General features: G+C 40.5%; 49 protein-coding genes, 1 tRNA gene and 1 pseudogene (2 of these 51 running past the window's edge). 19 read left to right on the top strand and 32 right to left on the bottom strand.

The window, feature by feature from the left end:
* The 3 genes from epsC to CRO21_RS11355 form a co-directional block, all read left to right on the top strand.
* A protein-coding gene (epsC, locus tag CRO21_RS11345; protein ID WP_097079421.1) for a serine O-acetyltransferase EpsC crosses the window boundary here: on the top strand, positions 1-750 show its 3' portion. Its footprint begins 168 nt before the window's first position; only the last 750 of its 918 coding nucleotides appear in the window; its start codon lies off the left edge, out of view; its stop codon occupies positions 748-750.
* Between the two features lie 373 nt (positions 751-1,123).
* Positions 1,124-2,056 (top strand): family 2A encapsulin nanocompartment shell protein, encoded by a 933-nt coding sequence (locus CRO21_RS11350; protein ID WP_097079422.1) that lies wholly within the window; start codon positions 1,124-1,126, stop codon positions 2,054-2,056.
* Positions 2,031-4,016 (top strand): family 2A encapsulin nanocompartment cargo protein cysteine desulfurase, encoded by a 1,986-nt coding sequence (locus tag CRO21_RS11355; protein WP_097079423.1) that lies wholly within the window; start codon positions 2,031-2,033, stop codon positions 4,014-4,016. The genes CRO21_RS11350 and CRO21_RS11355 overlap by 26 nt, the downstream gene beginning before the upstream one ends.
* 153 nt (positions 4,017-4,169) lie before the next feature.
* Here CRO21_RS11355 and CRO21_RS11360 read toward each other — a convergent pair whose 3' ends face one another.
* The 11 genes from CRO21_RS11360 to CRO21_RS11410 form a co-directional block, all read right to left on the bottom strand.
* A complete protein-coding gene (locus CRO21_RS11360) occupies positions 4,170-4,895 on the bottom strand; it encodes an SDR family oxidoreductase (protein ID WP_097079424.1) in 726 nt (241 codons plus the stop codon).
* A gap of 42 nt (positions 4,896-4,937) precedes the next feature.
* The gene (locus tag CRO21_RS11365; protein ID WP_097079425.1) at positions 4,938-5,276 is read right to left on the bottom strand and encodes a DoxX family protein; all 339 of its coding nucleotides are present in this window, start codon (positions 5,274-5,276) and stop codon (positions 4,938-4,940) included.
* Positions 5,257-5,928: a TetR/AcrR family transcriptional regulator gene (locus CRO21_RS11370; protein WP_097079426.1), complete on the bottom strand. Its 672-nt coding sequence runs from the start codon at positions 5,926-5,928 to the stop codon at positions 5,257-5,259. The genes CRO21_RS11365 and CRO21_RS11370 overlap by 20 nt, the downstream gene beginning before the upstream one ends.
* A gap of 270 nt (positions 5,929-6,198) precedes the next feature.
* Positions 6,199-7,791 (bottom strand): rhodanese-like domain-containing protein, encoded by a 1,593-nt coding sequence (locus tag CRO21_RS11375; RefSeq protein ID WP_097079427.1) that lies wholly within the window; start codon positions 7,789-7,791, stop codon positions 6,199-6,201.
* Positions 7,788-8,354 carry a cysteine dioxygenase family protein gene (locus CRO21_RS11380; RefSeq protein WP_097079428.1) on the bottom strand — a complete coding sequence of 189 codons (567 nt, stop codon included), beginning with the start codon at positions 8,352-8,354 and terminating at the stop codon, positions 7,788-7,790. Before CRO21_RS11380 ends, CRO21_RS11375 begins: the two co-directional genes overlap by 4 nt.
* A 5-nt stretch (positions 8,355-8,359) precedes the next feature.
* Positions 8,360-9,349: an ABC transporter substrate-binding protein gene (locus CRO21_RS11385; protein WP_097079429.1), complete on the bottom strand. Its 990-nt coding sequence runs from the start codon at positions 9,347-9,349 to the stop codon at positions 8,360-8,362.
* A gap of 16 nt (positions 9,350-9,365) precedes the next feature.
* Positions 9,366-10,451 carry an LLM class flavin-dependent oxidoreductase gene (locus CRO21_RS11390; RefSeq protein ID WP_097079430.1) on the bottom strand — a complete coding sequence of 362 codons (1,086 nt, stop codon included), beginning with the start codon at positions 10,449-10,451 and terminating at the stop codon, positions 9,366-9,368.
* Between the two features lie 100 nt (positions 10,452-10,551).
* On the bottom strand, positions 10,552-11,448 hold the full coding sequence (locus CRO21_RS11395; protein WP_097079431.1) for a LysR family transcriptional regulator: 897 nt from the start codon (positions 11,446-11,448) through the stop codon (positions 10,552-10,554).
* Positions 11,449-11,537: 89 nt separating this feature from the next.
* Positions 11,538-12,533: an aliphatic sulfonate ABC transporter substrate-binding protein gene (locus tag CRO21_RS11400; RefSeq protein ID WP_097079432.1), complete on the bottom strand. Its 996-nt coding sequence runs from the start codon at positions 12,531-12,533 to the stop codon at positions 11,538-11,540.
* Between the two features lie 256 nt (positions 12,534-12,789).
* Positions 12,790-13,335 carry a DUF3465 domain-containing protein gene (locus CRO21_RS11405; protein WP_097079433.1) on the bottom strand — a complete coding sequence of 182 codons (546 nt, stop codon included), beginning with the start codon at positions 13,333-13,335 and terminating at the stop codon, positions 12,790-12,792.
* Positions 13,336-13,408: 73 nt separating this feature from the next.
* On the bottom strand, positions 13,409-14,722 hold the full coding sequence (locus CRO21_RS11410; protein WP_097079434.1) for a serine hydrolase domain-containing protein: 1,314 nt from the start codon (positions 14,720-14,722) through the stop codon (positions 13,409-13,411).
* A gap of 226 nt (positions 14,723-14,948) precedes the next feature.
* Here CRO21_RS11410 and tal point away from each other — a divergent pair, with 226 nt between their 5' ends.
* Positions 14,949-15,938: a transaldolase gene (gene tal / locus CRO21_RS11415; protein WP_097079435.1), complete on the top strand. Its 990-nt coding sequence runs from the start codon at positions 14,949-14,951 to the stop codon at positions 15,936-15,938.
* 60 nt (positions 15,939-15,998) lie between these two features.
* Here the strand turns inward: tal and CRO21_RS11420 are convergent, their stop codons facing one another.
* The 3 genes from CRO21_RS11420 to hrpA all read right to left on the bottom strand — a co-directional run bounded on the left by CRO21_RS11420 (position 15,999) and on the right by hrpA (position 22,442).
* The gene (locus tag CRO21_RS11420) at positions 15,999-17,102 is read right to left on the bottom strand and encodes a beta-ketoacyl-ACP synthase III (protein WP_097079436.1); all 1,104 of its coding nucleotides are present in this window, start codon (positions 17,100-17,102) and stop codon (positions 15,999-16,001) included.
* 329 nt (positions 17,103-17,431) lie between these two features.
* Positions 17,432-18,538 carry a beta-ketoacyl-ACP synthase III gene (locus CRO21_RS11425; RefSeq protein ID WP_097079437.1) on the bottom strand — a complete coding sequence of 369 codons (1,107 nt, stop codon included), beginning with the start codon at positions 18,536-18,538 and terminating at the stop codon, positions 17,432-17,434.
* Positions 18,539-18,560: 22 nt separating this feature from the next.
* Positions 18,561-22,442, bottom strand: a complete 3,882-nt coding sequence (hrpA, locus tag CRO21_RS11430; RefSeq protein ID WP_097079438.1) for an ATP-dependent RNA helicase HrpA — start codon at positions 22,440-22,442, stop codon at positions 18,561-18,563.
* Between the two features lie 408 nt (positions 22,443-22,850).
* Between hrpA and ahpC the strand changes: the two genes are divergently transcribed.
* The 3 genes and pseudogenes from ahpC to CRO21_RS11445 all read left to right on the top strand — a co-directional run bounded on the left by ahpC (position 22,851) and on the right by CRO21_RS11445 (position 25,173).
* Complete coding sequence (gene ahpC, locus CRO21_RS11435; protein WP_097079439.1) at positions 22,851-23,414, top strand: alkyl hydroperoxide reductase subunit C; 564 nt, start codon at positions 22,851-22,853, stop codon at positions 23,412-23,414.
* Between the two features lie 140 nt (positions 23,415-23,554).
* A complete protein-coding gene (locus tag CRO21_RS11440; RefSeq protein ID WP_097079440.1) occupies positions 23,555-24,403 on the top strand; it encodes a DMT family transporter in 849 nt (282 codons plus the stop codon).
* A 115-nt stretch (positions 24,404-24,518) separates the two neighbouring features.
* A pseudogene (locus tag CRO21_RS11445) lies at positions 24,519-25,173 on the top strand (IS1595 family transposase).
* Between the two features lie 48 nt (positions 25,174-25,221).
* Here the strand turns inward: CRO21_RS11445 and lptB are convergent.
* Genes lptB through CRO21_RS11470 form a run of 5 tightly spaced genes read right to left on the bottom strand, consistent with a single transcriptional unit; the run spans position 25,222 to position 28,601 of the window.
* The gene (lptB, locus tag CRO21_RS11450; protein WP_097079441.1) at positions 25,222-25,959 is read right to left on the bottom strand and encodes an LPS export ABC transporter ATP-binding protein; all 738 of its coding nucleotides are present in this window, start codon (positions 25,957-25,959) and stop codon (positions 25,222-25,224) included.
* Positions 25,959-26,507, bottom strand: a complete 549-nt coding sequence (gene lptA, locus CRO21_RS11455; protein WP_097079442.1) for a lipopolysaccharide transport periplasmic protein LptA — start codon at positions 26,505-26,507, stop codon at positions 25,959-25,961. Before lptA ends, lptB begins: the two co-directional genes overlap by 1 nt.
* The gene (lptC, locus tag CRO21_RS11460) at positions 26,488-27,045 is read right to left on the bottom strand and encodes an LPS export ABC transporter periplasmic protein LptC (RefSeq protein ID WP_097079443.1); all 558 of its coding nucleotides are present in this window, start codon (positions 27,043-27,045) and stop codon (positions 26,488-26,490) included. Before lptC ends, lptA begins: the two co-directional genes overlap by 20 nt.
* Before the next feature lie 30 nt (positions 27,046-27,075).
* Complete coding sequence (locus CRO21_RS11465) at positions 27,076-27,615, bottom strand: KdsC family phosphatase (protein WP_097079444.1); 540 nt, start codon at positions 27,613-27,615, stop codon at positions 27,076-27,078.
* Positions 27,616-27,617: 2 nt separating this feature from the next.
* Positions 27,618-28,601, bottom strand: coding sequence for a KpsF/GutQ family sugar-phosphate isomerase (locus CRO21_RS11470; protein ID WP_097079445.1), 984 nt, complete (start codon positions 28,599-28,601; stop codon positions 27,618-27,620).
* Between the two features lie 249 nt (positions 28,602-28,850).
* Here CRO21_RS11470 and cysS point away from each other — a divergent pair, with 249 nt between their 5' ends.
* From cysS to CRO21_RS11495, 5 genes are all read left to right on the top strand, one after another.
* On the top strand, positions 28,851-30,293 hold the full coding sequence (gene cysS / locus CRO21_RS11475) for a cysteine--tRNA ligase (RefSeq protein ID WP_097079446.1): 1,443 nt from the start codon (positions 28,851-28,853) through the stop codon (positions 30,291-30,293).
* Positions 30,294-30,367: 74 nt separating this feature from the next.
* Positions 30,368-30,443, top strand: a tRNA-Gly gene (locus CRO21_RS11480).
* A gap of 651 nt (positions 30,444-31,094) precedes the next feature.
* Positions 31,095-32,072 carry a DUF1852 domain-containing protein gene (locus tag CRO21_RS11485; protein ID WP_097079447.1) on the top strand — a complete coding sequence of 326 codons (978 nt, stop codon included), beginning with the start codon at positions 31,095-31,097 and terminating at the stop codon, positions 32,070-32,072.
* Between the two features lie 43 nt (positions 32,073-32,115).
* A complete protein-coding gene (locus CRO21_RS11490; protein ID WP_097079448.1) occupies positions 32,116-33,147 on the top strand; it encodes a methionine synthase in 1,032 nt (343 codons plus the stop codon).
* Positions 33,148-33,352: 205 nt separating this feature from the next.
* Complete coding sequence (locus tag CRO21_RS11495; protein ID WP_097079449.1) at positions 33,353-33,856, top strand: flavin reductase; 504 nt, start codon at positions 33,353-33,355, stop codon at positions 33,854-33,856.
* Between the two features lie 339 nt (positions 33,857-34,195).
* Here the strand turns inward: CRO21_RS11495 and CRO21_RS11500 are convergent, their stop codons facing one another.
* The 6 genes from CRO21_RS11500 to CRO21_RS11525 form a co-directional block, all read right to left on the bottom strand.
* On the bottom strand, positions 34,196-34,447 hold the full coding sequence (locus tag CRO21_RS11500) for a hypothetical protein (RefSeq protein ID WP_228150425.1): 252 nt from the start codon (positions 34,445-34,447) through the stop codon (positions 34,196-34,198).
* Positions 34,448-34,939: 492 nt separating this feature from the next.
* Entirely contained in the window at positions 34,940-36,913 is a 1,974-nt protein-coding gene (locus CRO21_RS11505) for an oleate hydratase (RefSeq protein WP_097079451.1), read from the bottom strand.
* A gap of 429 nt (positions 36,914-37,342) precedes the next feature.
* Complete coding sequence (locus CRO21_RS11510; protein WP_097079452.1) at positions 37,343-37,747, bottom strand: ExbD/TolR family protein; 405 nt, start codon at positions 37,745-37,747, stop codon at positions 37,343-37,345.
* Entirely contained in the window at positions 37,747-38,439 is a 693-nt protein-coding gene (locus CRO21_RS11515) for a MotA/TolQ/ExbB proton channel family protein (protein WP_097079529.1), read from the bottom strand. The genes CRO21_RS11510 and CRO21_RS11515 overlap by 1 nt, the downstream gene beginning before the upstream one ends.
* A 77-nt stretch (positions 38,440-38,516) precedes the next feature.
* Positions 38,517-39,368, bottom strand: a complete 852-nt coding sequence (locus tag CRO21_RS11520; RefSeq protein WP_097079453.1) for an energy transducer TonB — start codon at positions 39,366-39,368, stop codon at positions 38,517-38,519.
* Positions 39,369-39,572: 204 nt separating this feature from the next.
* On the bottom strand, positions 39,573-40,700 hold the full coding sequence (locus CRO21_RS11525) for an LLM class flavin-dependent oxidoreductase (protein WP_097079454.1): 1,128 nt from the start codon (positions 40,698-40,700) through the stop codon (positions 39,573-39,575).
* A gap of 316 nt (positions 40,701-41,016) precedes the next feature.
* Between CRO21_RS11525 and CRO21_RS11530 the strand changes: the two genes are divergently transcribed.
* The 7 genes from CRO21_RS11530 to tatC all read left to right on the top strand — a co-directional run bounded on the left by CRO21_RS11530 (position 41,017) and on the right by tatC (position 46,072).
* On the top strand, positions 41,017-42,102 hold the full coding sequence (locus tag CRO21_RS11530) for an ABC transporter substrate-binding protein (RefSeq protein ID WP_097079455.1): 1,086 nt from the start codon (positions 41,017-41,019) through the stop codon (positions 42,100-42,102).
* 12 nt (positions 42,103-42,114) lie between these two features.
* The gene (locus CRO21_RS11535) at positions 42,115-42,945 is read left to right on the top strand and encodes an ABC transporter permease (RefSeq protein ID WP_097079456.1); all 831 of its coding nucleotides are present in this window, start codon (positions 42,115-42,117) and stop codon (positions 42,943-42,945) included.
* Positions 42,946-42,955: 10 nt separating this feature from the next.
* Positions 42,956-43,759, top strand: coding sequence for an ABC transporter permease (locus CRO21_RS11540; protein WP_097079457.1), 804 nt, complete (start codon positions 42,956-42,958; stop codon positions 43,757-43,759).
* Positions 43,760-43,811: 52 nt separating this feature from the next.
* Entirely contained in the window at positions 43,812-44,555 is a 744-nt protein-coding gene (locus CRO21_RS11545) for an ABC transporter ATP-binding protein (protein ID WP_097079458.1), read from the top strand.
* A 124-nt stretch (positions 44,556-44,679) separates the two neighbouring features.
* On the top strand, positions 44,680-44,895 hold the full coding sequence (tatA, locus tag CRO21_RS11550; protein WP_378234936.1) for a Sec-independent protein translocase subunit TatA: 216 nt from the start codon (positions 44,680-44,682) through the stop codon (positions 44,893-44,895).
* A gap of 17 nt (positions 44,896-44,912) precedes the next feature.
* Positions 44,913-45,326: a Sec-independent protein translocase protein TatB gene (gene tatB / locus CRO21_RS11555; protein WP_097079460.1), complete on the top strand. Its 414-nt coding sequence runs from the start codon at positions 44,913-44,915 to the stop codon at positions 45,324-45,326.
* A complete protein-coding gene (tatC, locus tag CRO21_RS11560; protein WP_097079461.1) occupies positions 45,323-46,072 on the top strand; it encodes a twin-arginine translocase subunit TatC in 750 nt (249 codons plus the stop codon). The genes tatB and tatC overlap by 4 nt, the downstream gene beginning before the upstream one ends.
* Positions 46,073-46,092: 20 nt before the next feature.
* Here tatC and CRO21_RS11565 read toward each other — a convergent pair whose 3' ends face one another.
* The 7 genes from CRO21_RS11565 to CRO21_RS11595 all read right to left on the bottom strand — a co-directional run.
* Positions 46,093-47,172, bottom strand: coding sequence for a sigma-54 interaction domain-containing protein (locus CRO21_RS11565; RefSeq protein ID WP_097079462.1), 1,080 nt, complete (start codon positions 47,170-47,172; stop codon positions 46,093-46,095).
* A 305-nt stretch (positions 47,173-47,477) separates the two neighbouring features.
* Positions 47,478-48,563, bottom strand: a complete 1,086-nt coding sequence (locus tag CRO21_RS11570; protein WP_097079463.1) for an LLM class flavin-dependent oxidoreductase — start codon at positions 48,561-48,563, stop codon at positions 47,478-47,480.
* 410 nt (positions 48,564-48,973) lie between these two features.
* Entirely contained in the window at positions 48,974-50,221 is a 1,248-nt protein-coding gene (locus CRO21_RS11575) for a lipase family protein (protein ID WP_097079464.1), read from the bottom strand.
* A 19-nt stretch (positions 50,222-50,240) separates the two neighbouring features.
* A complete protein-coding gene (locus CRO21_RS11580) occupies positions 50,241-51,491 on the bottom strand; it encodes an alpha/beta hydrolase (protein WP_228150426.1) in 1,251 nt (416 codons plus the stop codon).
* Positions 51,492-51,513: 22 nt separating this feature from the next.
* Positions 51,514-54,030: a TonB-dependent receptor plug domain-containing protein gene (locus tag CRO21_RS11585; RefSeq protein WP_097079465.1), complete on the bottom strand. Its 2,517-nt coding sequence runs from the start codon at positions 54,028-54,030 to the stop codon at positions 51,514-51,516.
* A gap of 338 nt (positions 54,031-54,368) precedes the next feature.
* Positions 54,369-56,204 carry an ABC transporter ATP-binding protein gene (locus tag CRO21_RS11590; RefSeq protein WP_097079466.1) on the bottom strand — a complete coding sequence of 612 codons (1,836 nt, stop codon included), beginning with the start codon at positions 56,202-56,204 and terminating at the stop codon, positions 54,369-54,371.
* Positions 56,194-57,671: the 3' portion of an ABC transporter ATP-binding protein gene (locus CRO21_RS11595; protein ID WP_228150431.1), read on the bottom strand. Its footprint extends 373 nt past the window's final position; the window shows 1,478 of its 1,851 coding nt (coding positions 374-1,851); the start codon falls outside the window, past its right edge; its stop codon occupies positions 56,194-56,196. Before CRO21_RS11595 ends, CRO21_RS11590 begins: the two co-directional genes overlap by 11 nt.

Raw genomic sequence — 57,671 nt, forward strand, 5'->3', positions numbered from 1 at the left:
CTCGGTCCAAGCGAACTGCGTCAGGAAGGCGAAGATTACTATATTGCCTACACCCTTGATCGTGTACTGAATGATTTATTTCAACAGGTGATACTCACCTTAAGTTATGAAACCAAGCGTTTGCATATTCAGCAGGAGTTGGTACAGCATAGAGAACATGCGCATCAAATTGTACAGAATTTTGCCAATGATTTGCCTACAATCCGACGATTGCTGGATGCAGATGTACTGGCAGCATTCGATGGTGATCCAGCCGCCCGAAATGTAGATGAAGTACTACTCTGCTATCCGGGTATTTTTGCGATTATTTATCATCGTATTGCCCATCAGCTGTTCCCGCAGGTGCCTTTGCTGTCGCGAATTATCTCCGAATTGGCACACTCTGCAACCGGTATCGATATTCATCCCGGCGCACAGATTGGCAAAGGCTTCTTCATCGATCATGGTACCGGTGTGGTCATCGGCGAAACCTGTATCATTGGCGAACGGGTCCGTATTTATCAGGCCGTGACACTGGGTGCAAAACGCTTTGAAATTGACGATTCCGGTTCATTGAAAAAAGATTATGCCCGCCATCCTATTGTTGAAGATGAAGTCGTGATTTATGCCGGTGCAACCATTCTTGGACGTATTACCATTGGTAAAGGTTCAACCATTGGCGGGAATGTCTGGCTAACCCACAGTATTGCTCCAAATAGTCAGATTTTACAATCCAGTTCAGAGCAATCAACCAAAAAAACCTCGTTATAATTTAAACTTGAAATTATTGCGATTTTTGATAATTTTTCCAAATATCCATGCAAAGTTTCAGCGAATTTGGCGATTTCATCCATTTTTAGTAGCAAATAAAGCAGCAGTTTGACGGCAAATATGCATCGTGAAACTGCTGTGATCTAAACAATTCTCTCTCAATCCGAGTGCCCATTTATCCACTCCTTATCTTACTATAATTGCAAATAGGTATCTCTTATCATTTATATATATTTTTTATTCATATATTTATCTATATAAGTTATATAGAATATTTTATGGTAACATTATCTTAATTTGTTATTTTCCAAAACGTTTTTTTCCTCTTATCTTATATACATCTTGTTAACAACGCCGTATGTAGGACAAATTGATGGCAAAAAATAGTGATAAAACTCAACTTGCGCTTGGTGATATCGCAGCTCGCCAGCTCGCCAATGCAACGAAAACCGTTCCTCAGCTTTCCACCATTACTCCCCGTTGGTTAACCCACTTATTGCAATGGGTACCTGTTGAAGCGGGTATTTACCGTGTCAACCGTGTAAATAACACCGATGATATCCAGGTGGCATGTACACAGCGTGATGAGGCGACTTTGCCGCAAACTTTTGTGGACTATGATCCTCAGCCACGTGAATACTTCCTAAATGGTGTATCAACAGTTCTTGATGTGCATACCCGTGTTGCCGATCTCTATAGCAGCCCGCATGACCAGATTAAAGAACAATTGCGTCTGACCATCGAAACCATCAAAGAACGTCAGGAAAGTGAACTGATCAACAACCCTGAATATGGTTTATTGGCCAGTGTAACAGATGATCAACGTTTATCGACTTTAAGTGGTCCACCTACCCCTGATGATCTGGATGATTTATTACGTAAGGTATGGAAAGAACCAGGATTCTTCCTTGCACATCCGGATGCGATTGCCGCTTTCGGTCGTGAATGTACCCGTCGTGGTGTTCCACCACCAACAGTAAGCCTGTTCGGTTCGCAGTTCATTACATGGCGCGGCGTACCACTGATTCCTTCCAACAAAATTCCTGTGGAAGATGGCAAAACCAAAATTCTATTGATCCGTATCGGTGAAAAACGTCAGGGCGTTGTTGGTTTATTCCAGCCGGGTCTTGCAGGTGAACAATCACCTGGTTTATCTGTACGTTTCATGGGGATTAATCGCAATGCTATTGCGTCTTATCTGATCTCATTATATTGCTCTCTTGCGGTACTCACCGAAGATGCGCTTGCTGTATTAGAAGATGTGGAGATAGATAAATATCATGACTACCCAGTTAACTACAAATAATCCAAGTAGTCATGCGGGTGTAAATGACGTCGGTGGTGTACAACCACCGGCAAATTTACCCGATGAAGCTACTATAGCCCGTTTGGCGAATGAGTTTTTTTCGACTCTACCCAATTCCGGACAGAATCCTTCCGGTTTGAATTTGGATTTACCGAATGTGGCACCTCCTCCGCACCCACCACAACCTGCCGAAAATGTTACGGCATTAAGTGGTCGTGCCCCCAATATTGCGTTCCAAAAAGGTCTGAATCCGGAATTACCCGATCATATTCCCAATTTACCAGACTATCCCGAGCGTCGGGCTGTTGCTTCTGCACCGGTGATTGGCGGGGCAAATTTACCTAAACCGCCCTATGAACCGCATTCGCCAAAAATTGCTCATCCACAACCTAGCATTCCAGTTGTGGCTGCTGAAGCACCACGTGCGCAAACTGACTCGCCATTTTATTTTTTAAATCAGGCATCTTCTGGTTCAGCACCTAGCTCTGCTTCTCCGGATTTAAATGATTTTAGTCGTGGCAACGATCACGGTAATATCGCACAATCCTTTCATTTGCCTTATGGAGATGACTTAACATCTTTATTAAGAAATGATTCGGCTCAGGTGCAAACACCGCAAAATAGCCAATCGGCATTTTATTTTCTGGACGCTTTTCCTCAAAATCAGCCGCATGTCGGTAATATTCCACAGAGTTATCATGCAGATAAAACTCATTTTACGCCGAGCAGTGCCCAGCCACTTGATGTATTTGCAATTCGTAGGGATTTTCCAATCTTGCAAGAACGGGTGAACGGTCGTCCGTTAGTCTGGTTTGACAATGCGGCAACCACACAAAAACCGCAAAGCGTGATTGATCGGATTGCTTATTTTTATCAGCATGAAAATTCCAACATTCATCGTGCTGCACATGAGTTGGCTGCGCGTGCTACCGATGCCTATGAACATGCCCGTAATGTTGTGGCACGTTTTATTGGTGCAAAATCGTCCAAAGAAATCATCTTTGTTCGTGGTACAACCGAAGGCATTAACCTGATTGCCAAAAGTTGGGGTGAGCAAAATATTGGCGAAGGTGATGAAATCATCGTCTCCAATCTTGAGCATCATGCCAATATCGTCCCTTGGTATCAATTAACCAAGAAAGTCGGTGCCAAATTACGGGTTATCCCTGTTGATGATACCGGTCAGATCATTCTGGAAGAATTACCAAAATTGATCAATAATCGTACTAAGCTAGTATCGATTACTCAGGTATCCAACGCACTGGGGACTGTAACGCCTGTTGCAGAAGTCATTCAGATTGCCCATGCCCATGGCGTCAGAGTATTGGTGGATGGTGCACAATCTGTATCGCATATGCCAACTGATGTACAAGGTATCGATGCCGATTTCTTTGTGTTCTCAGGCCATAAGGTTTTTGGTCCAACTGGTATTGGCGCAGTGTATGCCAAACCTGAAATTCTGGAAACCATGCCAGTTTGGGAAGGTGGCGGCAACATGATTCAGGATGTCACCTTCGAACAAGTGGTCTATCAACCTGCACCGAACAAGTTTGAAGCAGGTACCGGTAATATCGCTGATGCGGTAGGTCTGGGTGCGGCGCTTGAATATGTTGAACGGATTGGTATCCAAAACATTGCAGCCTATGAACATGCCCTACTAGATTATGGTCAAAATGCTTTAAGTAGTGTTTCAGGTTTAAGACCGATTGGTACAGCATTGAATAAAGCCAGTGTGATGTCATTTACGCTGGAAGGTTATTCGACCGAAGAAGTCGGTAAAGCGCTGAATCAATATGGTATTGCTGTACGTTCCGGACATCATTGTGCACAACCTATTTTACGTCGTTTTGGTGTAGAACAAACCGTGCGTCCATCGGTGGCATTCTATAATACAACCGATGAAATTGATTTAATGGTATCTGTCCTGCATCAATTGAGCAAAAAGAGAAAGCAGTACTAAGCTATTTTCTCGAATAAGCAAAGTAATCAAGCCGAATTGTACGCAATTTGGCTTGATTGATTTAAAAATCTAATTATTGATTTAAATAAAAAATAAACTCACTACAGCCGCAATTTTCTTCTTTCTATTCTTATAAATCACATCCAGAATGGATTACCATTGTATTGATCCGGCATCATTATGGAATGTACCCGTTGGTCCATCATCATCCAATAATGCAAATTTAATGGCAATTTTTGCCGCTTGCTCTGGTGTGCGTTCACCATAATGATCGGTTGCATCCGTTGCGGTTAAACCTGGGCAAATCGCATTAACCTTAATATTTTGATCGGCAAGTTGTTTTGCATAGCTTAAAGTGAGTGCATTTACTGCGGCTTTTGAAGCCTGATATGTTGGCATCACCACATCATAATAAATCCAGTCTTTTTGATTGCGATAATTAAAAGAAGAAAGGACTGAAGAAACATTCACGATACGACCATGCTGGGATCGCTTTAATAGCGGAATTACAGCTTCTGTTAAAGCTGCCGTACCGACGACATTTGTTTCAAGTGTTTTGGATAATTTTTCTCGAACGGATAGCTCTGGATAAAAATCCAGACTAATACCGGCATTATTGATCAAAATATCTAATCGACCATATTCACGACCAATCTGTTCTACCAAACGATCAATCGTCGCCTGATTAGTAGTATCCAGCTCGACAGCTTCAATGCTAATATTTTCAGTACTCAACGCTTCGGCAACTTTTTTTCCTTGCTCTAAATTTCGTGCACCCAGCAAAACTTTCACGCCTTGTTGTGCAAGTCCTGCCGCTATGGCGCGACCAATGCCTCGTGTTGCGCCACTGACTAAAGCAATAGATTGATATTCACTCATGAGATTTCTCTTTAGGATAAAATTAGAAATTAAATATTTCGGCTATTTACGATGTAGATAAATAGACAGAAGCAAAAGGATTAAAACAACCAAAGGAGCAATAGCATGTGTATATTCACCATGATAAATCACAGTCAAAGCAGCAGACAGCATAATGCAACTGGCCAAAATACTGCCGACAAATCGAGTTGCAACGATTGCAATCAAAATTGCCGAAATTAACTCAAGCGAACCTGTCACCAAATGAAACCAGCTCGGGTAACCCCAGCGTGCATATTCTTCCAGTATTTTCTGTGGGCCCATAAAATTACCAATGGAACCGACAATAAAAAAAGCCACTAAAGCATAAGCCAATAGGTGCTTAATATTTACCTTTGACATTTTTGATGTCCTGTGTGGTTGCAGTCAAAAAGAAATCAACTGCATGATGAATAATGTCTAAATTCTGTTCTACTGAGATCGTTGTACCACCGATCAGCATTTGCATCTGTATTGGCGGTACAACAAGCTGAATAAAGCTTTGCGCCAATAACGACGCCGAAAAGTTTGAACTGAGTGTGCCCAGTGCTTGCTGCTGTTCAATCCAATGCTCAAGTATCAATTTTGCATTGTCTTGCCCCGCTGCCCAAATAGCCTGTGACAAATGCGGAAAACGTTTTCCTTCAGCAATCATTAAGCGATGTAATTCAAGGGTTCTGGGCTGTTGAATAATATGGAGGATTTCTTCAGCAAAATTTTGCAGCGTCTGTTTCACACATTGATTGGATAACACGAGCGCTTCAAGTGGCGCAGCCAATGTTTTACATTCTTCGGAAATAACCGCAACAAACAATCCTTCTTTGCCGCCAAATCGCTCATAAATATTTCGTCTTGAACCACCTACACGATTGATCAGCATATCCATTGAGGTGGCATCATAGCCATGCTCAAGGAAAAGTTCTGTTGCCGAATGGGTCAGATTCTTTAAACGCTCAACCCCTTTGGAGCGTAGCGCTTTTTCCGTTGAAATATGAGCATTCATCGCATCAGTCATGATCGTATTCTAAAATTGATATGGTACTGTACCATACCATAATTTATTTTTAGATAAGATTCAACTTTTCAAAAGATATAATTTTCATCCATGCATAGTGCGACATAAAAATAAACAGGACCTAAAGCTTAGCCTTAGATCCTGTTTGTCTACACCATCTTTGATATAAGGCTAACAAGCCGTACAACACAATATCAAAACCGTGCTCAATGGCCTTTTATCAGGATATTTAACAACAGAAATATGTTAAACATCATAAAAAATCAGCCATTAAATCACAAAAAAACCATGGGTATTATCTGCCTTGAGTTGATCGACCAGTTGATATTCCCATTCAAGATAAGCATTCATCGCCTGTTCGGAATTATCTGTACCTTCATACGGACGTTTATAGCGATCAATCTGTTGCGATAACAACACATGATTTTCTGTATCTACGGCATTGCCCTGCGCTTTCCACGCGGCATTACCACCTTGCAACACAAACACCGGTTGTTGTGTCCATTTCTCAATCTGGCTCACAGCATATTGTGCCAATAAGCTAGTACCACAGGTCACAACAATGGGTTGATCGGTGGCAATTTTACCATTTTGAAAAAGCGCATCAATGTCTTTACGCAATGCCCATTTTGCCGTTGGAATATGCCCTTTTTTATAATTGCCACTGGTGGTGAAATCCAGAATTGTTACGGCCTGCTGTTGTGCGATCCATTCAGCTAGTTCGCTAACCAAAATAGCATGTTGAATATGATTGGACGGAACTTTGGCCTGCCACGCACCCTGCTCAGTCAGGATTGTTGCATAATCATCTTCCAGTACATAGACCTCCCAATTCATCTGTGCCAGCCATGACCCTGTCATATATGCCCGTACGAATGCATCATCGAGTAACACGATTCTGGCACCACGCACACTGGCATAATGATCAGTTTCCTGTACCAGTTGCCCGCCGGCAATCCAGCGACTGTCTGGTAAATGTGCTGCAATATATTCCTCTTCGGAACGCACATCAAAAACGTAAGTGGTACGCTCGGTTTCAGCACGCAATTGTGTCAACTGTGCCAGATCAATGCTTTTTACACCGGCACGTTGTGCCAAATCTTTTGCATTATCTAAAATACTTTGCCGGTCGTTTTGTCCACTAAAATCTTTATATTGTGCTACTTGCTGAGTTGCCAATGTCTGCCCTGCAAGCGTCCAGCCAATGGTACCATTTCGCAAAGCATAGATCTGATGTGGAATCTTGGCATTAATTAAAGACTGGGTACCAATCAGACTACGCGTCCGTCCGGCGCAATTGACAATAATTTTAGTTTGTGAATCTTTAACAATATCCTGTGCACGCAACACCAGTTCTGCACCAGGAACACTTACGCCCTGTGGAATACTCATGGTTTGGTATTCGTCATAACGGCGGGCATCCAGAATCACAATATTGTCATTCTGATCAATGAGCTGTTTGACGTCCTGAGCACTCAAGGATGGCGTATGTTTAAAATGTTCAACCCATTCTCCAAATGCTTTACTGGCAGAATTAACATCAATAAATAATTCTCCACCAGCTGCCCGCCAAGCGTTTAAATCACCTTCCAGTAAGGACAATTGCTGATAACCTAACTGTTGTAATTTTTCGATAGCCTGACGTGCCAAACCCTCGCCATTGTCATAAATCACAATATCCGTATCCAGCCGAGGAATACGATTTAAGACTTCAATTTCCAGCCGTGAAAAAGAAATATTGACCGCAAATAATGGATGTCCCTGAGCATAGAGATCTTCTTCACGTACATCAACAATGGCGATTTCCTGACCATCAATCAGCTTTTGACGAATATCCTGATAATTTTGAGTAGCAACTGTCATGATTTAAATTCCTGATTTGAATAGCCTGAAATAAACGGTTTAGCCCGACCTTCAGCATCAAAACTAAAGCGTTTGACTTGACCAATATCGGCACCATAAATATGAATACTGATCGAAACCCGATCCTGAAATGCATTACTGACCTGATGAATATCACCCTGTTCCGGGGTAAAAAAATCAATATCGGTTTCATGTAAAACATCCGCTGGGTCAACCGGGATTAAGCGATCGTGTTCACGTTGATAACGCTGTGAAATTTCCGCACCCTGTAACACCCCCACCGCACCCCAAACTTCATGATTATGAATCGGGGTGGTTTGATTGGGTCCCCAGACAAAACTCACAATAGAAAATCGTGACTGCGAATCGAGGTACAATAAATATTGCTGATAATGCTGCGGATGTTCCCGCCGGAATTGTTGCGGCAACCAGTCTTTTTGGCTTAATAAAGTCTTGAATTCGGGAATAAAGGACCTAATTAACTGTTCTCCCTGAATTCCCTGTGCCAAACCTTGTTCAATTTTTGCAGTTAACGGATGCAAATGTTGGATTAAATCTGTCATCGGATTTACTTGGTCACCTTAAAGCCTTGATCAAATGAATTGCTGACATCAAAATGTTTATTGATCAATTGGTACTTGGTATAAAAATCTGCGGTTTCCTGCGAGGTTTTAATCACATCGGCATCAATTGGATCCCAACTTGAATTTCTGCGTTTAAAAGCAAGAATTCCGACGTCTTCGGGTAAACCGACAATTTTGGCATATTCCTTACCAAATTCTTCTGCATGTTCATTGGTCCAGATTTGTGATGCTTTTAAACGATAAATAAAATCCTGAATCGCAACCCGTTTTTGCTGGTCATCTAGTGCTTTTTGTGTTCCGGCCAGAAAGATATAACCGGAATATAAACCACGACCATTGGCAACAATGCGGTAATGATCTTTTAACTCGGCATATGCTGTATAGGGATCCCAAACTACCCAAGCATCAACAGAACCATTCTCAACTGCAAGTTTTCCATCGGCGGGCGGCAAGAATTTAAAGGTCACATCTTCAGGCTTTAATCCTTGCTGTTCTAAAACTTTTAAAGTTAAAAGATGACTGATTGAACCTTTATTCATGGTCAGGCTTTTGCCTTTTAAATCCTTTGCAGATTTAATCGGACTATTTTCTGGAACCAAAATAGCTGTTGGGTAAGGGTCTGTTTTATAGACTGCAATTGCTTTGGCAGTTCCACCATTGGCATTGGCAAATAAAAATGGTGCATCGCCCAGATAACCAATATCAATACCTTCTACCTTTAAAGCCTCAGCGACAGGTGCTGCGGCCGGAAACTCATACCAGTTAATTTTATAATCGACGCCTTTTAGCGCCCCTGATGCCTCAAGTTGCGCACGCATGTTACCTTTTTGGTCACCAATTTTTAGTACGACTTCAGATTTTGCTGGAGATGCCTGTGAGGAATCTGCATTTTTTGCAGCCTCTTGCTTATTACAACCCAATAAAGTCAATGTACTGAGTAGCGCAGTAAATAATGCCAATTTCTTTTTTGTCATGTTCATCTATCCTCAATTAGGCAATTTTCTGTTGTGCCTGATCAACAGCAGCAGTTTTTTCACGAATTAAAGGAATCAGCTCCCTGCCATAATCTTTTGCATCTTCAAGTGGATCAAAACCACGAATCAGCACATTTTCAATACCCAACTTATAATAATCGGCAATGGATTCAGCCACTTGCTCAGGCGTTCCCACCAATGCAGTTGAGTTATAGTTTCCTTTTACCAGTGATACGATACCAGTCCATAAATTACGATCCAGTACCTCGCCATGTTGTGCAGCTTCAAGTAAGCGTTGGCCGCCAACACCGGGATGTTTAAAGTGAATCCCCTGTGTGCCTTTTTGCTCAAGCTGCTGTTTGGTTTTTTGGTAAATATCCTGTGCTTTTTCCCAAGCCTGTTTTTCGCTATCGGCAATAATCGGACGGAAGGAAATGTTATATTGCAATTGACGCTGTTGTTCGGCCAATAAAGGGGCCAGTTTTTCAATATGCTCTTTAGCGCCAGCAAGAGGTTCACCCCATATCGCATAAACATCGGCATGTTTTGCGGCAATTTTTAATGCTTCTTCAGAAGAACCACCAAAATAAATGGGTAAATGCTGTTGCAGTGGTTTAATTTCGGAATATGCATCAATGACTTGATAATATTCACCCTGATAATTAAAAGGCGCTTGGGTATACCAGGTATTTCGTACAATATCCAGAAATTCATCAGTTCGTGCATAACGCTGCTGTTTATTTAAAAAATCACCATCTTTTTGCTGATCTGTATCGCTAGCACCAGAAATAATGTGTACAGCCAAACGGCCATCAGTTAAATGATCTAATGTCGCCAATTTACGTGCTGCTACTGTTGGAGATACAAATCCGGGACGATGAGCTAACAGGAATTTAATTTTTTGGGTATGTGCAGCGGCATGTGCCGTAATTAAAAAGCCATCTGGTTGATCAGACCAATAGCCCACCAGAATACGATCGAAGCCCGCTGCTTCATGCGCCTGTGCAAATTTTGCAATATAATCTTTATCAAATGTTGCGGTTGCAGGAATAATTTCCGACACTTCACGGTGTCCAATCATCCCTAAAATTTGAATTGCCATGGTTTTAACCTATTGGAATTTAACTTGTGTATAGGATAAAACGACATGCTTTATATTAAAAATAAATATTAAATATAACTTAATATTAAAAATAGGAATACTAAACCAATCCTAATATTCCTCTGAGTTGTTGTGAAATATCTTCTAATATTTGATGACATGCAGCATCACCGTCTTGTTGCACCCTACCGTACAGCAAACTATCAAATGGGAAGCCTTCCATCTCTAATGCGATCAATTGATGTGCATACTCGCTATATTCAAGTAATTGCCTAGGTATCAAACCAATCCCATGTCCTTGTGCAATCAGTTCCATGTGACTCTTGGAGCCTGTAATTTCGACTTTGATATTTGGTATCAGTTGATGCTCAGCAAGAATTTTGCCAAGGTAAGCTCGATAACCACAGCCTTCGTGATTTAAAATCCAGCCTAAACGTTGACAATCATTTAAAGTCTGCAATACAGTCTTCTTTAATTTTTGTGTCACCACAGGCACAATATTTAATTTCGCAATACTTTTTAGATGCTGATCTTGCTTAATGCTGGCAACATCAGTCGTGGTTAAAATCGCTATATCCAGTTTATTTTGCTGAAAAAACTCAAATAAATCTGTACTCCATCCAGTCGAGATTTCAAATTTTAACTGTGGATAATGCTGATTTTTATACGCCATAATTTGATTTAAACTAATATCTGCAATACTGGTTGCAATCCCGATACGAATGACATTCTGCTCCGTTTTAAGTGCCATCAACAGATGATTAAACTGGCGAATCTGTTGATTAATCTGTTGACATTGTTCATATATTGCCACTCCATTTTGCGTCAGCTTTAAAGGACGTGAGGTTCGATCAAACAAAATTAAGCCGACATCTTGTTCCAAATTTTGAATACGTTTGGTGATTGCTGGTTGGGAAATATTTAATTTTTTAGCCGCCAGACTGGTATTTTGCAAATCAACAAAGGTAACAAAGGCTTCTATATCTTCTAGTTTCATAATATGTATTCAACTGCTCTATATCAAAATTTTAATCTGTTTTAATCACAATCACCAGCCATGCTGATGATTTAAAAAATGATATTGATTTAAGGCTGCGTATGGAAAATCTGAGAGCTTTTTGCATCAATATTTTTAGGTAATAAACCTTCCTTAAAGAATGCATCTGCAATTTTCTGCTGATCCAGCAAATCTTCTGCGGTCACAGCTTCAACCTGATAAGAACGGTGTGCATTGGCTTGCTGAACCACATCCAAAGGTAAATTTCCCCAAAGTGGTGCCAGAATTTTTGCTGCCTCCTCAGGAGAATTTTTTACCCAATCTGCTTTGGCTTTTAATGCGGCAATAATTTGTTCAATCACTTCAGGATGTTGCTCGGTAAAACTGCTCGAAGCCAGATAATAACGTTTATAGCTTGCCAGACCTTCACCTGTGGTTAAAATTTTGGCATGTTGCTGAATTTGACCACTAGATACATACGGCTCCCAGGTTACCCATGCGGCAACACTACCATGCTCAAATGCAGCACGACCATCTGCCGGTGTCAACCATGATGGCGTAATGTCCTTTAGACTTAATCCGGCTTTATTCAATGCTTCGATTAATAAATAATGACTACCCGCAGCTTTGGTCACCGCAATTTTTTTGCCTTTCAAATCCGCCAGCGTCTTAATCTCTGAATTGGCAGGAATGAGGATCGCCTGAGCAGTAGGCGATGCCGCTTCTTTGGCATAGTAGGTAATCTGTGCATCAGCTGCCTGTGCAAAAACCGGTACAGTATCAGCCACATCGGCAGACACATCAATATTTCCGACATTCAGTGCTTCTAGCAAAGGCAAACCGCTGGTAAATTCATGCCAACTGACTTTATATCCCTGTTTTGCCAATTGCTGATCCAGTTCACCACTTTGCTTAAGCAGGGTTAATAAGGTCGAAGATTTTTGATAACCGATACGCACAACCTGTTGCGAGGTTGCGGGTTTTTCACTTTGTTGTTGAGCACCGGGCTCAGGTGATTTAGTGCAGGCGGCCAAGACAATAATACCCATCAATACACTGAACCATAACAACAATTTTTTAGCCATGATCTATATCCTATGACAATATCAATGAGAGAAATTTAGCCATACCCAAGGCAAGATCGAACCAGATTCAATCTCTATTTAAATTTCATCTCAAAAGGAAGGTGTAGGACAATCACGGTATAACAAAAGATTAAATTAATATAATAAATCTTATATATAAACTAATATCACAAATAGATATATAAACTAGCAGATTCAGTCAAAATAATAGAATTTCAGCCTTCCTTTCTATGTTGCAATGCTTTGACAAATCTTTCTATTGATAAATATTCCCTTTATACTTTAACCAGCCATCAACGTGGCGACCTTGTGGATCATGATGCGTCCAGTGAATCACACCACCTTGATTATTATATTCATATTCACCAAAGAACTGGACAGTATCACCTTTGCTTAGTTTTTCTAGGCGTGGTGATAAATCAATATTGTGTGCCACCAAAACCGTCATGCCATTTTCAAGTTCCAGAATAAAACGTTGATGACGAGAACCCTGTTGATCATCAGCCAAAATTGCCTTGACTACACCCACGCCTTCTACCTGAACATCAATGCGCCGAGCCAGAAAAGCCTGCTGAATTTTGGCATCACCCGCAAGTAATGAGGAAGATTGATTTTGCTCAAACTTTTGCTTGTCATCCGCAACAATCTGATCTTGCAATTGATGATGTGAGCTTTGTTCTGCCGTTGTGGGTGCCGACCCGCTATGATTTTGATCACGACTAAAAATATTGGTACCCAGTACAATGGCCAAGATAATGGCAACAATCACACCCGCATTGATACTTTTTTTCTTTCCAGCCATATCACATCATCTCATCTATGTTAAAAACCTGATTACAGGCCATCAGGTTTTAATTGTAGCAAAATAAACGCCATTAAATGATTTCAGTTTGCTTGGGATCAGTACCAAAAATCGCACGTCGTTTACTTCGCTCAACTTTTGGACATTGGGTAGAGATCTGATATAACAGCTTCATCAATGCAGGTAAATGTGTTCCGACCACAGATTTTCCGGTACTTAGCAAAGCTACACTTATATCACGTTGTGGATCGGCCCAACAAATATTATTGGAAAATCCAAGATGTCCAAAAGCCTGACCAGTCATTGGGCCATATAAACCTACCGGATTATTCCCAAGCATCGGTCCGAGTGCATAACGCATCGGTATCAACAGGGAGTGATCAAGTTTGATGCCGGAGGTTGGCAAGGTTGCCCGAAATACAGTTTCTGGTGTCATGATTCTATGTCCCTGATATTCGCCGCCATTTAACAGCATCTCAAAAAAGCGGCAAATTTCCTCTGCACTGGTATATATATTTGCCGCAGGACTGATACTGTCCATAAATCTTGGATCATTGGTCACTTGCACGGCTGTTTTTAAATCTGCCCCTAGAACATGACTCAGATATTGGTCTGTACCGAATCTGGAATAAAAGCCTGTAACATAGTTCAGCGCGACTTCATCTCGAAACTCAGGTGCAACCCCATAATTAAAACAGCGCATCCCCATCGGACTGGCAATTTTTTCCTGTAAATAATCCTTCAAGTTTTTTTGCGTCACACGCTCGATAATCTCACCGAGAATATAGCCAGCAGTCAGTGCATGATAGGCCAGTTTCGATCCCGAAGCCGACATCGGTTTTGCAGCATAGAGCCGCTTTAAAATTTCTTCCTGATCAAATAAAATCTCGGGTTCTACTTTGCCTTCCAGCCGTGGAATACCACCTCGATGGGACAATAAATGAAAAATCGTAGTATAGCGTTTACCACGTTGTGCATATTCGGAAATGTAATAACTGATCGGATCCAGCAGATTTATCTCCCCTGCCTCATCCAGTATATGGACCAGCATGGCCGTAATCAGTTTAGATGCCGAAAATAAACAAATTGGTGTGGTGGTTTTTGCAGCAATTTGTTGCGTGGTGATACCTTGTTTTAAAGACGCATCAGCAAAGTTACCGCGAGCATAACCAATACTGCGATTAATCAGAATTTTGCCTTGCCGCCGTAAACAAAACGAAATTTGCGGATGGTTACCAGTACGGTATAAATCCTCTACTGCCGTTATGATACGTTGTAATTGTTGCTCACTCATTCCGCCAGCTTCAGCCGGATGTTCTTGTCGAGCATCGGTAATCGACTGTAAATCTTTGGGGATATGCAGCGTATTACTTGAAAAAATTTTCATCCTCTGTCCTTATTATTTTAATACCTGTTTTTTGTCTTTAAAATTGAATCCTTCAATCTTGACAATTTATATTGTCTAATAGTTATCAGCAAAAATAAAGAACTTTACAATAATTTTTAAAAAAGCAAACAATATAACCGTCGAATAAATCGGCAAGGTGCTACTTTAATATTATAAAAATATGTTATACATAGCGATGAAGATTAACTATTAATTTGAATAAGTCATGAGCAACGCCAATAACCTTGAACAATTGCAACACTATACCACCATCGTGGTCGATAGCAGTGATCTCGATGCGGTACAAAAGTTTCGTCCGATTGATGCCACCACCAACCCCTCGCTAATTACAGCAGCTGCCAATCAGGCACAAAATCGCAGCCTGATTGAAGATGCATTTGAACTAGCACGTGCAGAAAACTATGAAGGTGATGCACTGATTGAACGTAGCATTGATATTTTAACCGTCAAGTTTGGTGTGGAAATCTTGAAATATATCGATGGACGAGTGTCTACCGAAGTCGATGCCAGCCTGTCTTATGATACTGAAGCTACGGTACAAAAAGCATATGACCTAATAAATCTATATCAGCGTTTTGGTATTGATACCAATCGCGTGTTGATTAAAATCGCTTCAACCTGGGAAGGGATTCAGGCTGCAAGACAACTGGAAAGCGAAGGCATTCACTGTAACTTAACCTTATTGTTTGGCTTAGCACAAGCACAAGCCTGTGCTGATGCCCGCGTTACGCTGATCTCGCCTTTTGTCGGTCGTATTCTGGACTGGTACAAAAAAGCGGAGAATAAAGACAGCTATCCAATCGAACAGGATCCGGGTGTACTGTCGGTTAAGAAAATTTTCCAGTATTACAAGCAAAATGAGATTAAAACCCAGGTCATGGGTGCCAGTTTCCGTAGTACAGCGCAAGTACTGGCACTGACTGGTTGTGATTTACTGACCATTGCACCTGCCTTATTAGAGCAATTGTCTGCACAATTTGATCAGGTTGAGCCGCAACTTTCTGTCGCACAAGCATTGGACGCTGAGAAAATTACCCTTGCGCCGTTAAATGAAGCCTCATTTAAAGCGCAACTGGAAAATGATCTGATGGCGTTCCAATTATTGCAAAGTGGTATTGATGGCTTTATTAAAGCCCGGGAACAACTGGCGACCCTGTTGCGTAGCAGCTTTGGTATTGCCAATATTGATGACTGATTAAACAGTTAGAATCAAACAAGCGTTTATGTGATGTACATAAACGCTTGTTCTGATTGATTAATTTACTTTTTTCACCACAATCGAACCAATCGAATAGCCTGCCCCAAAGGAACACAGCACTGCATATTCACCTTGTTCAACATCATGCCAAGTTTGATCCATGGCAATAATCACGCCGGCAGATGAAGTATTGGCATAATTCTCCAATACATTCGGTGCAAGTTCAGGTGCAGCATCCTTACCTAGCAACAGTTTTAAAATCAGCGCATTCATATTGGCATTGGCTTGATGCAACCAAAAGCGTTTGGGCACATGCACATCAATATTCAATTTTTGTAATTGATTTTTAATGGTTTGTGCAGCCATCGGGCAGACTTCTTTAAATACTTTACGGCCATCCTGTCTAAAAATACGATCATTACGTACCGCATTTTCACTGGCATTTAAAAAACCAAAATTATTACGGATATTATTAGAAAATTGAGTTTCCAGATAACAATCTACAATTTCAAAACCTGCCTTTTCTGTTGTCTCTTCAATGATAGAAGCCGTTGCCACATCACCAAAAATAAAATGGCTGTCCCGTGAAGTATAATCGATCTGCCCTGACATGATTTCTACATTAACCAATAACACTCGTCTGACACCGGAATTAATCGCATCATAGGCTTGTTTCAAGCCGAAAGTGGCAGCAGAACAAGCCACATTCATATCAAAAGCATAGCCTTTAATGCCGAGTGCATGTTGAATTTCAATGGCAACCGCTGGATAGGCGCGCTGAATACATAAGCTGGATAAAATCACCACATCAATATCATCGGCCGTAACATTTGCTTTTTGCATGGCAATTTTTGCAGCTTCTACGCCCATTTCTGCCTGTAGTGAAATTTCATCATTCTCACGTTCACGCAAGTTTGGCATCATGCGATCAATATCCAGAATACCTGTTTTTTCTACCACGTAACGGGATTTAATACCTGATGCTTTTTCGATAAATTCTGCTGTCGATGGACGCAATTCTTCCAGCTCACCGGCGGCAATGGCAGCCTCATGCTGCTGATTATAGCGTTCCACATATGCATTAAGACTCGCCACCAGTTCTTCATTACTGATGCTATCAGTTGGGGCATATACGCCTGTACCTGTAATGCGAATAGTCATGCAAAATTCCTTGTGTTATAGACCGAAACATTTTGCCACATTTACGGCATAGGGTTGATGACCTAAAGTATCTGTTATCGTACAAGTTTGGCCTATTGTTTTTATCTTTAAAAACATGTGTTGAACTCACCATTTTTATGCCAAATTCGCTAAAATCAGGCAATTAGGCTGCAAAATTCTGAGAATTAGTACTTTTCTTAAACTAAATTACTTGCATGATACTTTTTTAAATGCTTTAAAATACGACGAAAATATTGGCGATAGTATTCATTGGATAAAAATAATAAAGCGAAAATTTCATAATTTTCGCTTTATCTCAATTTACAAAATTAAGCCGCAGCGACTTTTTTCAGGATAATTGAGCCGAGAGAATAACCTGCACCAAACGAACACAGGACACCATATTCACCCTCATCAAGCTCATGTCCTGTTTTATCCAGCACAATCATTACACCTGCCGAGGAAGTATTGGCGTATTCATCCAGTACAATCGGTGCTCGTTCGGCTTCAATATCCTTGCCCAGAATAAGTTTAAGAATCAGCGCATTCATATTGGCATTGGCCTGATGTAGCCAAAAACGTTTTGGCGCATGAATATCAATATTTAAACGACTTAATTGTTCCTTAATGGTTTTTGCTACCAAGGGTGAAACTTCCTTAAAAACTTTGCGACCATCCTGTTTAAACAACAGTCCATGCGTCGCATTTTCACTGGCATTTAAAAAGCCAAAATTATTGCGAATACTATTAGAGAACTGGGTAATTAGCTGGCAATCGACAATTTCAAAGCCTGCTTTTGCTGTTGTATCTTCAATGATCGAAGCCGTTGCCACATCACCAAAGATAAAGTGGCTATCACGTGTACCAAAATCATTATGCGCCGAAGTGATTTCAGAATTGACCAAAAGCACACGGCGCGCACCACATTTAATCGCATCGTGTGCCTGCTTTAAACCAAAGGTAGCTGCCGAACAAGCAACGTTCATGTCATAGGCATAGCCTTTAATGCCAAGTGCAGTTTGAATTTCAATGGCGACCGCCGGATAGGCACGCTGCATATTCGAGCAGGATAAAATCACCACATCAATATCTTCAGCCGTCACGCCTGCATTTTGCATGGCAATTTTTGCCGCAGCGACACCCATTTCCGCCTGTAAGGAAATTTCATCATTCTCACGTTCAGGCAAATTCGGACGCAGGCGATTAATATCTAAAATACCAGATTTTTCCACCACATGACGTGATTTAATCCCGGAAGCTTTTTCGATAAATTCTGCTGTCGACCCGCGTAAAGCTTCAATTTCACCGCGTTCAATTGCTTCGGCATGATCTTGATTGTAGCGTTCTACATAAGCATTCAAGCTGGCAACCAATTCCTCATTCGAGATTGTTTCTGGCGGGGTATAAACGCCTGTCCCTGTAATACGAATGCTCATGTACAACTCCTTCTCACTCAGTTTAACGGACATCCAACTGCGCCCAGGCTTTTTGCAATCGTGCAGGTGAAATTGCAAATCGGGTTTTCATTGGTTGTGCAAATAAAGAAATACGTAACTCTTCCACCATGGGATAAATTTGATGCGTTTTTGTTCTTGGAGAATTAAATAATTTATCCATCCATGGATCAACCACATCAATTGCGTCCTGATCACGTTTCAGATTATTCGGCAAACGTTCCAGTCGCACCTGTAACGCTTTTAAATAACGTGGATATTCTAACCAGATTTCGCTTGGCACCTGATAAGCAAATTCACTTAACCGCATTAAGTCTAACTGATCTTCAATATCATTGATACTTCGTTCAAATACATCAAGATCGATGCCTAACAATAATTGACGGATATTTTGCCATAATTTAAAAATATCTGTAATTACAGTCAACACCTGTTGCCCAACACTTAAAAAGCGTTGCTTGGCATCCAATAATATTTGTTCAAACTGATCTTTGCTGGTGGGTATGGTTTGCAGGGTGACTTGCAAGGTGGCATAAATCAGAATCTTTTCCAGTTGTTGCTTTTCCCCTAAAGGTGAAAATGCCAGTGCCAGCGGTTTTGAAATCTGCTTTTTCAATTGACGGATTAAATCTCCCAGTTGCAAATATACCAGTTGAATCATACCTTCACGTTGCTGAAGCATTGCCTGTTCCAGATCATGAAAACGCTGAATTACCACACCACTTTTTGTATTGGCGTCCAGATCAACAAAAGCAGTGACAGGACTGAGTGCCTGATAATTTTGCACCACCACGCCAGACACTTTTTGTGATGACTCAAATACAAAATCGGCAGGAAATTCTGTGAACTCACCTTTCAACTGCTTAACTGGTCGCTGAGTCTGTACCCGGCAACGGGCCTGTAATTCCTCTAAATTCCGCCCCTGATCAATCAGATGATGACGCTCATCGACAACTTTAATCAGCGGCAATAAATAGGCAGGAACATGCTCGAAACTAAAATCTCTGGCCTGAATGCCCTCACCGCGTAACATAAATGCAAGTACATCAACAATATGTTTTTGCTGATCCTGTTCATTAAGTTGCTGCTCAATCTTTCTGGCAGTATCAGGAATCGGTACCACTAGACGACGTTTTTCTTTGGACAGATTCTTTAGTAGCGCTTCGATTAAATCCAATCGCCAGCCTGCAATGCCCCACGACCATTGCTTTGCATCAATCTGTGATAATGCTTGTACTGGCACAGTGACCACCGCACCGTCGTCGTCATGACTCGGATCAAAATGATATTTGACCGCCAGTTTAAGCTGACCATTTTTTAAATAGTCCGGAAACTGCGCCGTGTTTGGGCGATCGCTCAGCCATAAATCCTGTTCATTAAAATATAAAAACCGTGGATTGCCAGGTTCAATGGTTGCCCGCCAGTCTTCTAAACTACGACGTGATGCAATCTCTTTGGGAATGCGCTCGGCATAGAATTGATACAGGGTTTCTTCATCGACAATCAAATCGCGACGACGTAGTTTATCTTCGACCCGTTCAATTTCTTTGAGTTTAAGCAGATTATGCTGTAAAAAAGGTGGCGTAATCCCTAGATTTCCCGTCACCAATGCATCACGCAAAAAAATCTCGTGGGCTGCATCCCGATCCACTTTTTCAAAATTGACCAGTTGTTTGGGCTGAATAATTAAACCAAACAGGGAAATTTGCGCATAGGCATTGACGATTCCGGCTTTTTTCGACCAATGTGGCTCAAAATAATGGTATTTCAATAAATCCCGTGCTGCCAGCAAAATCCATTCCGGTTCAATCTTCGCCAGTGTACGCAAATACACTTGCGAAGTTTCCACCATTTCAAAGGCCATTACCCAAGGCGTATTGGTCTTATGCAAAGTACTGGCAGGAAATACCTTGGCTTTTTGCTGACGCACGGCCTGAAAAACATTACGTTCATCGGTTTTTTGCGCCACAAAAGACAATAAACCGGTTAATAAGGCACGATGTAAATTCTCATAACTGGCAGATTTTTCATTTAAACTCATGCCCAGTTGTTGTGTCATTTCCAACAATTGCTGATAGGTTTGTCGCCATTCGCGCAAACGCAACCAGCTTAAAAAATGCTGTCGGGCAAATTGGCGACGCTGATTTTCACTCATTTGCTGTTCATGCTTGAGTGACATCATGGTTTGCCATAACTTCACATAAAACAGAAAATCGGAATCTGCTTCTTTAAACAATGCGTGTTTCTGATCTGCCTGCATTTGCTTGTCTGCCGGACGTTCCCGTGGATCTTGCACAGCCAAAGCACTGACGATAATCAAGGTTTCCTGTAATACGCCAAAATGCGCACCGCCCACCAGCATACGCGACAATCTCGGATCAATCGGCATTTTTGCCATCATTTGTCCGATTTTGGTTAAGGCATCTCCCCTATTTTCTTTTTTGGCAGGAGATGACGCTTCTTTTTCATTGGAAGAATCCGAATGATTTAAACCCAAAGCCCCGAGTTCAATCAATAGCTTGTGGCCATCATTAACCAGTCGGTGATCCGGTGGTTCAATAAAATCAAAATTTTCCAGACTACCCAAGCCCAGACTTTGCATCTGCAAAATGACTGATGCCAGATTGGTACGCTTGATTTCAGGTTCGGTAAATTCCGGGCGACTTAAAAAATCTTCTTCACTATACAAGCGAATACATACACCTGCCGCAATACGCCCACAACGACCTTTACGCTGATTGGCAGCAGCCTGTGAAATCGCCTCGATAGGTAATCGCTGAACCCGTGATCGATAGCTATAACGGGAAATACGGGCAAAACCACTGTCAATCACATAGCGAATATTGGGGACAGTTAAAGCCGTTTCCGCCACGTTGGTGGCAATAATAATACGCCGTCCCTTACCACCGGGATTAAAGATTTTTTGTTGCTCGGATAAAGCTAAACGGGCATAGAGCGGTAAAATCTCTGTATGGCGTGGACCATATTTTTGCAGGGTTTCCTGCAATTCCCGAATTTCTTGTTCGGTGCTGGCAAAGATCAGAATATCGGCATATTCAGGATGCCCCTTCGCTTCGGCATCGGCAAAACATTCTTCAACTGCCTGTACCACCGCACGCGGTAAGTTTTCCTCAAAATCATCAAAGGCATCATCATCACTACCGCCAACGGTCATTTCCGAAATTGGGCGATAACGCAATTCAACCGGAAAGCTACGCCCTTCAACTTCAAAAATTGGGGCATCATGAAAATATTGACTAAAGCGATTGACATCCAGTGTTGCCGAAGTCACGATTACTTTCAAATCTGGACGCTTGGGCAAAATATTCTTGATATAGCCCAGAATAAAATCAATATTCAGTGAACGCTCATGTGCTTCATCAATAATAATGGTGTCATATTTAGTGAGAAAGCGGTCATGTCCCAACTCTGCCAGCAAAATTCCATCTGTCATTAAACGGACGATCGAATCCTGATTGCCCTGTTCATTAAAACGTACTTTAAAACTGATGCTTTTACCCAGTGGTTCGCCTAGTTCCTCTGCGATCCGTTGTGACACACTGCGCGCTGCAAGTCGACGCGGCTGAGTATGCCCAATTAAACCAGTCAACCCACGTCCAGCCAGCATGGCAATCTGGGGTAACTGTGTAGTTTTCCCTGAACCGGTTTCCCCCGCAACAATAATCACCTGATGCTTTTGAATGGCTGCGGCCAGTTTGTCCGCATATTGAGTAACGGGTAAGTCTTGATTTAATTTGATCTGTGGTAAATGTTGCAGACGTGCGGCAACATGTCGTTTAGACTGAGCCAACAACTGCTGATATTTATGCTCATCCTGCTGTTTGCCTTTTTTTAACCGATACAAGCGATGACGATCTTTGGCCATAACTAAATCTTGTATATCGAAATCGGCTGTTGTCAAACTGTCTTCCCACTCAAAATAAATAAAGCAGAGTATTCTACTCCTTTTCCAGCATATTCTAAAATATTTTCTTTTATCGCCATCAAGTTACACATTGTCACAGAAATATTTTTGGCATCGCCTTGAATTTTTTCTTTTCACCTTAATGTACTGTTACACTCCTTGATATACAAATTTAAGTGGTTTTGATCATTAAATTGTCATGTGATGAGGATAGTGTGTAATGAAATATCACGATCCTTTGATATGATCGATGTTGATCAACTTTTCCGATTATTTGTATATAAAAATACTGTTTTACCAATTAAAGAATTTACACTATTCTTAATTTCGAAAGTTAAACATTCATTCACTCATTAATGGAGATACGAAATGAGCTTAATTAATACCGAAGTAAAACCATTTAAAGCACAAGCCTACCACAATGGCCAATTTGTTGAAGTAACAGAAGCTGATCTGAAAGGCAAATGGTCTGTTGTATTTTTCTATCCAGCTGACTTTACATTCGTTTGTCCAACTGAGCTTGAAGACTTGGCTGACAACTACGAAGAATTCAAAAAATTAGGTGTTGAAATTTACGGTGTATCTACAGATACTCACTTCACACACAAAGCTTGGCATGACACTTCTGATGCCATCAAAAAAGTTCAATATCCTTTAGTCGGCGATCCAACTTGGACTTTATCTAAAAACTTTGACGTATTAATCGAAGCTGATGGTCTTGCAGATCGTGGTACTTTCGTGATTGATCCAGAAGGTAAAATCCAAATCGTTGAAATCAATGCTGGTGGTATCGGCCGTGATGCATTAGAACTTCTTCGTAAAGTGAAAGCTGCACAATATGTTGCATCTCACCCAGGTGAAGTTTGCCCAGCAAAATGGAAAGAAGGTGACTCAACACTTGCACCATCTATCGACTTGGTTGGTAAAATCTAAGTTTTAAATTCTTTTAAATAGAATGAAAGGAGCATCCAAGTGGTGCTCTTTTTTATATGCGCCATTTGGTATTTTATTTACTTTGATGCATGGCGCAATTGAATTATCATAACGCAAAAATGATCTAAAGCCGGATTATCATGTTATTGCTTATTATCGCTGCATTGTTTAGTGTCTCAGTTTCAGTTACGCTAAAAATCTATAAAACATATAAACTTAGTATTTTACAAATTCTTGCCTTTAATTATGTTAGCGCCAGTTTACTTGCTTTTATCTATTTAAAACCAGACTTTAGCCATTTTAATTTACACACACCATGGTGGTTAATCGTATTGCTGGGCATATTATTACCCAGTATTTTCTGGTGTCTGGATCGTGCCTTGCAGCATGCAGGTTTAATCAAAACTGAAATCGCACAACGTATTTCCGTGGTATTGACCATACTGATCTCTGCAATGATTTATCAGGAACAATTTAGCGTGTTAAAAATTGCTGGTATTGTGCTGGGAATTCTTGCTGTTGTACTCATGTTAATGGGTAAATCTGGCTCACAAGCAAAGATACAATCCGGGGCATGGCAATATATTCTTGCAGTATGGATAGGTTATGCCATTATTGATTTATTATTTAAATATACTTCAAATCTGGGACTACAATTTGGCAGCACCCTAACCGCAATTTTCTGTTGTGCGGCACTGGTCATGTTTGCAGTGAATTTATTCAAGTCTGTTCAATGGCACAGCGCAAGTATTTTTGCCGGACTAGGACTTGGTGTACTAAATTTTACCAATATTTATTTTTATCTACAGGCGCACCAACAACTTAAAGATAGCCCGGCAATTGTCTTTGCAGGTATGAATATTCTGGTGGTGTTGTTTGGCATCGTTGCAGCAATCCTGATCTTTAAAGAAAAAATGACGACTGGGAAAATCTTGGGTGGTCTTTGTGCAATACTTGCCGTGTATTGTTTGATGCAAAGTATGCTTTAACCGATCTATTGATAGGTGAAAACATACTTTTAAACATTGATCTTTAAGATTTAAAGACTACACCCTTAAACTTATTTGGGGCTGTACTAGATTAGCATTATGTTAATCTATAAAAATGAAGCTAACTAATTGTAAATTAAGTAGGAAACTACAACTCAAGTTGCTTGAATTTTTTGTGCTTGAGGTGACCGCTAGAGCAGCAGCAGATTTATTGGAAATACACCCTAATTCTGCTGCTCTGTTTTATACTAAAATTCGTAAAATTATCTTCCACTATTTAGAGCAAGAAGCTCTTGAAGTGTTTGATGGTGAAATAGAGTTAGATGAAAGTTATTTTGGTGGTATACGAAAGGGAAAGCGTGGACGTGGAGCCTCAGGTAAAGTTATCGTATTTGGTTTACTCAAGCGAAATGGTAAGGTTTATACTGTTATCGTTCCTGACAACCAAGTCCTCCACCTTAATGCCTGTAATTGCAAGGAAAATCACTCCAGATAGTGTGGTTTACACAGACCATTGGCACAGTTATAATGCTTTGGATGTAGCTGGTTTTAGTCACCATAGAATTAATCATTCAAACCAATTTGCCAATGGAAATAATCATATTAATGGCATTGAAAATTTCTGGAATCAGGCGAAAAGAACACTAAGAAAATACAATGGTATTCCTAAGGATTCTTTTCACTTGTTTATTAAGGAATGTGAGTTTAGATTTAATTATGGCAGTCCAAAACAGCAACTAAAAACTTTGCGTCTTTGGACTAAAATTTAACTTTATCTAGTACAGCCCCACTTATTTTTAAAATTTATACCTTAAAACTTATACTTTAAAATCATCACCTAGATAAACTTTACGAACAGTATCATTGGCAAGGATTTCTTCAGGTGTGCCTTCCGCAATCACACTACCTTCCGACACAATATAGGCTTTTTCACAAATCGCCAAAGTTTCCCGTACATTGTGATCGGTGATCAAGACGCCAATACCACGATCTTTTAAAGTACGAATAATATCCTTGATGTCACTGACAGAAATCGGATCGACCCCTGCAAACGGTTCATCAAGCAACATAAACTTAGGATCGGCAGCCAGCGCACGGGCAATCTCGGCACGACGACGTTCCCCACCGGAGACACTCCTACCCAATGAGTCACGAATATGGGTGATTTTGAAATCGGCAAGCAATTCATCCAGACGTTGTAAACGCTGTTGTTTATTTAAATCTTTACGTGTTTCCAGAATCGCCAGAATATTTTCACCAATGGTCAATTTACGGAAAATCGAAGCTTCCTGAGGTAAATAACCGATTCCCTTGCGGGCACGTTCATGCATGGAAAGATGAGACAGATCCAGTTTATCCAGATGAATCGAACCTTTATCCATGCGAACTAAACCTACCACCATATAGAAACTTGTGGTTTTTCCTGCACCATTGGGTCCTAGCAACCCAACGATCTGTCCACTATGAATGGCAAAGGATACGTCTTTTACTACCCAGCGTTTATTGTAGTTCTTGGCAAGATGTTCGATACACAGGGTTTGTACATGTTCTGTCATTAATTTCTTACCCCTGAAAAACTTTGCTGGGACGAAGGTGGAATCACAATCTGGATACGCCCTTTATTGCCACCATTGGCCTCGATATCACCCTTATTCATACTATAAGTCAGGTTTTCACCTTTAAATGTTGCACCGTTTTGTGAGAGAAAGGCATTGCCGGATAAAGTTAAAATACCAGTTTCAGCATTATATTTAATATTGCGGCCTTCACCTCTTGCGATCCCGCCTTTAGTGTCCATTTGTTGCTGAAATTTGGCTGGTGAACCCTGTGCGGTAATCAACTGGATTTTATTACTGGAATTTAAATTGGCCACAATTGAACTGGCCTGTAGCTTTAATGTACCTTGTTGAATCACGACGTTACCAGTATAGGTGGTGACACCAGTTTTTTCATTAAAGGTTGCTTTGTCAGCTTCTAGCGTAATTGGCTGATTACGATCACTAGGAATCGCATAGGCAGCATTTGCCAGAAGTAAAGCACAGCTTCCAACTGTTAAGAAAGATAAGACCCATTTACTTACAGCATTATGGAGAAGATGGTGCATACTGACCTCGAAGTGCAAATAATTCATATTGACCAGTGTTTAAATTGGCTTTTAATCCCTGGCTACTAAAGTGTGCTTGTGGACTGGTCACCTGTACTGGACTATTCGTTTCAATTGTATTGGTTTTTGTAAAACCAAGTAAGCGATCTGTTTTAAAGGTGACACTTGGATTATTTATGCCAGACAGCCGTGACAGCGTGACGTTGCCAAGTAATTCAACATTGGCATAATCATTGGTGGCAATACTTTTATCCGCATGAAAAGTCGCGCTGGGCTGACCTGCTTCATAGAGCATGCCTTGTATTTGCTCAATTTCGGCACGGCCTGTTTGCATCCATTGCGTCATATGCCTAGCACTGGCTTTAGCATATAACTGTCCTTTTTCATCGGTTTGAACGACTTGAATATTTTCCGCAGTGGAATTTAAGTTCTGATTGCCTGCGGTTTCAAGTTTTTTACTTTTACCACTGTAATAGTAGAAGCCGCCGACTACTGTCACAATAACCAGTGCAATCGTATAAAGTAGTCGGGTATCCATCAATAACGTACTCGCAGAATCAATTTTATATTAATGTGGGATAGTGAGGAATTTATCAAGCACTTGATCGTAAGCATTTTTTGCATGCAATAACATATCGCATACTTCGCGTACAGCACCACGACCACCATATGCTTGTGTTACCAGATCTGCACGGCGGCGGACTTCAACATGACCATTGGGTACACTCACTTTCATTCCGGCAATGCTAAAGGCTGATAAATCTGGCCAGTCATCGCCCATGTACAGACAATCTTCGGGCAAAAGTCCAAGTTGCGCACAGGCTTCACGTAATGCCAGTCCCTTATCTTCACGGCCTTGAGACACCATGTCCACGCCCAAATCTGACATACGTTTTTCGACGATCTGACTTTTGCGTCCGGTAATGATAATGACCTTCATACCAATTTGCTGGACCAGTTTCATGCCCAAGCCATCACGAATATCAAAAGATTTGATTTCATCACCATGATTGGTCAAAGTCACAAAACCATCACTTAAAATGCCATCCACATCCAAAACCAAAGCTTGCATATGACGAGCTTTTTCCAATAAAAGATAAGATGACATGTTTATACTCCCGCACTAATTAAGTCATGCATACTGATCACACCAATAACCTTATTTTCATCATTAACCACCACAAACTGATTGATTTTTTTATCACGCAGCGATTGTAAGGCTTCGACTGCCCGCATTCCAGCTTTTATTGTAGAAGGATTTTTGGTCATCACTGCCGAAACAGGCGTATGTACATTAAATTGTTGTTCCTTATCCAGCAGTCGACGTAAATCGCCATCGGTGAAGATACCCAATAAGGTATTTTCATGATCCACCACCGTGGTCATGCCGAGACGCTTATCCGTAATTTCATATAACACTTCATTTAATGGCGTATCAGGAAAAACTTTCGGTAATTCTTCTGCCTGATGCATCAAGTGTTCTACATGCAATAATAGGCGTTTACCCAATGCGCCTGCCGGATGAGAACGGGCAAAATCATCTGCGGTAAAGCCTCTTGCTTCCAGTAAAGCAATCGCCAATGCATCGCCCAGTGCCAATGTTGCCGTGGTACTTGAAGTCGGGGCAAGACCCAGTGGACAGGCTTCCTGCAAATGCCCCAGTGTTAATGCAACATCGGCACTCTTTGGCATTGGCCCGGAATCATCGGCACTCATGGTAATCAGCGGGACACCCAAATGCTTGACCAACGGCATCAGCATCATGATTTCATCACTTTTACCCGAATTAGAAATCGCAATAAGGACATCACCTCGAACCAGCATCCCCAAATCGCCATGCCCTGCTTCACCGGGATGCATAAAGAATGAAGGGGTGCCTGTGGAAGCAAATGTTGCAGCAATTTTTCGTCCGATATGTCCTGATTTTCCCATGCCTGTTACCACAACACGACCCTTGCATTGCAGTATAATTTCACATGCCTGACTAAATCGATCATCAATTTGCGTGGAAAGGATTTTTAGGGCATTTTGTTCGATGAGCAAAGTTTCCAATGCACTTTCAATGAAATTGACAGGTTGCTTTTCGGTTGGCATGGTCAAACTTTTAATCCTTAAATAACGATAAGACTTCTAGATAGCTGGCATCAAACTAAATATCGTGCATTCAATATAAAGCTGTAAAAATGCCAACATACCATCATCATTTTATTTATCAAATTGTAGCATAAGCCCGTATATAAATATGTCCGAACTGTATTTGTATGATAAAAATCATACAAATGGTTGTGTAATTTGATTTATCAGTTATGATTTCCATTTCTTTATATACGCTATCTATTCGCAATGCATTCATTTGTCCTTTACAATTCTGAAAAACGTCAAAAAGTTGAATTCCAGCCTTTAAAAGCAGGCCATATCGATCTATATGTCTGTGGTATGACGGTTTACGATTATTGTCACATAGGTCATGCCCGTGTGATGGTGGCATTTGATTACATTATTCGCTTTCTCCGCAGTCAGGGCTGGCAAGTCAAATATGTGCGGAATATCACCGATATAGATGATAAAATCATCAACCGTGCCAATGAAAACCACGAAACTATTCAACAGCTTACTGATCGTTTTATCACGGCAATGAATGAAGATGCTCATGCACTGGGTTGTCTTGATCCCGATGAAGCACCGCGTGCCACAGACTATATCCCGCAAATGCAACACATGATTGATGAATTGATCCAGCATGGTATTGCCTACCCTGCACCAAATGGTGATGTTTATTATGAAGTGGAAAAATTTAAAGATTATGGTCGCCTATCGGGGCGTCATCTTGAAGATATGCAAGCCGGTGCAAGTGAGCGTGTTGATGTAGAAGTTGAAAAAAAACATCCCTTTGATTTTGTGCTCTGGAAAGCGGCCAAACCTTCTGAACCCTCTTGGCAATCCCCTTGGGGTAAAGGTCGTCCGGGCTGGCATATTGAATGTTCTGCGATGTCTACCTGCTGCCTTGGCAATCATTTTGATATTCATGGTGGTGGTGGAGATCTAATCTTCCCTCACCATGAAAATGAAATTGCACAAAGTGAAGGTGCGACTGGTGAAAAATATGTCAACTACTGGATGCATGTAGGCTTCGTCAATGTTGATGGTGAAAAAATGTCTAAATCACTGGGCAACTTTTTTACCATCCGTGATGTGATGCAAAAGTTTCATTCGGAAGTCATTCGTTTCTTTATCATGGCATCACATTATCGCAGTCCAATTAACTTTTCGGACCATGCCTTAAAAGAAGCAAAGAATGCCCTGACCCGCTTTTATCAAACGGCCAAGGGCGTTCAGAATAGTGATGAAGTCAAACAGATTCTGGTCTCGATCAAAGAAGATGCCATCAAACAGAGCGATGCCTATCAGAATTTTGTTAAGGCCATGTCTGATGATTTTAATACACCCGAAGCCTTATCAACCCTATTTGAATTGAGTCGCGAAGTAAATCGTGCTTTAAAAGCCAATGAGTGGCAAACGGCGGCACAGGCTTATGCAGTACTGCAAAAGCTAAGCAATATTTTGGGGATTGTGCAGCATGATGTGGAAGAATTCCTGAAATCTGATGTTGGACAACAGGCACTTGAACTCTCTGAAGCTGAGATTGAAGCACAGATTCAGGCACGAGCGGATGCTAAAAAAGCCAAAGATTTTGCCCAAGCCGATGCAATCCGTCAGGCATTACTCGATCATGGCGTAGTCTTAGAGGACAGTCGTCAGGGAACCACATGGCGACGTGCTGATTAATTCAACAACTAACACATTGCTGTGTAAAAAAATATTGACGCTTACACAGAGTTAATTATAATACGCAGCACAAAGCGGGAATAGCTCAGTTGGTAGAGCACAACCTTGCCAAGGTTGGGGTCGCGAGTTCGAGTCTCGTTTCCCGCTCCAAATTCTTAAAAGACCTTATCATTTGATAAGGTCTTTTTTTATATGTCTTTTTTATAGATAAAATATACATTTTAATATGGTAATTTCTTGTCAACGTCTAATTGAGCATTGAACATATAACCAGAAAGTGACCAAATAATGTTCATATCATTGATTTAAAGATTGTAGATTGGAACGCTCTTTTTCCTGGGTCGTATATCTTTGTATTAAAGATCCCGTCTAAATTATCCTGCTCGTTAGTATATTGATTTGATACAACAATAGAAAAAGGATCATCATTACTCATACCGAACTAAAAAACCTTGTTCTGTAAAGGGAGAAAGTTCTTTTTCCAATGCATTGACTACACGTTTAAAGTGTCTTTTTTCTATAAGAAAATACTCGAATACAGAGAAAATTTTCTAACTTTTATCTGATCTTATATCAGCATAGGTATTAATAACTTCTATCATAAAATTATCAATTTCATGGACATATCGAGCTTCTATATAATGTCATCGTCTCCTAATTCATTTCATAATGTGTCAATCTCCCCTATCATGAATTTTTCTCATGTTTTGATGAGAAAAGATCATTTTTATTCAGTTAATGATTGAGGTATAAAGCACACTATATTCAGATTTATCTTGGAAATTAGGATACCAGATCACAATGCGTAAAGAGTTTACATTTAAGATTAAGCAAATTAGTTTCGATGAAAACTATCATCCCTCAGACAAAACACGTCTGACAACCAATTTTGCGAATTTGGCGAGAGGCGCGAGTCGACAAGAGAACTTACGCAACACTTTAAAAATGATTAACAATCGTTTCAATGACTTGGCGAATTGGGATAATCCTAAAGGTGATCGTTATTCTGTCGAAGTTGAAATCGTTTCTGTTGATATTGATGTTGAAGGCAATGGCGAGACTTTCCCTACGATTGAAATATTAAAAACCTATATTGTTGATCATAAAAATAATAAACGTATTGAAGGCATTGTAGGGAACAGCTTTTCTTCTTATGTGCGAGATTATGATTTTAGTGTATTACTACCGCAACATAATAATAATCAAACTAATTTTAGCCTTCCAGAAAACTATGGCGAGCTTCACGGAAAGATCTATAAATCTTTTGTAAACTCAAATACCTTTAAAGATAATTTTAATAAAGCACCTGTGATTTGTTTAAGTGTTTCCACCACGAAAACCTATCATCGGACTGCAAATCAGCACCCTATACTCGGTGTTGAATATCAGCAAGATGCCTATTCTTTAACCGATGAATATTTTGCAAAAATGGGCTTGCAGGTTCGCTATTTTATGCCTAAAAATAGTGTTGCACCTTTGGCATTTTACTTCCGTGGCGATTTGCTGAGTGATTACAGCAATCTTGAGCTGATCAGTACCATCAGTACAATGGAAACCTTTCAAAAAATTTACCGCCCTGAGATTTACAATGCAAATTCTGCGGCAGGGCAATGTTATCAACCAAGCTTAAAGCATCAGGATTATTCACTCACTCGAATTGTTTATGATCGAGAAGAACGAAGCCAATTGGCGATTAAGCAAGGAAAATTTACTGAAGAGCAGTTTATCAAGCGATATCAAAATATCCTTGAGCAATGGGCTGAGAGCTACCCTGTTTAAAAACCACGTTGCTGTGTAACCAAGATAGAAAAGATTATTGATTATGAAAAGATTATTACCGACTTCAACTGCTGGCAGTTTACCAAAACCATCTTGGCTTGCAGAGCCTGAAAAACTTTGGTCACCTTGGAAATTACAAGGTGACCAATTAATCGAAGGCAAACAAGATGCCTTACTTTTGGCATTGCAAGAACAACAACATGCGGGCATTGATATCGTCAGTGATGGCGAACAAACTCGCCAACATTTTGTCACCACGTTTATTGAACATCTTAATGGCGTTGATTTTGAAAAACGTGAGACTGTCAGAATCCGTAATCGTTATGATGCAAGTGTGCCGACAGTGGTTGGTGCGGTATCTCGTCAAAAGCCGGTTTTTGTTGAAGACGCTAAGTTTTTACGTCAGCAAACTAATCAACCGATTAAATGGGCACTACCAGGTCCAATGACGATGATTGATACACTCTATGATGGTCACTATAAGAGCCGCGAAAAACTCGCTTGGGAATTTGCCAAAATCCTCAACCAAGAAGCCAGAGAGTTAGAAGCCGCTGGTGTGGATATTATCCAATTTGATGAGCCTGCATTTAATGTATTTTTTGATGAGGTCAATGATTGGGGGATTGCCACTTTAGAAAAAGCCATTGAAGGGCTGAAATGTGAAACTGCGGTACATATTTGCTATGGTTATGGCATCAAAGCCAATACTGATTGGAAAAAAACATTGGGTTCAGAGTGGCGACAATATGAAGAAGCATTTCCAAAACTGCAACAATCCAATATCGATCTCATCTCACTAGAATGTCACAACTCTCATGTGCCAATGGATCTACTTGAACTGATTCGTGGTAAAAAAGTAATGGTTGGTGCCATTGATGTGGCAACCAATACCATTGAAACACCAGAGGAAGTTGCTAATACACTACGAAAAGCACTTCAGTTTGTAGATGCCGACAAGCTCTATCCTTGTACCAACTGTGGCATGGCACCTTTATCTCGTCAAGTTGCAAGAGGCAAGCTCAATGCTTTAAGTGCAGGCGCGGAAATCATCCGAAAAGAGCTTTCGACCAAGTAATAACTGATTCCGTGATGTGTAAAGGATAGCTGTTTTCGGTTTGATTGGGGTTGATATTTATGATCAAACCGTTAACCTGCTGTCCAATCAAGAGGACATGCCAGCTCTACGTGGAACACATTCAGATGATGTATCTCCATGATGATATAGTATAGCTTGGCTATCATTAAATCTAAAAAATACGGTTCAATTTAGGAACAATGTGATGATTGAAGCAACAGACTTTAAAAATGCAATGTCTTTTTTAACAGGTGCGGTCAATGTGGTGACCACGGCTGGCTTGTCTGGTCGTCATGGATTCACTGCATCTGCTGTGTGTAGTGTCACCGATACACCGCCGACATTATTGGTATGTATGAATAAAGCTTCTAGGTCACATGTTCATTTTATAGAAAATAAAATTTTAACTGTGAATGTCTTAGGTGCACAACATCAACATATTTCTAACGTATTTTCATCCAAAATGAGTTCAGAAGAACGCTTTGAACATGGTAATTGGACAGCATTAGAAACGGGTTCACCAGTATTAGAAGATGCTTTGGTAAGTTTTGATTGTCAGATTGAGCAAATTCAGGAAGTTGGAACACATACTATTTTTATCTGTGGTATTGTCGCAATTAAACAAAGTCAACATGACCAAGGCTTAGTTTATTTTAATCGCAGCTATCATCAGGTGGGGCATCATGTCGAGCAGGTAGAAATCGCTTAAGGTGACTTTTTATTTTTTGTTCTGTCGCATCAAGTAATCATAGGCTATCATTTTTCTGGTCATTGTTTAAATTTAGGGGGAGTAATTGGGTAAGCAATTTCTGTTGTATTTGCATTATAACTTTTTAAAAGCACATCGTGAAGAATATCAACTTTTAATCCTTCGTCCAGATACATGCGTTTAAAACCGACATTTAGTAGCGCTTTAATCCGAGTCATCATAGATATAGAGCAATACTTTTTTCAATGATTATCATATGAGTCATTATGTCCATTAAATTTATCGCATTTTGCTATAAAAAACCCACCCGAATGATCTGACCCCAATAAGTTGTACGATCTATTCTTTACATTTAATAGTCATTATTGCCGCCTTTGTACTAACAGGTATTACCATACCGGAATTATATGAAGTAAAATGATTAGTAATATTATTGTTAGCATCTAATTCATCAAAACCTACCGAACCACATATTTCACCTGCTTTCTTAAGTAATTTATTTCTTAACGCTTCTCTCGAACCAAAGGCATTACTTTGAGCTTGTAATTGATATACGTCTGGACGCATATTCGCAACTGTTGGTGAGAACATTTGCAAATAGCTCGTAAGAGATAATATGGATATTAACGCCAAACTAAATACGAAAATTCTTTTCATCTGAATTCAAAGATTAATTATCTATATGAAGTGGACATTAAAAATTAAATCACTTAAAAATACAATGTCTTTTAAATACTATTCAGATGACATATTTTAATAAAATTTACTTTAAAAACCGCATAACAATCTAGGCTTTATTATTTCTATCTCTCCAACAGCTATAAACTCTCGTCCTATTGTTTATCTGCCAATGAACGATGATTGAATAACTGATCTCTTTGTAACGGATTAAATGACGTATTGCTTTAGATTATACATTTCAGATAAGAAGATGCCGTTCCATCTCAGCATGAACTGATAAGAATCAATGTCATGTTTTAATCGGTGCAGTCTCGCCTCTTACCCACTCTCATAATCCATGATGCATTAAAAAGGCGCACAACTCATGTTTGCGCGCCTATGGCGATTAATTACTCATTACTTTTATTTGTTTCGCAGTCCATCTCTTAATTTATCGAACCAACCAAAGATCGAACCAAGCGCCTGACTGCCTTTACCAAGAAGCACCGATAATTCAGCTTCTGTAAGATCACGGATTTTATCTTCACGCTCAGGTAAAGGTGGCAGAATATGGGCATAATAACTTTTGTCGAGCAAGTGATGCAAAAGCCGTTCACCAGGAAACGGCTCATTATTATTAAGTGCCCGAGCCCCTTTCAATATATTACGGATGTCATATTGTGTCGGGCTAATGTCGGCGACCTGTTTGGGAAGATTCAATAACGTATAGACTCCTATCCGCGCTGTGCGAATTGAACTTTCCATCGTAAAAATAATGTCGTTACTGGTTTCCACGAACTGCCCCAGCAATGCGAGATTTGTACAACCCTCAGGCACAACGCGTGGCCGGTCACCCGCCGCACGCGGCATGAATTGCGCAGTGATGTAGGGCATCAATGCAAGGCGAACCTTGGTGTTGTCCGCAATTTCATCGAGATGATCAACTATGCCGAGGTGATAACAGAGCTCTGCGAGAACCTCCCGGCCAGTGCATGCCGGCATTGGTTTCTTGATGTAATTACCATCTTTGTCCATCAACAGCGCATAGACCCATAGTACCAGCACATCATCAGGCTGGGTCGGGAAATGTGGCTGGCGATTGCAAGTGAAACTCAGCACCCAATTGGAGTCGGTGAAAGTAATGATTCCGCCAGTCACCGTCTTACCGGAATAAGGATCATTGACCGACAGTTCCTTGAGTTTATCAATTAATGGTGAAGGTTTGCAGGTCAACGTTGCCGATTCCCAAATTGAACCCGCCGCATTACCACAGAATTTATCCGGCTTACCAAAGACAGGTGATTTCTTTGCCAAGTTCTTCCATAGCATCCAATCACTGTCCTCGCCCACTTCCTCATTGCCAGAAGCTAAAACGGGTGCCGTATCCAGATCACCATAGGCCGTGCCCTCAGTCATTGAACCAGTCAGTGCAAACACTACATCTTTTGAACCGATAGCAATGGTTTCATCCTGATCCCCCACCTTGCAACGGATGGCCGTTACGGTACGGCGACCATCTTCTTCGGTCAAGTCAAGGTCATAAGCGCGGGTATTGAATTGTATCTTGACGCCCTTATCCTTCAGTAGACGAGTCAGCGGCACCACGAAGCTATCATATTGATTATATTTAGGAAAAACCAAAGCTGACATATCATTTAAGCCATCAATAGCATCAAGGAAACGATGCATATAAAGCTTCATTTCCAGCAGACTTTGCCAGTTCTCAAAGGCAAACATTGAGCGCCATAGATACCAGAAATTGGTTTCAAGAAAACTTTCGCTAAAATACTGTTCGATGGTGATATCGTCGAGGTCTTCCTTGCGCTTGAGCAGCAGTTTGATAATCTCCCATTGATGAACTTTGCTCAGCCCCAATGTCGAGAAATCGCGGATCTGCCCCTGCTTGTGCATGAGCCGAGCCTTAGAAAAGTTAGGGTCATTGTCATTGATCAGCCGATATTCATCCAGCACACTGTAGCCCTCAGGCAATTCTAGCGCCGGGACATCTTGAAAGATATCCCAGAAGTTATCGTAATTGAAGTTCATCTCGCGACCACCGCGAATAATATAACCGTCTTCAGCATTGCCGGCACCATCGAGTGAACCACCAGCAATATCCATGCTGTCAAGGATGGTAATGTCCTCGCCCTTCATACGGCCATCACGGATCATGTAGTAAGCTGCTGCAAGGCCGGCAATGCCACTGCCAATGATCCACGCCTTACGCCCTTCAACCACTTCAACCGGAATGGGACGGTTGCGCATATATGGCCCCATCATATCCGGTGGTGGAAGAGTATCTTTCGGGCTCTTGTACCAGAAACTAGCCCCTACATTGGCTTCGATTGGTGGTTTAGTTGGAACTGTCTCTGGCATATTGCCGGCGTTTTCTGTCATTATCTTATCTTCTGTTGTTGATGAACGCCCAGAAATTATCAAATTTTCAGCTTTTGATGTCAATTGGTATATGGTGCGAGCAGCTATTACAAAAATTATTTTAAAAGAAGGCGAATGTGTAGGGAGGTAAAAGAATATTTACATCCAGTTCTTATTCGTCGCCAAGTTTTTATAAAAAAGATATAACTAAAAATTTACTTGATTTAGTTTGCAGTGACTTATTTTTGGGAAATAATATAATGCCTATATATCAAAAATATAGTCCATAAAAATCCAAATAAAATAAATAACTGTACATTGTAGACAAAACTTTATCTAAACACTTTGAAAGCAGCCTATTCTGGAATTTCTATTTCAAAATAGGCTGCTGCATAGCATAAGTTAATAAGTATCCAATCCAATTTGCTTAATAATTCTTCTTCAAGAAAATTAACTTGGTACCGTGATTACCGATAGTTTTTCTACACCGACACGTTCAATACTGGCCAATAGTTTTGCGACCGTACCATAAGGTACAGTTTCATCAGCATTCAGATTTAATGCCAGATGGCTATTGGCATTCTTACGCGTTTGTATTTCCTGCTCAAAATTTTCCAAAGCCACTTTATCTTTATCCAGAAAAATTTCACCTTCCGGATTGACACTGATAACCACTGCCTTGTTTTGGTCAGTTGTCTGTGTCGGTGCAGCCTTGGGTAAATTCACTTTAACGGTATTGGTTAACAGGGGCGCAGTGACAATAAATACAATCAGCAGCACCAACATCACATCCACCAGCGGGGTGATGTTGATTTCACTGACGACATCATCATCCTGTGAAGTTGAAATAGCCATTATGCAAATACCTCTTTGTCTTTCGCTTCAGATTTTGTTGATTTTTCAACACGATTTTCGCCTACGCTGACAGTGGCCTGAGGATTTGTTACCTGAAAACCAGTTTTTTGATTAAGACTAACAAAATCTGTAGCAAAATCATCTAGATCTGCACCGATTCCTTTGATTTTTCTTACAAAATAGTTATAGGCCAATACCGCAGGAACTGCTACGGCAATACCAATACCAGTTGCAATCAATGCTTCACCAATTGGTCCTGCGACCACATCCATACTGGCATTACCGGATTGGGCAATCGCTTGCAAGGCATGAATAATCCCGAATACCGTACCAAATAGACCAATAAACGGAGCGTTATTACCAACAGAAGCCAAAATGGCAGAACCTTTTTCCAAGGTACGTCGTTCAGTTAAAATCTGTTTGCGCAGATGACGCTCCAGCAGATCCTGACGACTCCAGCTTTGCTGTAAATCCTGATGAGTCTTTTCATTGGCATCAAGCAATGTTTTAAAACCAACTTGGGCAATACGGGCGGTTGGTCCCTCTGCCAGCTCGGCACTTTTAATCGCTTCGGGAATATTTTTCGCCTGCCAGAACTTATCAACGAATTGTTTGCTTTGTTTACCGGCTTTTTGGGTTTGTATGGCTTTGACCACAATCAATAACCAGGTCACAATCGAAAAAGCAATCAGTAACCAGATGGTCGCATCATGGATTAATGTATTAATATCAGTCATGTTAAATTCCTCTAAAATATTTAAAAATTTATTTATCTGGGTAATTGATAGTTGATCGGGACATCAACCCAGCCTTCGATGGCTGTAGAACCACGCATGGCAGGAGAGAATTTCCAGCGTTTTACAGTTCTCACCGCAGCATCATCTAAAACTTTTCGACCACTGCCCTGTTTGACATTGACAGTGACAGGACTACCACTCGGTGAAACCTTGACACGTAGAATGACCGATCCTTCCCACCCTCGATCCAATGCAATTTCAGGATATTCAGGTGCGGGATTGCTCAGATAACCTGCATAGCCTTTCGCTTCTGTCACTGGCAAATTTTCTGCTACTGGTTGCGGTGCAGGATTCGGCGCAGGTGTTGGTGTTGGCGCAGGTGTCGGACGAACATTCTCAGTAAGCGCAGGTTGTGGCTGTGCAATGGGTTGTGGTTGCTCAACCGCCTTGGCAACAGGTTGCGGCGTAGATTTCTGCACCGGTTTAGGCTGCTCAACCACTTTTTTCACAGGTTGCGGCTTTTCAACCACAGGCGGTACTTTTGGCTTTTGTACTACAGGTGGTATCTTCGGTTCTATCACCTTAGGCGGCTCTTCTTTCGGTTCTGGTTTGACAATCTCAATCACCACCGGCGTCGGTTGTTTTTCCTGCAAGGGTGGTGTCGGCAATTGTTTGGCAACATACCAGACTGAAAAATGCAAAGCAGCGATAATGGCTGCAACGAGCAATAGTTTTTTGCCACGATGTTGATGCGGTGGTCCAACATGATGATTTTGCTGCCCTGCAAAAGGTTCTATTGCTTTAATATCATCATGGCTATGCGGTGTAGCAACCTGATGATAAAGCAAGGCTCGCTTCGAATGGTTTAATCCAATTTCACTCATTTTATAGCAACACAAACGAATTTAATGATAAGGACTTCTTGCATAAGCTATGCCACAAAAATAAATTATTGTTATTTATAATATTTTATGTTTAAAGTGAATTTTATGGATCATTTACTGTTGATTTTCAGACAGTTTAATGTTGCCTAAACAACAATGCCTTTCCATATATAAAAAGGCATATAAATTATGCAAAAAAAAAGCCTAAGGTACGGATTTTAATAATGGCAGCACTTCTTCACCTACCCGATAAGCCTCTTCAAGATGAGGATTACTGGCAAGAATAAAATGCTCTACCCCAATCTCGATATACGCTTGTAAACGCTCGGCAACCTGTTCATAACTCCCCACCAAAATACCGTTGGGTCCACCACGGACATTGGACATCCCTGCCCAAAAGTTTGCTGAAATAAATAAATCATCAAACTGCTTACCCTCACTGAGCGCTTTTTGCCGTTTTGCACCAACAGATTCACTATCGCCACGGGCAAAACCTTGCTGTTGTAGATCAACCGATTCATGCATTTGTTTGAGTTCCTGCACTGCTTGCTCATAGGTAGGACGTGCCAAAATATCAATGCGAATCCCAAAGCGAACTTTTTTATCTGGATAATACTGAGCAAAAAAAGCTTTGGCATGTTCGATGACCTGTTTTTGCTGCGCAACCGGTTCAGCCCAAGTCAAATGGATGTCTGCATGCTGGCCCGCAACATGTAAGGCAGCCTCACTGGCACCAGCAAGCCAAAGTCGAGGTAGCGGATATTGATTCATCGGATAATGCAAACCGCCTTGTTCCACCCGAAAAAAATTTCCATCATAGTCGAAAGGCGCATGATGGCTATATCCTTTTACAAATTCCAGAAATTCACTGGTACGAGCATAGCGTTGATCATGATTGATGAAGTCGCCATAAGATTTCTGTTGACTCCCACCGCCGCCGGAAATGACGTTCCATTCCACTCGCCCATTGCTTAGCCTTTGTAAGCTCGCAGCCATCTGACTGGCATAAGCCGGATTAATAAACCAAGGCTGAATCGCAATCAATAAACGTAAATTTTTGGTTTGTCGTGCTAAAGCCGACGCCAGTACCCAAGGTTCTTCGGTATGTGGAAATGCAGGAATCAGTGCACCATGGAAACCAACTATATCGGCAGCTTTGGCAACCTGTTCGATATAATCATAATAGGCGAATTTTGCATCATTAAATTGTGGTGCCACCCGTTTTGGTGTTTGACCTGGCTGTAACTGATTCCATTCCCCACGGCTATGGGCGGTATGTGCGCGACGACCATCACCATGTACAGGAATACGCCATAAAAATTCTACTGACATAATTTTTCTCTATCTCTATTGGATTATAGACATCATTTGATCTCTGGTGCTGTCCAAGAGCAGAATCCATGCCGTTTTATATTTTTTAATCTAAGCCTTTATTTTAATTAATGATTTAAAAAGAAAATCATAAGAGAGATCAAAAGTATTGTTGATATTCCAACAATCGCCACTGTAAAAATGACCGGATTTCAACAATAGTATAGTGGACACCGCCATGATATTTAATCAATCCTTTGTTTTATAAAAATAATTTTTTTTGGCTTGGAACTTGCTCAAGAAGCCAACATTGCAATTAAATTTATATAGTGGCTACATGCGAAACCAGATCATTGTCTTGTCTGTCCTATTTTTAGGGACATTATTTTCCCTTTCCGGTTGTTCCAAGTCTGCTGACCAGACGCAACAATCACAGGAAAATAATACTGCAACACAATTACGAATTGCAGTTGTTGCAAATGGAACATCAGGTACGCTGGATTTTATGGGGGCACCGGAACGTATTGCCAAAGATCCGGTTTTTCTGGAAGAGTTGAAAAAACGTAATATTCAACTGAAATGGGAACCTGTCACCACTGCGGCCGTTGCGACATTGGTCAATGAAAGTTTCATCAACAATAAAATCGATTTTGCTTTTTATGGCAATTTACCCGGGGTTGTTCTAAACGCTACCGGCGTCAAAACACAAATTGTTATTCCGGGTGGCATCGGCAGTAATGTTTATTTAATTGTCCCGCCTGATTCAACCGCACAAAGTATTGAGGACTTAAAAGGTAAAAAAATTGCCTTACATCGTGGACGCCCATGGGAAATCAATTTTGCTCAACTCATTAACGAAAAAGGCTTAGGTCTTAAAGATTTTCAGTTGGTCAATTTAAATCCGCAGGCGGGTGCGGCAGCACTATCTGCCAAAAGTGTTGATGGATTTTTTACCTTGAGTGATGCATTAACCCTAGAAGATAAAAAACTGGGCAAGATTATCTGGTCTTCACAAGATTTGCCACCAAACTGGAAAATGCGAGCAGAATTATGGGGCAGTCAAAAATATATTCAACAGCATCCGGAGATTACTCAACTCTTGGCAGATGCGACAGTCCGTGCTAATCACTGGATTTCTCAGCATCAGGCTGAATATCAACAAAGCCAAACCAGATTTGGGCAACCCTTAAGCGTTATTCAGCGAGAACAGAACAACAGTCAAAGTAACTGGAAACAGGATTGGTCGCCAGTTTATCAAGTCAATTTTTTGACCGAACATTATGATCGAGTAATTCAACATGCCACTCAAAATGGTTTAATCCAACAGCCGATTAGCAGCCAGTCCTTACTTGATCCACGCTTTTCACAACAGGCGCTTAAGAATTTAAACCTTGAGAATTATTGGCAAAATACCCAACAATAATGGATTGTAGTCATGAAAGTATTCGTCAAACATCAGTCTATATTTTTACAGGAATATGCCAGCAATACATGGATTAAACGATTCAAATATCATCATGTTTATATATTGATCTCTATTCTTTCACCCATTTTATTCTTCTTGGCATGGTATCTGGTTGCAAAATATCAATTATTCCCACCACAAATTTTAGTGCCACCACAAAATGTTTGGCACACTTTTATTTATTTGCTGCAAAGTGGTGAGCTTAAATTGCATTTGGGCGATAGTTTATATCGTTTATTTTTTGGTTTTTCGATTGGCGCATTATCCGGAATCATTTTCGGTATTTTATATGCAGCCAACCAACAGTTTCGTGATTATTTTTCTGTACTCTTTAATATTCTGTATCAGATTCCGATTTTCGTACTTATCCCGATTTTTATTTTAATTTTTGGTATTGGCGAAGTTTTTAAAATTCTGCTGATTATCAAAGCATGTTTTTTCCCCATTGCTCTAGCAACAATGGATGCCGTCAAAAATATTCCCAAACAATATATTGAACTGGGAAAAATCTATCAATTAAGTGGCCGATCTTGGCTGAAATTTATTATTTTTCCCTCAATTTTACCGCCATTAATCAGTGGATTACGCATCGCATTAGGTCGTGCGTGGTTAATTCTTGTGGCAGTCGAATTACTTGCTGCGGGTACAGGGATCGGACAAATGATGGAATTAGGACGACAAATGTTACGTCTGGATATTGTCATGGTTGGTGTATTTATCACAGGTATTGTCGGCTTTATTCTGGATAAAAGCTTACGCATGATTGAACAGCATCTGCTAAAACATTCACAACGCGCATAGGAGAATCAGGATGCAACTGTCTTCGCCACGCTATTTTCCCAGATTTAATTTCAAGCTACGATCACTCAAAGGCTGGCTGATTCCCATCATTTTGTTGTTATTATGGCAATATAGTTCAGGTAAAAGCGCCAGTCATGCTTATGCATTTGTACCCTTACAACAGGTTTGGGAGGCTTTTATCAGCCTGCTTAATAATGGTGAACTTGGCTATAACACGTGGGGAAGTTTAAAAAAAGCTTTGCTAGGTTTGGTATTGGGGAGTCTAGCGGGGATTAGCCTCGGCGCATTATTGGCGTATTCAAAACTTTTAAATGCCTTTATATCTCCCCTATTTAACGCCATTCGCCAAGTGCCCTTATTAGGTCTAACGCCTTTAATTGCATTATGGTTTGGTAATGGCGAAACCGCCAAAATTTTTATTATTGCCTTAGCCTCATTCTATCCACTGGTGATTAATACCTACCAAGGGCTCAGCCAGCATGAGTCAAAATATCAGGAACTGGCAGCCATTTATCAATTTTCGACATGGCGTGAATTTCGACAAATCCGTCTACCACAAGCCATACCTTATATTCTCACTGGTCTTAATCTGGCTGTTCCATTTACTTGGATCACCACCACAGCAAGTGAATTATTATTTAATGCAGGTGCCGGCTTGGGTAATTTAATGATGAAAGCCGAGGTTAATGCTGAAATGGATATTCTACTGGTTTGCGCGATTACAGTGACGGCACTGGGTGTATTGATGACCACTTTTATCCGCATGCTCTCCAGAGCTTTATTAAAATGGCGACCAGAAAACAAGCTGTCCTGATAGAACTAAAATTCGGGCCAAATTAAACCCTACATATATTAACGGATACATCATGTCATTACTTTCTATTCAAAATGTCAGTAAATCCTTTACCCAGGATCAACAATACCTCAATGTACTTAAAAACATTGATATTGATATCCAACAAGGGGAATTTATCTCCATTGTCGGTAGCAGCGGTTGTGGTAAATCTACGCTGTTACGACTCATCGCAGGTCTTGATCTCGATTATGATGGCGAAATTCTCCTCAATCAGGCGCCAATCAAAGGTCCTGATCTCAAAAGAGGGTTAATCTTTCAGGAGCATCGATTGCTACCTTGGTTAAGTGTGACAGAAAACATTGGCTTGGCTTTGGCCGAAACCCCTTTAAGCACTCGAGAAAAATCAAAACTGATTCAGCAACATATTGATATGGTCGGATTAAAAGGTTTTGAACAGGCTTATCCGCATCAGTTATCCGGCGGTATGGCACAACGTGTCGCCATTGCCAGAGGTCTAGTCAATAAACCGGATATTTTATTACTCGATGAACCTTTTGGGGCATTGGATGCCATTACACGGAGTACATTACAAAAAGAACTGCAACATATTTGGGAACGAGAAAAAATCACCATGATCTTGATCACCCATGATATTGAAGAAGCCGTTTTTTTAGGTGACCGTGTTATTGTGATGTCAGCACGACCAGGACAAATTCACCAGATCATTGACGTAAATGTTAAACATCCACGACATAAAGAAGATCAGACATTATTTCATATTCGTAATCAGGCACTGGCAAACCTACATCATTAGATAATATACAGATTATTCAATCTATTTTTTATATTGCTTAAAAAGGAATATCCAATCGGTTTATTATGATTTAGAAAATAAACTGAATAACGTTATACTATTTTAATTAAGACACAGGAGATTAATCATGGGATTATCAATTTGGCATATTTTATTATTTGCTTTGGTCGTCATTTTATTATTTGGTACATCTAAATTAAAAAATTTAGGTAAAGACTTGGGCGGTGCAATCAAGGATTTTAAAGATTCAGTCAATCATGATGAAAAATTAGAGCCCACATCAAGTCAACAAATTAAAGATGTTAGATCACTCGAAGTCAATAAAGAAAAGATTAATTAATTTCTGGCTTATGATCTATGTTTAATATTAGCTTTGGCGAGATTTTTGTTTTTCTGGTAATTGCATTAATTATCTTGGGACCAGAAAAACTACCGCAGACCCTTAGATCTGTAATGATAAAATATCAAAATTTTAGAAAAACACTGAATAAAATCCAACAAGATTTTGAAAATGAATTGGAACTTGTCGAGTTAAAACAGCTCATGGATCAAGAATTAAAAAAAATTAAAGAAAATGAAGAAAAATTAAAAGCGCAACTCGCACAAATGCAACAAGACATCGATCATTTTCATGATGATACACCAAGGGTAAAATCAACTCCGCATCAGTCATCGGCACTCACTTATATTTTTGTACAGGATCATCATATTCAAGTGCCCTATCACAAAGATTTTTTTATACAAAGCCATGAGGTGAAACAAGTTGCATGACTGAGAAAATACTCGAAGACCAACCAGCTTTGCCTGCAATGAAATATTCTGAGCATTTAAAAGAACTTAGAAAACGTTTGATTTATATTATTGCTGCACTTTTGCTGGTGTTTTTTGTTTTATTACCGTTTGCCAAACATAGTTATGATATTTTGTCGCAACCACTGGTCAAGTTATTACCTACCAATACCAGCATGATTGCCACAGATGTGATGAGTACATTTATTACACCATTCAAACTCAATCTTTATCTGGCATTTTTAATTACCATACCTTTTACGCTTTATCAAATCTGGCACTTTATTGCGCCTGCACTCTATCAGACAGAAAAAAAGCTAGGGCTGGCGATACTGGCATTAAGTACATTACTTTTTTTTAGCGGGATTATTTTTAGTTATAGCCTGATTTTGCCACTGGCATTAAAGTTCTTCATTCTTGCCTCACCTGAAAATGTTTTACCGATGACAGATATCAATAGTTATCTTAATTTTTGTGTAAAATTATTTTTGGCGTTTGGTCTGGCATTTCAAATTCCAATTTTGACATATTTACTTATCCTTACAGGCATATTATCGATTCAACAACTTGAACAACATCGCAAACATATTATTGTGTTTTTCTTTTTTATTGCGATGTTTATTACCCCGCCCGATGTTTTTAGTATGCTGGCACTGGCTGTACCGATGTGGTTATTGTTTGAAACAGGCTTATTTATTACCAAATTATCGATAAAAACACAAAATTAAAAAGCATGAACCGATAAGGTTCATGCAACTTCATTTTCATTATTTTTAGTGGGTAATAAATCATAACGAGATAATAAATTACGCAGTACATTACGGGAGATCCCCAGCATCTTTGCTGTTTTAACCTGATTATTCCAGCAGCTGACAAAAGCAGTATGGACGATTTTATCTTCAAGTAAATGCCATGCCTCTCCTTCATATTCCTGAAAAATACGCTTTAGAATATCTTCAAACTCTTCCAATAAATTGCGGTCATCATTAGAGCTATAGACTTTATCCTCAGAAAAGCGAAGATGTTCTATATCAATGGTATCGCTACCGCTCATCAATAAAGCATAATGAATCACATTTTCCAGTTCACGGATATTTCCCGGCCATGCATAGTTCAATAATGCATTACGTGCTTTATCACTGATGGTTTTCTTTGGTGCAATTAATTTTTTGGAATAGGTTGTTAAAAAATAATCAACCAAAGGTAAAATATCGCCTTTACGCTCACGTAAAGGTAAAATATTTAATATCACCACGTTGAGTCGATAATAAAGATCCAGCCTGAATTTATTTTCTGCGACAGCACGTTTTAAATCGACATGCGTACCGGAAATAATTCTGACATTCACTGGAATAGATCGGCGTCCACCGACTCTCATGACTTCCCGTTCTTGTAAGACTCGTAGTAATTTAACCTGTAAAGAAAGCGGCAATTCACCAACTTCATCAAGGAACAGGGTTCCCCCATCTGCTGCCTCAAAAATCCCGGGCTGTGTTTTATTTGCCCCGGTAAATGCGCCAGCTTCATAACCAAAAAGCTCTGATTCAGCCAAGCTTTCAACCAATGCACCACAGTTAACGGCCAGAAATGGTTTATTTTTACGATCACTTTTTAAATGAATTTCTCTTGCAATCAGTTCCTTTCCTGTCCCAGATTCACCTTGTACAATCACACTGGCAGAACTCGGGGCAATCGTTTCCAACTGATCCAAAAGCTTTTTAGAACTTTGATCAGAGAATATAATGGTTTTTGCGCGAATGGGTTTTACTGGTGTACTACTTTCAGGCAAAGTAATTACCCTATATTCATTATCCAAATAAGATTTCATCTTTAATCCTGAAATTTACAATTACTTTTATCATCATATAGTTTTATGTTTCAATTGATAAATAATAAATACATATAATCAATTCATAATTACAATAAAGTTAAAAAAATTAACATTTTCAAAAACTTAAAAATTCAAAAAAAGCATCAAATTATTTTATTTAATGAACTATTAATCTGGATAAAAAATCCAGCATTAGAATATGCTGGATTTTTATTTTCCGTGTTAAACATTGCCATTTATTGATAGGTAACTTTAATCACTATTTTGATCTTAGCCTATCATTTATACATGGAAAAAAATATTTAGACTTGAGCAATTTTTTTGGCTTGTTGTTCGGCGTGTAATTCACGACGACGGACTTCCGCTTTCACTTCCGGAATAATCCAGCGTCCATATTCCAATGCATCATACAATGGTTCATAACCACGATTCAGAAAAGTGGTGACTCCTGCATCATAATAATCTAATAAGGATTCTATAATGGTATCCGGCGTACCCACTAAAGCTGTCGAATCATGGGTTGCACCGACTGCCGTCGCAGTTGCCAACCATAAAGCTTTATCATGACGTTCACCTCTTTCTGCCGCTGCTAACAAACGCTGTGTTCCCGTACCGGCAACATGATTCGGTTGAGGTTGAAAGTTTTGTGCCAGTTTAGCCTGAATTTCATAAGCCTTTTTCCAAGCCAATTCTTCTGTAGGACCGATAATCAAGCGCACGGATAAACTGACACGCGGCGGCGCTTTGCCAATTTTTTCGGCAGCAAGATGTAATTTTTTAATTTGTTCTTTAACATCGGCTAGCGGCTCGCCCCACAATGCGTACAACTCGGCATGTTTGGCTGCCACTTCATATGCCGCATCCGATGAGCCACCAAAAGAAATTGGGATATGGGGTTGGGTCACAGGTTTGAGCGGATTAAAGGCGCCTTCAACCTTAAAATATTTACCTTCATAATCAAATGGTTGCTCAGAAGTCCAAGCCAGCTTTACAATATCCAGATATTCACTGGTGCGGGCATAACGTTCTGTTTTATCCAATAAAAATTCACCATGCCCGGGTTCGGCAGTAATCCCGGTAATGGCATGTAAGCGTAACCTTCCGCCACCAGTATAATGATCCGCTGTGGCAAAAGCACGTGCAGCAATGGTTGGTGCAATCAATGCTGGGCGGTGTGCAATCATAAATTTTAAGCGTTCGGTATGTGCCGCGGCATAACTAGCCGTTAATAATGGATCGTGGGTTAAAGTTAAAACTGTATCAAAACCAGCATGTTCATGTGCTCTTGCCAAATCTCTTAAATATTCCAAATCAATACCTGATGCAGCAGATGTAGGCCGAGCTAACTGATTACGTGGGAATAATCCCCCAACAAATTCAACAGACATTATCATTTCCTTAAGTTTTTTAAATGAAATTTAAACAAATCAATCAAAAATTGTGCTTATGTTTCATCATTTATTCAGCCTCATAACAAGGAGGGTTTAATCAAGCATATGAATGATTAACATACATAAACAAGCACAGCGTATTTGTTTTCTATTATTCACGTTGCAGCAATTATGCCAACAAAAAATCATTAAATTACAATTACTTAATTTTATATAAATAATACCAACTGTTGCTATCAAAACAATTTCATATCATTTTGTTGTGAATTCATCATTGTAAAATAAATAACAATGAATATGTTTTTATCAACGATAAATTGAACATCGAACAGTTCAATTTCTTTATGCCGTTGTATTGAAAAATAAAGCCACTAATCAACAGTGGCCGTACTTCTATTAATAAGCTCTTATTTTATTTTAGGATCACAAATTGATTCTACTTTTTCACCTGCGATGACTTTCTTGGCAAAAGGCACTGAATCTTTTAATGATGCATTGACAGTCGCACTATGCCCTAAACCAAAATATAAATGTCCTTGAGCTGTTGTTCCCGCTTCACACAAATCTTTGACCAGTTTGACCTGACTACGGGCATCTGGTGTCACATCATTAGCGCCAGTACCGATAAATACTGGATGATTAATTTTTAAAGTTGGATAATAACCATAGTCTTTACCTTGCTGTTCCTGAATCAGTTTATATCTTTGAGACGGATTAGGCACCAATGCCTGTGCAGGCGTTAATGCAGCAAATTCAATATCACCCGTTAAACTGGATAGACAGCTAAAGCGTGCCTGTTCGACCAATGGTGCTGCCTGTGCTGTATATACATCCGATACTTTTAAATCTGGATTTAAACTCTGTGATACCAAAAAGCCGTAAATGCCATAACCAATCGATGGGCTGACCACATGCGGGTTTAAACTAAGTTGACTGCTTGATGGCGGTGCATTCGGATCACGATAAATTACCCCGGTACCAATCGAACCTTTAATATTAAGTTCTGGTGCATAGGTTGCAGAATACGATGAAGCTGCTACTGCCGCTGCGCCGCCTTGTGATTGTCCCACAATGACAAATTTATTGGCCAAAGGAAGTTTAGTTTTTAATGCAGCACGACCACTGTCCAATACACCATATGCCAGAGACGGAACATTGATTAATAAATGCGGGCCTGCTACGCCTAAACCTTCATAGTCAGTGGCCACCACAGCAAAACCTTCTTGCAACCATCTGTTTAAATACTGAAGATCACGATAGGATCGCCCTGCTGTCGATGGTGCACAGCGATCGGCCAGTCCTACTGTACCATGTCCCCACAAGACAACTGGCCAACCGCCTTGTGGTGCTTGTCCTTTTGGCACATGAATACTACCGGAGACTACCACTGGTGTTTTACTGTCCTTACCACTGGTCGAACTATATAAAAACCGGATATTTTCACTGGCATTTTCCAGTTTAACCTGTGGTTCAACAATTTTTTCTGTTTTTAATAATTCCCCTGGTTTTGCGGGAATATTGTGTGACCAATGATAAAATGCCGACACACCGCCATCACCATATAGTTCTTTTGGCTGAGGAGGTGTTTGCGCAATACTGGCAAGAGATAATGTAAATGCGGTCGTAAATACCAGCGTTTTCTTTAAAAATTTCATGTTGATCTCATCTGTTGTTTTACTCAAATTTGACTGAGCAGGTATTTTGAATGGGTTGATTATGGATTACCTTATTGGCAAAAGTCAGTGCATCATTTAATGAATGGGGTACTGCTTCGCTATGCCCATGTCCATGATATACATGCGATTCCACTTGCGTACCCGCTTCACAAGCATCCTTAACCAGTTCTACTTGGGTACGCGCATCAGGTGTGCGGTCATCGGCACCTGTACCAATAAATACGGGATGATTAATTTTCAAAGTCGGATAGTAAGAATATTTTTCCTCAAATAATTTCTGTAATGCCAAATATTTATCGGACGGTTTATCCAGCAAGGCATCGGCAATACTGAGTTTTTCAAAACTCACATCAGAAAAGATTTGTCCTACACATTGCGAACGTGAATGCTCAACCAATGGAATGGCTTTTTCGGTGAACACATCACTGGCCTGTATACTCAGATCATATTGCTGTAATACATGAAAACCTAAAATTTGGTAAGCCAGTGCCGGATTAGGCTGATATTTATTTACCGCATTCAGTACAGGGCGCTCACTATTAGGTTTGCGATAAATTACGCCTGTTGCAATGGTGCCTTTGACATTAATATCCGGTGCATAACTTGCCGAATAAGATGCAGCGCCAAATGCCGCAGCACCACCTTGCGATTGGCCGGCAATAATCACTTGATTGGCAACATTAAATTGACGACCCACTACGGCACGGGCGCTGTCCAAAATGTTATAGGACAATTGCGGCACGTTAATCAACAAATGCGGCCCCGCAACACCCAGCCCCTGATAATCAGGTTCAACCACGGCATAGCCCTGTTTCAACCACTGATTAAGATAATAGGCATTGCGATATACTCGCCCTGACCAAGATGGCGCACACTGATCTGCCAGTCCAACCGTCCCATGTCCCCAAACCAATAACGGCCAACCGCCTTCTGGTGCCTTGCCCTTTGGCAAAAAAAGTGACCCGGAAACCACGGTAGGAGAACGACTATCGATACCATTGGTAGAGGAAAATAAAATCCGATATTGATCTGCGCTATCCGCCAAACGAATACCTTGATCTAGAGGTTCAAAGCGCAATAATGTTCCGGCTTTATCCGGAATCTTTTGATCCCATTGATAAAATGCTGATAATTTTTGATCCCCATACAACGGGCTAGACTGATAGTGAATCACAGGTTGGGCTGCAATAGACGTCAATGTCATACTTGCCCCAAGCAGTGATAAACAAAATTGATTAAACTTCAACATACTCACCTCGCCTTCCTATCCCTTAGAAGTCATAACTGATACGGCCATAGTAATAGGAACCATTGGCACCCTCTGGTGAGTTAAAGCTATATTTGGTTTTGCCGCCGTTAAAAGTCGATGGTAAATTTTCATCGGGATAACTGTCGAGTACATTGACGACGCCCAAATTAAATTTCAAACCTTTAATTAGACGTTGTGCGTTATACCCAACATCAATATCGGCAATCCATTGCGCACCATAAGTTTGATCTTGAGCAGGATTAGTGGCATTACGGCTGGTAAATTCACCATAACGACGTCCAGCCAAATTCAAGGTCCAATCATTAATATGCCAGTTGGCATTCAAAATAATTTTGTCTTTTGGAGAACCTTCTTCGATCAGGCCACGCGTTGACCGAGTAGCAATCGAGGTCGATGGAATAATATCGCCAGCAGCAGTAACAGCATCACGGGCAGCAGTGATTTCATTTTTATTTTTACCATAGCTTGCACTTAAATTTAACTGACCATAATCCTGTAAATCGACGCGATGCTTGGCAGTAAATTCAATACCGCGAGTACGTGTATCCAGCAAATTATTAAAAAATGCCACATTGGTAATGTTGGAATAAGGGGTGCCTGCAAAAGCATTGGTCACAACATCACCAATCAGGTTATCAGACAATAATACCCGGTTATCAATATCAATCTGATAAATATCAACTGTTGCAGAGGTATTCTGCGTGGGTTTCCAGACAAAGCCCAAAGAATAGTTGGTGGCTTCCTCCGGCTTTAAGTCAACTCCTCCCAGCAGTAAAGCGGCTTCACTACCCGGCAACACAGTACGTTGCTGTACATCGCCAATTGAACCATCCGCAAAAGTCGTAGTTTGGACACTAAATGCGGTATAGCCCAACTGTACCAATGACGGTGCGCGATAGCCGGTACTTGCGGTACTTCGGATTGTTAATTGCGGCAATATGTCATATTTTAATGATAATTTACCATTATAAGTTGAACCAAAATCAGAATAATCCTCGGCACGCAATGCTAAACCAGCATTCAGCTTTTCTGTAATATTAGCTTCAAAATCCAGATAAGCACCAATCACATTACGTTCAATACTGTGTTCATCTTGATCGGTAATACCGGCATAAATACCTGGTACTCCGACACCTGACACTTGGCTAGGGTTATAATAGGGACCACGGGTATAAGCGACCGGATCACCAGCAATTTGCTGATATTCTTCCCAGCGATATGCCACCCCTGCCGATACGGTTAATGGGCTTGCCAAATTTCCAACGGCAAAATCCCGACTATAATCGGCACCGGCATTGTATTGTGAAAAGATATTTTCACCGGTGAAATATTCCGATGGACCTTCGGAACCATAACTTGGGTTAATCCCATTTAAATTACGGGTACTATGATTATTACGGCCAAAATTGGCAAAAACATCAAATTTCCCTTCTTTTTGTGTTCCGGACTTATACCCTGCGGTAAGGTCAAAATCGTCAACGGTTACTTCACTGATTGGAATACGTCCATCGGGGTAACGTTCAAGATAATATTGTGAACGATTTAATAAGGCCGAGTTGTTCGGTAATTCGTAGAAATTCCGTCCGAATGTTACACGATGTCCATAAGTAGCAAAGCCATATAATGCATCAGTATCAGAAACAGGTAATTCTGCATTGACTGACACGTTATATTGATCTTTAATTTTGGGTGCACCAAATGACCAATCCCGATAAGGTGTAGTGTCATTATTATATTGAGGCGTCGCATACGGATTTGAATAGCCTGCATAAAAATTCCGGTTATCAATATTGGTATTATCTGCATAGCCACGATCACCTGCATTAAATGCGACAGTTAAAAAGCCATCATTCGGCAAAGCAAATCCCTTCCAGCCATTAATGGCATTTTGCTCACCGTCACCTCGTCTATATTCTCCATAACTATAAGAAATACCACCGCCTTGATCTTCGGATTTCAGAATAATATTCACCACACCGGCAATCGCATCCGAACCATACTGTGCAGCTGCGCCATCACGTAAAATTTCCACCCGTTGAATGGCACTCACCGGAATCAAACTGATATCTACAACCGCAGCACCACGACCACCTGCATAACCCTGACGGGTAAAGTAGGCAGAGTTATGACGACGTTTGCCATTCACTAAAATCAGGGTTTGATCGGCTGCCAAACCACGCAAGGCAAAACTCGGAGGTGTTGCTGAGGCAAAACCACCACCTGGCGTGGTGGGCAAACTGGCTGATGCAGATAAACTGACCAAAGCACGTGCTAAATCTGCTGCGCCAGTCTGTAATAATTCTTCCTGACTAATTACATCGACTGGTGCAGGTGAATCCAAATGACTATTCACTGCACGACGTGACCCTGTGACCACCACAGTCGATAAAGTAATCGCATCCTCGTCACTGGCCACAGTGGTTTGTGTATCATTGGCTAAAGTGATCGCGCTGGACAAGGCACTTAGTACAAATACCGATGACGTCAAAACAGGCTTCTTGATAAATTTTTTAAGCATATTGCTTCCCCAATAAGATAGTCTTTATCTATGAGCAAAGCCGATGCCAAAATAAATATTTATATTTTTTAATTACTTATTAAATAGCATTAAATTATTCTGTCGTTTATCAAACATTTTTTGGATAAATTGTCTGGAAACAGACTTTTTCAAAGCTAAAACTAAAATACACTTATATTTAAAAGACTTTTTCTTAGAACTTTTAATCATTAACTTATGCTTAAAAGTTATTTTAGTTATATATTGCTATCATTTATCAATGAGCCAGAATAAAAAAAGACCGTATAGCAATGCCATACAGCCTTTTTCTCAATTCTTTTTCAACACAGCCCCATTCTTTAAACCTCACTCAGCTGATTTTCCTGATAGGAATTGTAAAGCTGATAATAATTACCCTGTTGCTGCATCAATGTTTGATGCGAACCTTCTTCAATCACTGCACCATTGTGTATAACAGCAATTTTGTCTGCCTCTTTAATGGTACTTAAACGATGTGCAATGATGATACAGGTCCGATTTTTACATAAGCGCCGCAGTGCAAATTGAATTTTTTGCTCGGTATAAATATCAATTGCCGATGTCGCTTCATCAAGAATCAAAATTTTGGGATTCGCTAAATAAGCACGGACCAGACAAATTAACTGGCGTTGGCCATGGCTGAGATTTACACCCAGCGTCCCCACTTCGGTAAGATAGCCCTGAGGCAATTGCTGTAAAATTTCATCAGCACCGAGCTCCTCAATTGCCTGAATTAATTCCTGATCGCTCGCATCAGGACGAATCAGCCGCAGATTGTCCAGTACTGTGCCGGTAAATAACACATTATCCTGTAATACAATACTGATCTGCTGTCTTAATGAAGCTTGTGCAATATCTTTGATATCGTAACGATCAATCAGCACGCTGCCTTGTTGAGTATCATAAAACCGGGTAAGCAATTGTACGACAGTGCTTTTTCCATGCCCGGTCGGTCCGACAATTGCCACCACCTGCCCTGCAGCGATGTCCAGATTAAAATTCTGAAGGACCGGTTTGCTGGTATAGGCAAAATCAACATTTTGAAAGCGAATATCGCCACGAATCTTGTCTAAGTAGACCGCTTGATCTTTATCCTGAATCTCAGGTGCAGTGTCCAGTAATAGAAAAATACGCTGTGCACACGCTGTTCCATTGGCATAGCGTTCAAACAAATCGGTTAATTCTTGCAGTGGCGCCAAAAATAAGAACACATAAAAAATACTTTCGGCAAATTGCCCAATGGTAATTTCACCTGCACTATAACCATAACTGCCGACCACGATTAATCCGGCTGTCCCCAAAGTCGACAAGATGCCTGTAAATGGCGCAAACCAACTGGTCCGTATACTCCCATCAATAATGGCATGGTTAAAATCGTGTAATAATTGACGATAGCGTTGTTGATTTTTCTGCAAAAAATTTAATTGCTGAATGATTTTAACCCCATTCACCGTCTCAACCAGATGGGCAGTAAAGCGACTACGCTCTTCTGCAACTTTGGCCCAGCGTTTTTGCGAAATACGTTTAAAAATTACGGTGACCGTCAATAAAACCGGAATAATGGCAAACAATGTCCAAAAAAATGGTGGATAAATATGCCACAATAATACCGAAGCCAACGTACAGCGTAAAATCGCTGACAATAACTCTGGTGGCCCCTGTATCAATAACGGTTCTAAAGTATCAACATCGCGATCGGCACGGCTAATAATTCGTCCTGCTTTGGTCTTATCGAAATAGCCTATACTTAAAGATTGCACATGCAAAAAAATCTTTTGCCGCAAATGGTTAATGACTTTTACTGCGGTGATACCGGTAAGATATTTTGAGAATCCCGATAAACCAAAACGTAATATCCAGCTCAGTAACAAAATGATCAGCGCCAAAGCCAATACTGAATGATGCAATTGCACCGTATCTCCAGCAAAAGTAAACCCCGAATCTAGAATGAATCCGACTACCCATGGACGCACAAAGATGGTCAAAACCTGAAAGATTTCCACCACAATCACCGAGAGAATCAAATATTTGACCGGTGTAATCAATGGCAACAGTTTTTTAAACATGCCTCGATGAATCAAATTTTTGGATAATTTTTCTTCGATTTGTAAATCGGTCATTTTGATAGAATTGACATTTTTTACATTAGCATTCATGTAAGGCCCCTTGCTCCATCGTGACATGCCGGATAAATTTTTCCTGCTCAAAACCCATTAATTTGCGATAAAATTCACTGTTCTTAAGCAGTTCCTCATGTGTGCCCTGTGCAATCACTTCCCCATGATCAAGCACAATAATCCAGTCGGATAAGGCAATTGTGGTTTGCTTATTCGAGTTGATAACGATGGTTTTACTGGTACCTGTTTTGGCAGCAAGCACTGCATGTTGTTGAGAATCAAGTTGAACCAAGGCAGTATTCGATTCTGCTTGAGAAAGGTTTTTTAAGCGTTGCAAAACATTCTTTTCTGTCGTGGCATCCAGCGCACTGGTTGAATCATCCAACGCCAATATAGCAGAATCTTTTAAAATCGCTCGAGCTAAGGCAATCCTTTGTTTTTGCCCACCCGACAAAGTCACCCCTTTATCGCCAATCACGGTATCCAAACCGTGTTCCAGTCGTTCAATCAATTCACTGGCAGATGCCAGATATAAGGCATTTAGCATTTCCTGCTCGGTGGCATCGGGTTTGGAAATCCTTAAGTTTTCCGCCAATGTTCCTGAAAAGAAAAAGTTTTCTTGCGGAATGATTTGCACAGTATTACGCAATTGTTCCAGCTTTAAGGTTTGAGTATCCACCCAGCCCTGTGTATCAGAACCAATTAAAATACGTCCTTCAGTCGGATCAAAAAAACGATTGAGCAAGTTCATTAAAGTGGTTTTACCCGCTCCGGTTTTGCCCACAATCGTCACAATCTGTCCTGCTTTAAAGCTAAGGTTGATATTCTTTAAAATATATTGATCATTCCCAGCTGGCTTTAATGATACGTTTTGCAGTTTTATCTCCAGGCCTTGCTTTGGATCAATGCTAAAATCCTGTGTGCCATCGACAATCTGAGGTTGTACATCCAGCATTTGCCAAATCCGTGTTGCAGACGAACGAGCATCGGCAAAAATATGTAAGACCTGACCGATACTCTCGATCCTAAATACCAGCATATTGGCCATCAACAGGGACGCAACAAATTCACCGATCTGTAATTGCCGAATACTAATCAGATATGCCCCAAATGCCACTACCCAGACATAGGACAGGGCAATAATAATTTGTGGGATGGGTAAATACTTTGCAGCATAAGTAATAGCATTGACAGAATGTTGAATAAAATCCTGAATAAATGCATTAAATCGGTTGGATAATTTTTCTTCCAATGCGAATGCTTTAATCACCCGCACGCCATGAATACTTTCTGATAATGAATCACTAACTTTTTCATAAGCTTCACCAACCTGATTATCCAGTGTTACCATATGATTGGTCAGCTTGGCCAATACGGTTAAACCCAGCACAATAAACAGTACAGGCACCAATCCGAGCAAAGGATGGTACCAACACAATAACGATACGGTCACAATTAGCACCAGACTGGATTCAAACACCTGCCGCCAAAAATTAATCAGTGCCT

Origin of the sequence: Acinetobacter puyangensis, from assembly GCF_900096995.1 — a bacterium.
GTDB classification, from domain to species: Bacteria; Pseudomonadota; Gammaproteobacteria; order Pseudomonadales; family Moraxellaceae; genus Acinetobacter; species Acinetobacter puyangensis.

Bases quoted from the DNA above. Each gene is read 5' to 3' on its own strand.
- CRO21_RS11540 (WP_097079457.1), top strand. From the start codon at position 42,956: ATGCAACTGTCTTCGCCACGCTATTTTCCCAGATTTAATTTCAAGCTA.
- CRO21_RS11485 (WP_097079447.1), top strand. From the start codon at position 31,095: ATGCGTAAAGAGTTTACATTTAAGATTAAGCAAATTAGTTTCGATGAA.
- ahpC (WP_097079439.1), top strand. From the start codon at position 22,851: ATGAGCTTAATTAATACCGAAGTAAAACCATTTAAAGCACAAGCCTAC.
- tal (WP_097079435.1), top strand. From the start codon at position 14,949: ATGAGCAACGCCAATAACCTTGAACAATTGCAACACTATACCACCATC.
- CRO21_RS11400 (WP_097079432.1), bottom strand. From the start codon at position 12,533: ATGGCTAAAAAATTGTTGTTATGGTTCAGTGTATTGATGGGTATTATT.
- CRO21_RS11440 (WP_097079440.1), top strand. From the start codon at position 23,555: ATGTTATTGCTTATTATCGCTGCATTGTTTAGTGTCTCAGTTTCAGTT.
- CRO21_RS11585 (WP_097079465.1), bottom strand. From the start codon at position 54,030: ATGCTTAAAAAATTTATCAAGAAGCCTGTTTTGACGTCATCGGTATTT.
- CRO21_RS11505 (WP_097079451.1), bottom strand. From the start codon at position 36,913: ATGACAGAAAACGCCGGCAATATGCCAGAGACAGTTCCAACTAAACCA.
- lptA (WP_097079442.1), bottom strand. From the start codon at position 26,507: ATGCACCATCTTCTCCATAATGCTGTAAGTAAATGGGTCTTATCTTTC.
- CRO21_RS11420 (WP_097079436.1), bottom strand. From the start codon at position 17,102: ATGACTATTCGCATTACAGGTACAGGCGTATATGCCCCAACTGATAGC.
- tatB (WP_097079460.1), top strand. From the start codon at position 44,913: ATGTTTAATATTAGCTTTGGCGAGATTTTTGTTTTTCTGGTAATTGCA.
- CRO21_RS11410 (WP_097079434.1), bottom strand. From the start codon at position 14,722: ATGAAAATTTTTTCAAGTAATACGCTGCATATCCCCAAAGATTTACAG.
- CRO21_RS11465 (WP_097079444.1), bottom strand. From the start codon at position 27,615: ATGTCATCTTATCTTTTATTGGAAAAAGCTCGTCATATGCAAGCTTTG.
- CRO21_RS11565 (WP_097079462.1), bottom strand. From the start codon at position 47,172: ATGAAATCTTATTTGGATAATGAATATAGGGTAATTACTTTGCCTGAA.
- CRO21_RS11355 (WP_097079423.1), top strand. From the start codon at position 2,031: ATGACTACCCAGTTAACTACAAATAATCCAAGTAGTCATGCGGGTGTA.
- cysS (WP_097079446.1), top strand. From the start codon at position 28,851: ATGCATTCATTTGTCCTTTACAATTCTGAAAAACGTCAAAAAGTTGAA.
- CRO21_RS11490 (WP_097079448.1), top strand. From the start codon at position 32,116: ATGAAAAGATTATTACCGACTTCAACTGCTGGCAGTTTACCAAAACCA.
- CRO21_RS11360 (WP_097079424.1), bottom strand. From the start codon at position 4,895: ATGAGTGAATATCAATCTATTGCTTTAGTCAGTGGCGCAACACGAGGC.
- CRO21_RS11385 (WP_097079429.1), bottom strand. From the start codon at position 9,349: ATGACAAAAAAGAAATTGGCATTATTTACTGCGCTACTCAGTACATTG.
- CRO21_RS11580 (WP_228150426.1), bottom strand. From the start codon at position 51,491: ATGTTGAAGTTTAATCAATTTTGTTTATCACTGCTTGGGGCAAGTATG.
- CRO21_RS11395 (WP_097079431.1), bottom strand. From the start codon at position 11,448: ATGAAACTAGAAGATATAGAAGCCTTTGTTACCTTTGTTGATTTGCAA.
- CRO21_RS11425 (WP_097079437.1), bottom strand. From the start codon at position 18,538: ATGAGCATTCGTATTACAGGGACAGGCGTTTATACCCCGCCAGAAACA.
- CRO21_RS11520 (WP_097079453.1), bottom strand. From the start codon at position 39,368: ATGAGTGAAATTGGATTAAACCATTCGAAGCGAGCCTTGCTTTATCAT.
- CRO21_RS11525 (WP_097079454.1), bottom strand. From the start codon at position 40,700: ATGTCAGTAGAATTTTTATGGCGTATTCCTGTACATGGTGATGGTCGT.
- lptB (WP_097079441.1), bottom strand. From the start codon at position 25,959: ATGACAGAACATGTACAAACCCTGTGTATCGAACATCTTGCCAAGAAC.
- CRO21_RS11590 (WP_097079466.1), bottom strand. From the start codon at position 56,204: ATGAATGCTAATGTAAAAAATGTCAATTCTATCAAAATGACCGATTTA.
- CRO21_RS11375 (WP_097079427.1), bottom strand. From the start codon at position 7,791: ATGACAGTTGCTACTCAAAATTATCAGGATATTCGTCAAAAGCTGATT.
- hrpA (WP_097079438.1), bottom strand. From the start codon at position 22,442: ATGGCCAAAGATCGTCATCGCTTGTATCGGTTAAAAAAAGGCAAACAG.
- CRO21_RS11500 (WP_228150425.1), bottom strand. From the start codon at position 34,447: ATGTTCTCACCAACAGTTGCGAATATGCGTCCAGACGTATATCAATTA.
- CRO21_RS11535 (WP_097079456.1), top strand. From the start codon at position 42,115: ATGAAAGTATTCGTCAAACATCAGTCTATATTTTTACAGGAATATGCC.
- CRO21_RS11350 (WP_097079422.1), top strand. From the start codon at position 1,124: ATGGCAAAAAATAGTGATAAAACTCAACTTGCGCTTGGTGATATCGCA.
- CRO21_RS11470 (WP_097079445.1), bottom strand. From the start codon at position 28,601: ATGCCAACCGAAAAGCAACCTGTCAATTTCATTGAAAGTGCATTGGAA.
- lptC (WP_097079443.1), bottom strand. From the start codon at position 27,045: ATGGATACCCGACTACTTTATACGATTGCACTGGTTATTGTGACAGTA.
- CRO21_RS11575 (WP_097079464.1), bottom strand. From the start codon at position 50,221: ATGAAATTTTTAAAGAAAACGCTGGTATTTACGACCGCATTTACATTA.
- CRO21_RS11570 (WP_097079463.1), bottom strand. From the start codon at position 48,563: ATGTCTGTTGAATTTGTTGGGGGATTATTCCCACGTAATCAGTTAGCT.
- CRO21_RS11405 (WP_097079433.1), bottom strand. From the start codon at position 13,335: ATGGCTGGAAAGAAAAAAAGTATCAATGCGGGTGTGATTGTTGCCATT.
- CRO21_RS11495 (WP_097079449.1), top strand. From the start codon at position 33,353: ATGATTGAAGCAACAGACTTTAAAAATGCAATGTCTTTTTTAACAGGT.
- tatC (WP_097079461.1), top strand. From the start codon at position 45,323: ATGACTGAGAAAATACTCGAAGACCAACCAGCTTTGCCTGCAATGAAA.
- CRO21_RS11370 (WP_097079426.1), bottom strand. From the start codon at position 5,928: ATGACTGATGCGATGAATGCTCATATTTCAACGGAAAAAGCGCTACGC.
- CRO21_RS11545 (WP_097079458.1), top strand. From the start codon at position 43,812: ATGTCATTACTTTCTATTCAAAATGTCAGTAAATCCTTTACCCAGGAT.
- CRO21_RS11390 (WP_097079430.1), bottom strand. From the start codon at position 10,451: ATGGCAATTCAAATTTTAGGGATGATTGGACACCGTGAAGTGTCGGAA.
- CRO21_RS11530 (WP_097079455.1), top strand. From the start codon at position 41,017: ATGCGAAACCAGATCATTGTCTTGTCTGTCCTATTTTTAGGGACATTA.
- CRO21_RS11510 (WP_097079452.1), bottom strand. From the start codon at position 37,747: ATGGCTATTTCAACTTCACAGGATGATGATGTCGTCAGTGAAATCAAC.
- CRO21_RS11365 (WP_097079425.1), bottom strand. From the start codon at position 5,276: ATGTCAAAGGTAAATATTAAGCACCTATTGGCTTATGCTTTAGTGGCT.
- CRO21_RS11380 (WP_097079428.1), bottom strand. From the start codon at position 8,354: ATGACAGATTTAATCCAACATTTGCATCCGTTAACTGCAAAAATTGAA.